The sequence below is a fragment of the Thermoflexus sp. genome (assembly GCF_042408815.1).
Taxonomy (GTDB): domain Bacteria; phylum Chloroflexota; class Anaerolineae; order Thermoflexales; family Thermoflexaceae; genus Thermoflexus.
Genome location: NZ_JBHOQR010000029.1, coordinates 1 through 54055 on the forward strand (window position 1 = coordinate 1; position 54055 = coordinate 54055).

Genomic DNA, 54055 nt, shown 5'->3' on the forward strand with positions numbered 1-54055 from the left:
AACGCTGCAGATGAGCCAATCGTGCTTGCCAACCCGATGCGTAAAGAACAAGCCCAACCCCTCACGATTGGATTTTCCGACCCACCAAACGGGCACGGGAGCAAGATAGATTGGGTGACAACCATCATCGCCGAGTTCTGATGCCCAGATGCTGGTTTTTCGACCCTTTCACTCCACAATCACACCGGATGTTCCGGCCTCGATATCCTCCTCAAATCCGATCTCCTCGCTATATGGTCGGCGGCAGATCAGCCAGGCGCGGTGGGAGGGGGGACGTTCCGCCAGATAGAACCAGTCCAGCCCATGGCGCTGGCTGTGAGCTAGCCACCAGAGGGGAACCGGGGTGAGGAACTCCAGAGGCGAATCCCCAGGCTCCAGCTGGGTCCACAGATCGTGGGGGATCACATCGATCGTCGGCTGCTCGATGCGCCGCGGCTGGTAGCGTCGCCCGTGCTCCTCATCGAACCGGATCTCCGCGGGGTCCGGCCCGAAGAGGGTGCACTCCCTGAACAGCTCCGGCAGCTGGGCCATCCCACCTTCCAGATCGGCATACACACGATTCGCCCATCGATGAAGATCGGCGTAGGAGACCGGCCCCTCGCTCAGAAGCTCCCAGCTACGGGATAGCCGTCCTTCGTCGTAGGGCCACGGATCGTCGACCGGGAAAACAATGAAAAGGCCATGGGGAAGATCGCCTCCCCGGTTCACCCGCCCGCCCCGCTGGGCCAGGGCATCGAGCGGCGCGATCTCCGAGAGGATTCGGTCGGCGCTGATGTCCAGGCTGACCTCAATGACCTGGGTGGCCACCAGGACGAAGGGTTCGCGCGCCGCCTTCGAACGCTTCAGGCGTTCGATCACGCGACGCTCCTTCGCTCGGCGGTGGGCGTAGGCGAACCGACTGTGGAGGCAGAGGCAATCCTCAGGGGGCAGGAAAGCGCGAAGTCGCCGGTAAAGGGTCTGCGCTTTACGCACCGTGTTCACAATGAGGAACTGAACCGCCCCATTGCGATACCCATCCAGCACCTCCTCGATCCCTTCCTCGTTCGCGATCAGGCGAGCGTTCTCGTTCCGGATCAGCGGTTGCTCTCGCTTCAGGACCTGGAAGGGGCGGCGAATCATTCCCGCCGTGTCTTCGATCAAGGGGTAATCTTCCAGGCGTCCAGCCCGGATCAAAGGATCCGGGAGGGTGGCGCTCATCACCAGATGGGGGATCCCCATTGCCCGCAGCAAGGCCATGGCCTCCCGCAGCTCGGCCTGCATCTGGTCGTCGTAGGCGTGCACCTCGTCGAACACCACAGCGGCCCCCTGGAGCATCCCCAAGGCGAAATCAGCCTGAGGGAAGCCGTGCACGAACGAATACAGCAGGTGATCCGCGGTGGTGACCACCAGGGGATAGGCCAGGACCTCGCTCCAGAAATTCGCCTCACGGGCCCATTCCAGCTCGAGGGCTGGATCTGGATCCAGGGGGGCGGGTCCTTCCGGGCCTTGCTGCAATCGGGCCCGGATCCGTTCCCGATGCTCCAGGCTGGAGCGCCCGTGGTAAAGGCCGACCCGTTCTTCCCCGAACATCCGGGCCAGTCGCTCCCGCATCGCGTTGGAAGTCACCTGTGTGGGCAGCGTCCAAATCAAGCGGTCCAAGCCGTCAAGCTCCCGGCGCCGCAGGAACCAGAGGAGGGCCGCCTCAGTCTTCCCCCGCCCACATGGTGCCCGCACCATTCCCCACCGGAACAAGGCTTCCCGTAGCTCCTTCTGATAATCGAACCAGTCCTTTCCCGGCGGCAGGGCTTCTCGTAGCCGCTCCCCGGCATCCGGCGGCCAGTCGGGAAGAAAAGATTCGAGTTCCGTCTCCGGGAGGGGGAAGGGGAGCAGCGGGCCGTTCTCGCCCGGGCGGGCGCGCTCGGCGAAGGCGCGACTGGCCGCTTTATCCGCCGCCTTCAGATAGGCGAGGAGCGCGACATAGCGGGCGCGGAAGCGCGCCCGCTCTTCCAGCGACATCTCGGCGACCTGTTGGACGATCCAATCCCGGATCCCCAGCAGTCCTTTGGAGAACTCCCCCAGGGTGCGTCGGGAGAGCTCATCCAGCGGAAGAGCCGGGAATGCCCCGGTCCATCCCCAGATCGGCGCGGTTTCCTCGTAGAGCTGACGCAGGATCTCCGGAAGTTCGGGAAGAAAGACGAGCCGCTTGTGCGGATCGGGGAGGTTCTGATAGAGATCCCGGTGCAGCTCGGTATGATGGGCGGCGACCGCGAGGGCTTCCAGGATGGGCCGATTTCCCTCCAGCGCTGGGAAGCGCCTGGCGCGCCACGCCATGTCCATCAGGGGCAAAGCGGCCAGCGCGTGGGGGAAACTCCAGGCGGCTCGATTGGCTTCCAGTGCTTCCTGGAAAGGGGCGGTGCCTTTCCCGGCATCGTGAAAGAGAACAACCAGCCCGATGATCTGGCGGAGATGATCCGCATCCAGCCCGTGACGGCGACAGAACCCCGTGAAGCCTGGTCGCCGGGTGAGCGCTTCCGCGATGGCCAGGCTATCCCGGATATGCCCATAGAGGGTCTGCCATCGCTCGCCATCACGCTTCGCTAACACCATGCCGCATTCTTCCACGGCGGTTGTCCTTCGGCCGGCGATCGTAGCCTCCAGGAACGACCTGTCCGGCGGCAACGGTCGCCGCCCCGTGAGATTCAGGCAGGGAGCAGGAGCACGCCCTCAGATTCGAAAAAAACCAGAGGCCGAGGTTCGGGGAGCGCGAAAGGGAAACGGCGCGGCAACGCGAGCAGGGGCGGCGGGGCCAGATCGCGCCCGGTCTGGAAGGCCAAGGGCAGCCGGATCAGCTCGCATCCTTCATAAATCCCGGGGAGCATTCCCCAAACCTCCCGACTCTCCGCCCAGGTTAGCTCCCCCATCCAGCGGGGACTCACGATCACCATATCATCGGACCCGCCCAGATACAGCGGACGGGCCGGGCGTCGCAGGGCCTCCCTGAGCTCATGGATGAGCGTCTGGGATTCCGAGGCCAGATAAACGCGATAGGAGGGCCGGACGAGGAAGGATTTGCGCACCGGTGAAGAGGGGAAATCCACTGGGCGTTTCCCTTCCTCTTTCCGGCTTTCCCCGACCAGTTTGAGGAGCTTCGCCAGCTCCCGCTGGGGTCGCCCGGGGGGCTCCAGGGGCCGGAGGTTAAACCGCAGCGCCTCTTGCAGGCGCTGTCGTTCTGCTTCATAGCGGGCGTAGTGAATCCCCAGGGCGTTGAGCAGCATGCCGAGGATTGTGGTGAAAGGCGGCACCGGGTAGGTAAGGACCACGCTGGTCGCCGCCACCTGACGGAAGCAGGCGAAATACGGGCTTTCCAGGTCTACCGTCAGCCCATATTTTGTCATAGGCTCACACCCCCAAGGTGGCTTTCGCCCGGGCGATCGCCTCCCGCGGTGTGACGACCTCGATCCCATGCCGGCCCATGATCTCCCGGACCACCTCCCCATTGGCGATGACGCCCTCCAACATCCCAGCGAACATCGCCGGCCGCCCATCTACCGTCGCCACATCCTCCTGCAGTTCCCGAAGCACCTGATCGAGCCGGGCCACATCCAGAGTGGCAGCCCCATCCCACCGGAGCTCCAGGGCCTTCTGAAGGCGATGGGAGTAGTTGGCTTGGAGCGTGACAAGCAGGAGGTCGGGGGTGAAGTCTGTGAGCAGCCGGGCCTGTTTGGAGTAATCGCTGAAATCTTGCACGGCATCCAGAAGCAGCCGGATGCGTCGCCGGCGCTCTGCCTCATCGACGTAATCCTTCAAGGTCACCCCCCTCACCGTCTGGGCTTTCTTCCCACGGCCCTTCTCGATCTCCATCAGCTCCTCCTCGCGACCCACCCGGCGTAGATCCACCGCCAGGCCCACCTTGTAAAGGTTAACGGCTATCTCCACGTTCACGATATCCCCGCGGATAGTCCCGGCCTCCTCCTGAACCGCGCCCCGGTGGCGGCGGGTGAGGAAGTCCACGGTCATGGTCTCCTCCAGGGGGATCAGGCCCATGGCCGGGGAGACCTTAACCGGTGAAACCCGGACGACGGCGCCCACTTCAGGTAAGGTGGTCATGAAACCGAAGAGGTCGCAGAGCACGCACTCGGCGATCCGCCCGCAGGTTTCCCCTTGTTCATCGGCCACACATGCCTCCTCCGGGCGCACCTCCCGGCGGATGGCCTCCTTTAAATAGAATCGCATAGCCTGGCCGCTGACGTAAGGATACTCGCGCCCGGCCCAGCGGTATTTCTTCAGATCCACCAGGTTGCTTCCCCCCTCACCCGCGTTCAGGTTGGTCAGCCCGGTGCGGGAAAGCCATACCATGGAGATCGCTTTCACCTCCATCGCGCTCCTCCTCTCTGGTTGAGGTTTGCATCCCAGCTTACGGGTTGCCTCTGAGGGGATGGGAATGTCAGAGCCCGGCGCCCCATGCCCCTGGGCATCTCGGTCATCATCGGGCGGCTGCCTCAGCGGTCTGGCCCCTGACCATCCCGGCGTATTCCAGACCGGCGTAGATAAAGAGCGTGTGCTTCATGTCGGCGAACCGGCGGGCGTCATCTCCCGTGGCGTGGATCAGGGCGGTGAGCCGGTCGAGGGCCTCCAGGGAGAGATACTGATCCCGCATTTCCTGAGCCTCCATTCCCACCAGACGGTGCACCACATCGCTCAACACTCCCAGCAGGTCGGAGAGGGTACGAGCCCGTTCCAGCTCGTAGAGGATCGTGGCCCGGCGTTGAGTGCCGGCGATCCGGCCGATCGTTCGCCCTGCTCGCCGCACCAGCTCCAGCTCCTGCTCGTTCATGGTCCCTCGCTCCTCTAGCCAGATTTGAATCCATCGGTAAAGCCCCTGAGCCGCTTTGCCATAGAAGGCCAGCGTCTGACGCCGTCGAATGCCGAAGCCCGCGGCGAAGCGCCCGTAGTCATTCTGCAGGAAGGCCGCCGCTCGCTCCTCCCGCCAGGCGGCGGTATCCGCCGGGTCGGCGGGCCGTCCCTCCAAGGTCAGCCACATCCCGGTGAGGACGTCCTGATACGGGAGGATATCTGCCTCGATCATCGAGCGCATGACGCGCAGGATCATATCCTCCATGAACCAGTCGGTCGCCGTGATGTCCTTCATCCGGCCCTGAGGGATGCGGATGAGGATCCAGCCATCCGGGATTGCCTGGCGCAGGGCGATCGAATCAAAGAGGCTTTCCCCGCCACCCTGCTGGATCTCCGCCAGCACGCGGCGCAAGGCCACCTCATAGAAAGCCAGAAGCATGGTGAACGCCTGCGGGGGCCACTCCTTCTGTTCCCGGTTGCCCCAGTGGACCACCACCTGGACGTTGCTGCGGCGTTCGGTGGGTTTCAGGGCGTGACGATAGCGTTGCTTCTGTTTGTGCAGACGGTGCAGGTCAGGGGGCTGGGGCCACGGGAGGACCAAGAGCGCCGTCCCCTGGGGACCGTCGATATCGCACCGGTAGAGCAGGGCCGTGTCAGACCAGGTCAGCATACCCAGGAAGGCACAGACGGAACAGATCGGTCCGTATTCGCTCAGGCCACGGAACCCGGCTTCTGTCCACACCACCTGCCCGCTGAGGGCTTTCGTTTTGGTTACAAACGGATAAAGGGAGAGCGTGCGCTTCTCCGTGGCCAGCGCACCGCAGAACGGGCAAGTGAAGCGGGATCGGCGATTGGAGGGTTGCGAGATCTCTGCCAGGAGCTCCTGAACGAACGCCTCAATCGCCTCCTTCCCCCGATAAAGTTCGGGAGGCTGCTGATTGAAGCCGACGAACGGTTTCAAAACCATGCGTCCGGGCTTCGGGTTGTAATAAGCGTTTTTGACCTGTAGTGCGATTTGATCGCTTAGGAGGCGAGCGAAGCGTTGGGGCTGCCGGATCTCCAGGCGCAGCCCGTCCGGCTCCAGGTGGACACTCAGGACCGCCGGGTGCTGGCGGGCGATGGCCTCCGCTATTCCAGCCAGAACCTCCAGGCCGTTGTCCAACCAGGGATCGTGGCGAATCGAGAGACTCCAGGTCACGGATGCCGACATGGCGCTCCTTTGCGGATGGATTCCGCATCGTTCTGGTCAGGGCCAATCCGGATCCTGCATCCGGGATCCCAATCGGGGTTGCTCCGGATGCCATCCGGAGCAGGTCTGGATCCCCTCCGGTTCAAACCGGAGAGACGCCCCAGCGTAGCGCCGGTTTCTGGCTCTTCCATGCTAGAAATGAATGATCTCCTGCTTAATCCAATCTTCCTCCTCACACAGCTGCTCGATGGTCCGCCCCCGGTTTCGCGCTTCCTCCAGGGTTTGCAGGTAAGGCTGGATCAGCTCCCACTGAGGGCCGATGGCGTAGCCCTGCGCCGTCTCCTGGATGAACCGCCCCTTCCAGAGGGGTGTTAGGTGCTCCCGCCGCAGGGTTTCGGCCGAGTCCAGGCCCCGGCTCAGATCCCAGTATTCGTTTCGAAGGTGGGCGTAAAGGTCTTCGAGGGGAAGCGGGCCGTGTTGGGTCAGGATCTGGAGGATGGCCCGGCGGAGCCGCCCCAGGCCCAGCGGCATGATGGGCAGCTCCACCCAGTAGCCGTCCTCGGCGGTGAAACGGACACACTTCTCCGCCTGCTCGTCGGCCGCCTGGACATAATAGAGGCGGGTGACGTCCCCCGAGAGGACCGCTGTGAGCTCCAGGGCGAAGTTCATCACATTGTTGCCGCCGGTCAGGTTGATCCACATCTCCTTCCCCTGGCCGCCGACCCCGGCCAGGGCGGCCACCACCCGGGCCACACGCCCATAGGTCGTGCGGATATCCCGGCGGTCCACCTCGCACCAGAACACCGTTCCCTCTGGGCGTCCGCCGCCAATGGCCGGCCATTCCCGGCGCAGAAGGTTTCGCAGCACCGCTTTCATGGGGCTACCCCGCTGGAGCGGGGCCGTAGAGACCCGGCCGGGCGGGTTGTCCACGTAGTCGAAGGAGGGAAGGGTGCCGTCCAGGATCTCACGGGTGGTGAAGAGGACGATGGCCTGGATATCGCCGGCTCGTTCGTCAGCCGCCGGATGGCGGGCCCCCCCAGAGCGGGTGAAGAACGCCTGATCCTCGGGGCCCCATCGCTGATATCGGCGGGCCAGGTAAGTGATAGGCCCGATCACCGTGCCCGGAGAACGTCCCAGGCCCATCAGGTGGTAGACCCCCATCGCCTATCCCTCCCGGCAACGGATGTAGCGCTCCATCTCCAGCTGGCCCAGGGTGGTGGCGGTGGTAACGAGCCGGAGGCGGAGCAGGATATCGGTGTGCAATCGGACCCCTGCGATTAGTGTATTCAGCGGCTGAGCCCGAACGTCCGGTTCCTCCTTGCGCCACTGTTCTCCCATCAGCGCAATTCCTTATCGATCCAACGCTCGACTTCCTGGCGGGCGCGCTCCAGCTGTCCCTCAGTTTGCGCGGTGGTCGTCAGCCGAAAGCCGATTCCCCGAACCCGCCGACCGGGAAGGAACACAACCAGCGCATTGGGAGGTTCTGCCTTGACCTTGGGCTGACCCTCTCGCCAGCCGATATCCTCAATGCGCTCGACGAACAGAAAACGGTTCGCTAGACGGTCTGCCAACTTCTTGGTTTCCCCGGCTTCCTTCGGCTCCTTGCGTGTTAAGCTGATCTCGCATTCGTTGGTGCGGGGTTCGGGCAAAGCCTCCACGCTTTCCAGTACCTGTAAGACCATCTTTCCCTGGTGGGTCAGGGTGCCAGCAGTAAGCAGGCCGTTTTGCTCAAGAAGCTCCTTGATCTCAGAACGCACCGATCGGCCCTTCAGCCCGGCGATGATGTCCCCCAACAGTGGAAAAAGCCCGATAAAGGGCAAATGCACCAGCTTGATCTGGTCGACAGGCGGATGGAGCACACGATTCTGCTTCTCTCGGCTCATGTTTAGAAGTTTACCGATATGACCTGCCTCTTCCAGCTCCCGGTCTTTGACAAGCACGTGGAAGAGGCGCTGAGCACCATAGAACTGCACGGCCAGCGCCAAAAGGGCCGACATCGCCTTGCGTCCGCCAGCGATGCAGGCATAGATTTCCCATCCCTTCTTGCGATAGCTTCGCAGGACCTCACAGGCTTGGTTCATAAACTCCAACGCAGCCGCGTCGGAGTCCACATCGTAGAAGGTTTCCAAGATGCGGGCATCGTAAAGCGTTGTCTTGCCTCCGTAATACTCCGGCAGATGCTCACATAAGAGGTTCAGCGCATTCCGGGCCTCAGTTTCGCTCGTGGTCAAAGCCACCACAAAATCAATAGCAACACCGTCCGCTTGCAGGCGGTCAATGGCTTCGGTGATGATGGCCGGACTTTCGCCCAGCGTGGCGATGAGGACCTTCTTCATGAACGTCCCTCCGCTTCGCCAACCCCGTAGTCAGGCTTCAAAACTTTCAATTCGGCAATCCATTCGAAATGTCTAGTGTTGAACGTCACGACGGGCGTACCTCTCACCAGAGCTGTCGCAGCGATCAACATATCGCATATCAATGCCTCCGCCCCGCGTCTATTCTGAAACGGGGTATACTTTAGGCACCAGTCTCTCAGCAGCTTGCGGGCTTTTCGCACAATCAAAGCATTTATGCGAAGAATTTCATGTATTTTTCTTTCCCGTTTCATGGTCTTAATTCTTTCGTCGAAAGTCGGCAACAAGAGCTTGGCGCACATATCCCAGGACCTCCGCCAGTTCATCTGGAGGAAGTGATTCTAATTCTTTCCGATAAGAACGTATAACCTGGGTGATTGTGCGATAAGACTGTTTGGGGTCTGGCCTCAAAGAAAGTGATTGTTGCATAACGTGAGCAAGCTCGATTGCCTTCTTGAGCCCTTTCTCTCGAGCGTAAGAGCACCACTTGGACCACTCAGATGGGGTAATACCGACAAGCTTGCCCGCGATTTTTTGTGCAAGTTCTACCTTCTCATCCGTCGTCATCAGTACACCTCCGGGGGACATCGCTCATTCTTGGGTTTAAGACCTTCCTTCAGGGCAGTCCAGGACGGTTCGTGAAGCAACCCTTCATTACGACACGCCTGCAGATACTGGGAAAGGAGCTGGAGCATGTCGTTGCCCTGCACTTCCTGTGGAGCCAGCAAGCCCTTGATATTTCCGCCCCAGAGCCGCAGCCGTTCAGGGTGGAACTCCACTGAACCAAAGCACCGGGGCTTGGCGCCTCCCAGCTTGGGGGCAAAGGCTATGGTGACCTGCCCCTTCTCCACCTGCCGCCCCAGCGCATGGAGGAGAAGCCCCAACTCCGCTTCACTTACATTCTCAAAAAGCAGAGCCCCTTGAAACTTCGTTCCTTTCTGAACAGCTTCCACGAAGCGGAAATTCTGCTGAGGAGCAGGACTTGCTAAGGGCTGAAAGGTCTTTCGCTCATAGAAGCGGCGTTTGGTCGGGTCAAAGCGCTTCGGCTCCCACAGCTCCCCGATTTTGACGACCTTAGGCTTTATCTCCTCCTGAGGTAAAAAGTCTGTGAAATGCATCCGTCCTCGGTAGCCGGTTGTCCCGAAAAGGCGACAAGCGGGGCATAGCCTGTTTTCATGCACTGCCTTCTTCGGGTCCCACTGGCACGGTTTGTGTGCATTGGACGCTGTCCTCTCTTGAGGGCGCCGCATTTGCGAGACACACGAGTTGGAAATCGCCTCCACAATCGCCCGGATGGCGCCCTTGAGGCTGGTGCCCGGCACGCAGAGCTGATCGTTCCGGCGGTAGAAGGTGTACCACACGTCGGGGCGCCGATTCCCATGGTTTGGGTCGAACTCGTAGGCCCCGGACCCCACGAAGAGATACTCTGAGACCACTGTAACAGTGAGCTCCAGCCGACCCGTCAGCCCAGCAAATTTTTCGTGTGGTGCCGCTGGCTTGCGCTCCGGCGTCTTGGAAGGAATGTCCACCAGCACAAACGGCTTTGGCTCAGCGTTCGGGTTCCTAGGCATCGGCCTTTACCTCCCGTGGACTGACAAAAGTTGGGACTTTGTCCCGGTAAAAGGTGCGACACTGCAGGCGGGCTTCCGGGGCGTTCGCCGGGTAAACTGCAAACTGTGGGGCGAAGCGTTTGTCCTCTAGGTTGACCAGCCGCGTCTCGCACTCCGAGATCTCCCAATTGCCCTCGATGGGCTTGAGGGCATCGGGCAGGTCGGTTCGCTTGCTATCGCTCAGGACCCAAAGCCGATAGCGCCGTTCGGCGACCTTTTCCCAGCGGATTTCCGCCTCATGGTTAAAAGCGCACCCGGCATCCCGCAGCTCCACGCTGTTCGGGAAATCCAGCCGCGCAAGCTCCCAGCTCAGGAGCACACGCCCGGGAAGCCGCTCGACGAGCTGCGCGAGCTCCTCCGTGCTAAGCTCACCCGAATAGACCCAGCCCTGCATCATGCCGCCTCCAAAATATGTGGGAGAGATTCCATCGCCTTCTCAGCCACCTTCCGCCAGGCTTCCCGGTCGTAGGTGCGCCGGACGAAGAGTGCAAAATCGATCTGCATGCCCTCGGGTAGGTCCTCCAGCCGGTCCCCCTCTTGAAGCCCGTAGTCCTTGCGCTCTCCATCGTCCACAAAAGCGCCCGCGCCCCAGATGGCGTTTTGGGGAAGACCTGGCTTTTTCGCCAGCTCCACAACGGCTTGTTCTACGGTGATGGAGACCTCACCGAAGCCGCGGTTTTTGCCGAAGCCCAGCTTCACCAGCCCATCATTGATTGCCTGGAGCGTCAGCGCCAGAAGCCCCATCTGCCAGACTTCGAAGTTCTCCAGCACGAGCGCGGTGCGGAAGCGCCCTTGCACAAGCACCTCCATGTCGAAAGGACCTACAGCCACCGCATTCGTCAGCCGGGAGATCGCCACGCCGTAGCGGGTTTCGGTCTTGACCGCGCCTTCGGGGAAGGCATCGGTGAAGGAGAGGCGCCCTCGCAGGCGCGTATTGCCGTACATTCTGCATGCACGGCAGGACCGCTTATAAATTGTGGCCGGATTCTCTTCGCGTCCCAACCGGCGTCCGCAGTATTCCGGGCTGGAGGGGAAGGGCTCACAGGCACCGTCAGCCTTGGCAGTCCGCAGCACTTTCTCCGTGAAGCTCCGGAAGGTGCCCTTGAGCGACGAGCCGGGAATGAAGACCGTCTCGCCCTGGGGGGTCATCGTGCGGACGAACTGCATGTCGGGCAGCGACGGGTTCGGGGAAGCCAGTCCCGATTTGATGAGCAGCGGGGCCCGGGGCTCGATCACAAGTTCCAACTTCAGGGCATTCCACCGGCGCTTATGCATGGCTCCCTCCTTGCAGGGCGGTTACGAGTCTCTGCAGAAGCTCTGAAGGCGAAATCTCGGCGGGTTGTCCCGTGCCCGCGAGGTAGTCCCGGAGGTTTTCCTTGCCAACCTTCTGGATTTTGAGGTCGACGATTGTCCCCCAGCCAGGACCGCGCGTGGTCTTGCCGCCTACGGGAAGCTCGCCCTTGCGCATCGCTTCGAGCGCCAGAAGGAGAAGCCCCACCTCCCATTCCTCGGCGTTCTCCACCACGAGGGTGAGATCAAACTCGGCTCCCCGGGGTACGGCTTCGAAGTCGTATTTGATTTTGGGCTTCGCCGAGCCCAGGTCGCGGTCAATCCCCACCCCATCGCGGATTTCGGTGAGCCGGAGGAGGCTGTCCCGATTCGAGAGCATAGCATCCTGAAACGAGACCCGCGACGCCAGCCAGGGAGAGCCGAAGAGCCGGCAGGCGGTGCAGGAGTGCTGCCAGACGAGCTCGGTAAAGCGGACGTCATCCTCCCCGGCTTGCTCCCAGAGCGTTTTCTTCTGCTCCCTCGAGACGCAGCGATTCTTCTCATCCAGCGGGTCGCAGGCCCAGAGCCGTTCGCCCTGATGGGTCTGCCCGATCTGGTCCATCGTGCGCAGGATTCGCTCTATGTAGGAGCGCACCACGCCCTTGAGCGAGGAGCCTGGGATGTAGGGGATGCCCTCAGGGGTCTTGATGACGGGAAGGTCAGAACCTGCAGGCATCAGCGACGCCCGGGCGCCCACCGAAAGGGCAGTTTTCATCCGCAAAGTTGCGGTGATAAGCCAGCGGTTTTCAAATCGCCAGAACGAATGCATAGTTTACTCCTCCTCGACGGTCTCTACTTCTTCCTCACCGCCCTTCAGAGCAACGAACCACCGGCTCAGAAAGCCGCAATACAACCGAATCAACCACAAATGTACAGCCTTAGGATTGCTTTCGGCGGAGTCACTTGCAATTTGTTTTGCCCACTCGCCTAATTGGTTAAAGTCTTCGATTACTTTAAAACCAAAGGAAACAGTGCCACTACCTTTGTATTGCCACCCTTTGCCTTCCTTTCGTCCCATCTGGTAGAGGACAAACAACTCCAGCGCTTTAACCGAATCACTAGCGTTCGCTAAATTCTGAAGATTTGAAAGCTGAGCGCGTTGGAGTATGTCGGAAGTTTTATCTCCGCATTTTGGACATCGTTTTTCCAAGCTCCAGTGGTTTTTTCTGCACTGCTTTCCATAGACCTTGGAAGACCTTATAGTTTGTTCCGCCAGCTCGACCACGCGATCCAGCCATTGTTGCTCAATCACCTGGAGAGCTTTGACATTCGGCATCATACCGGCATCACCTCCTTGTGAAATGGATGGCACACAAGGATTTCGCCCAGGCCTTCGTCGGTACGGAGTCCGACGCCCTGGGCTTCCAACTCTTCCAGGAAGGGCAGAAGCTTTTCCTGAGGATTGTCGGCGTGGAAGACATACACGCTTCCCATTGCGGCTCCCAAATAGGTGGGTTTGGGCAGTCCCCAGGCGGTGGAAAAGCCCCCCACGAAGGTCGGCTGCGTCGCCCAGAAGACAGGCTCCCGCCATCGTCCGTTGAGGTTGAGAAATAGCTTCAGGGTGGGCAACCCGTGCGGGTCGCGGAGGACAGCGGGCGAGAGCAGGTCCACGCTGAAGTAAGTTCCCGACGGCTCCATGGGCACCAGGTTTCCGGCGTGATGGGCCAGATTGGCCAGGTCCCGCCATACCTCGCGTAGTTTCTCGTTGAAGGCGCGCAGGCGCTCGGCAATAGGCTCTATGCCGGGTTCCACCGCTTTGAGACTCGCGGCGCCGAACCCTCGGGTCGTGAGGGCGCCGACACCGATCTTCTCCACTGCTTGCTTGAGCTCCTCAATAATCGTCTCGTCCTCGGTCCAGAGGCGCCCCACGAAGGATATGGCTTTCGGTCGCACGCCAATCACCCGGTAGAGCATCCCCTCCTGGGCAGCGCGGCGATGGCGACTCAGCGCAACCTTGGTCTGGAGTGCCTTTTCGATTTCCATCACCCTCCAGCCTTCGGGCAAAGCGGCATAAAAGCCGCTCACCCGTTCCATGCGTCCGCCGCACTTCTCTCCATTGATCTCATAGGTGCAACGCAGGAGCATGGGAACGGGAAAGCGCGCACCCTGCCGCTCCAGCTCGGCGTAGGCCAAGGCGATAAGCAAGCTATCCCGGATGCCGTGTCCGGGTTTTTCTCCGGAGCGCTTGGGGTCATTGCGGAAGCCCCCGTGTAGCTTGCACTCCAGAGCCGTCATCGGGAAGGGCAATGCCCAGATAGACTCTGAAATGCTGGGGAAGAAATTCCCGAAGCGCACTTTCTGCACCGTCGGGACGATTTGGCTCTCTTTCCCCTGCAATTTGAGCCATTCGGCCAGCGCGCCCCGGACCACGCTGCCAGGCAGGTAGTCTCGCGTGTCCAAGTAGTCCCCCCGGGGCTTAAGGGTGCCCGTGCGCAGGGGCTTTTCGGGTGTAAGGCAGAGGAAGTGTTCCATTATGCGGAACTCCTCGTCCAGGATACAAGCGCCTTGCTCTGTGCAATGAGATCTTCTTTGGGGAGTTTCTCGCTGTCCACGTTCACTGTAAACGCCTCGAGTTTCAGCCAGCCCAGACCTCGGGAGCGCGCTGCGCCGAGGGCAAAGCCGGCGTTTGCCGCCAGATACAGGAGAGCGGCTGTCCGTTGAGCTTCTGCCAGCGAAGTGAACCAGCCCTCGATGTGCACTGTGAGCCTTTTCTGCCACGCGACCTCAGTGGAGAAGAGCCGCTCTTCATAGGCGGCTTTGCGACGTCGGCTGAGTGAGACGTTCATGCGCACATCCGTCATGCCCTCATGGAGCTCGGCATCCGAGAAGCGCAAGGCAGAGCGCCTCCGGGGGGCGCCGAAGACTTCGCAAACCAAGCATGTGCCACAGATTTCGCTAGGGCGAGAACTATCGCACACCTGCTGACCCCATCCCCGCAGAAGCCGCTCTGCACTCTCTCGAAGCCAGCCCTTGATCGTTGTGGCAGGGACGACAGGGGTTTTGCCGTCGCCCCAGCTCACCACGAGGGCTTTGTCTGTCCAGAGCTTGCCCTGCTCCCCGGTGATGTGCAAACCCGAGACAAGGCTGAACTTTGCCTCAATCTGCAGCCGATGGGGCATGGCGTTCCTCCTCTGGAACCTTCAGGTCAGCATCCAGCTCGATGAGCTCTAATGCGTCCAGGAGCGCCGTCTTCCAGCCCTCGTCCGTCCAGCGCCAGAACCAGAAGCCGTCTTTCGCGGGCTCCAGGAGGTTTCCCAGCTCTTGAAACGCCTCACGAAGCTGTGTTCCGCGCTCGTTTTGCCGAGCTGCCTGATAGAGGGCGTAGTTAAGTGATACATGCACACCTTTTTCAAGGGCTTCCGCCAGCGAGCGCCTCTGGGTTGCAGGAATTGCCCTGAGCTCGTGAGAGAGCGCAGCCAGTTTCTGTGCCTGGTCTGCCTTGTAGGGGCGCGCTGTGAGAATTATCCTCTCTCGGTCATACAGGGCGCTCAGCAGCACATCGGCTCGCTCTGAAAGCACCGGCGCCCGCAGCCAGAGGTGGCAGAGCGTGCTGCTATGGACCTCTCGTGCCAGTTTCTTCGCTTTCTTGAGGAGTCCTTCGGCCAGCGAGAAGAGAAAGCTCACCGGATACTTCACATCGGCGATCGCCAGCCCGGCAGAAAGACTGAGCGAAATGGGACGGGGCATGGTGTTTCCCACTCGCTCTTGAAGCTCTTTCAGAAGTTTCTCGATACCAGGGTGCTGCTCAAAGGCTTTAAGGATCTTGACTGCCAGCGCCCAGCCGTAACGCGCTGGCACGATGACCACAATGTCGTCTCCGCCGAGGGCGACGATTTCAAAAGGCAGCGGTTTATGGGGATCCTTCAGGCGCTCTTCACCGAACACGCCCCAGATGGCCGAGAAAAGCGCCTCCCGGGTGGCTTGCTCCAGCACCTGTGAAAAGTGGCGATAGGAAGCGGGCGAGGGCATCAGTTGCAAGAGGTCACCCATGTTGTTCCCGTCGGCGTAGAGCAGGGCAATCCGACCGTCCGATCCGGCCAGGGTGTCCAGATCTTCGGGGAAGCGGGGCCTTCCGTCGGATTTCGCTTCAATCTCAACACGCTTGCTATCGCGTACCCACTGGACAAACTTCTCCACAAACTCTCGGCGCCCCTCCCTTCCCTGCTTCCGTTTTCGGGAACAGATCGCGCAAATCCATTCATCTCGCGTATCGTCGTGCGCGTTTGCCGCCCGTTTCCCGCAGGCTTCGCACCGCCGGTGAATGGGTAAGGTCTCCAAGAACGAAGCTGTAGCCTTTGCCCGCTTCTGCTGCTGGAGCCTACCGGTAAGCGCTGACACCAACTCGCCGAAGTTTTTGCGCTTTGCCCGGTCCTTCAGAAGGGCCTCAAAGTGGCTGTAGATCAAATCCGCAGCAACGCCGCTTCCAGAAAGCGCCTGAACTTGCGCATCGTCGTAGGGCGCAAGCCCCCGCCCAATGTCGGCATAGCCGAGCGGGTCTGAGGAGACGACCGTAATGGTGGTAACACCGGTTTTCTCCAGGTAGAGTCGCTCGATCTCTTGCTTTAGTTCTTCTACTTGACTTGCGGGAACGATGGCAAGGAAGCCTCCTCCGCCGCAGTAGATGAGGGCCTCTTCGGCAAGCTTCCCCGTAAAAAGCTTACGAACGCTCTCCTCCAGCTCCTGGAGGATTTCGCTTGCTCCGCGGATCTCGGGAAGCACGCTTGTCTCGTACACATAGCTTTTGATGGCGTCCGTATCACCCAGAAGCAGGCAAACAGGTTTGTCAGCGCCGAAAAGTTCTTGCTCCAGGCGAAGGGTTTCTCCTGCAAGCCGCCGGAATTCGGTTGCCGTATGGGCTCGTGCCAGCTCGGGGCGATCCCCAGCAGAGGCATAGCTATCGGCCAGGCAGACCAGTTTCTCCAGAATCGTCTGTGGTCCGTCTCGTAGGTGGTGGTGTGCCACTGCGCTCAGGATGATCTTCTGGAGATGCTCCTCCAATCTCTTTGCAACAAGCCACTCCTGGGCATATTCCACACTTCTCTGGACGTGGTATCGGTACTCCGTTTCGCCGATTCGTGCTTTCCCTAGATCATGTAAGAGCCCGCACAGGCGAGCAAGGGCCCGCAGTTCGGAGGGCGAAAGCTCTATCCCGCATATCTCCACCGCTGTCCTGCCACGTCGAAGAAGTTCCTCGACAAGGGCGGCGGCAAACCCGGCCGTAAGTATCAAGTGGTCATAGAGCGACACCCAGGGAATGCGGGTGTCCGCAAGGAGATAATCTGCCCGGTAAAGCCTTTCCGAAAATTCAGTTTTAAACGAATTGATTAAATTCAATATCATTGCAAACTCCAAGTTGTGATTTTATTGAGAGATCTGGAAACGGACAAAATGTTTAATTTGAGCCTCACTGGGAGAGGTATTCCCCCATTGCCCTCGAGCCATGGTCACCATGCCGAAGCCGCTGGCCGTGTGTTCGCCGAAGCCGGCTTCGTAGCCCAGGCGAAGGAGGTCCGAGGGGCCGGAGACGGTGAATGCAAGCATCCAGCCTCGGATATCGGTGTCGTGGATCCGCACGAGCTTGGAGCGATAGGGGGGATGCACCCGGATCTCCAGATCGCCCGGGATCGCCTGCCCGTAGAAGGCCGCCGCCTTCCGCCGCAGATTCTCCGCCATGGCCTGCGCAAACTCCGGCTCCTCCGGCGAGAGATACCGCTTGACCAGCTTGCCGTCCGCCCGCCGTTCCCCGGTGGAAAGGGTGATGGGCGAGAGGGCGATGAAGGTCGCCGTCCCTTCAAAGGCCGGCGTCGGCTCGACCTCGATGCGTTCCACAATCACCGGGTGGAATCCCAGCCGGACCTCGGGCTCCCGCAGCAGCCCCAGGGCCAGGGCCTCTACGACGGCCGGGATCGGCGAGGAGATCCACCAGGTGACGGCTCCTTCCGCCCACAGCCCCGTCCGATCCGGCTGCAGGCCGTGGAGCCACGAATAGGTCAAAAACTTGTACCGCCGCCCCTCCGGATCCCTCCATCCCTCCTCGTGAAGCCGATGGGCCACTTGGGGCAGCCCTCGCCGCATGGCGGTATACGCCAGGCCCCGCAGCCATTCCGGATAGCTCCAGGGCAGCAAACCGGGTTTCACAAACCGAAGCAGGATCCGGAGACGCATGACCCCTCCTCTCTGATGGATTGCGTTTGCTTCCCAGCCATCTCCTAATGCCGGATGAGCCGCCTAAGGAAGCCTCCCCTATCCCGGTGCGGTACTCTCCATGCCTGGAAACCCTCCGATCCCACCTCTCCGTGCCCGCGCGGCATCCCGCACGGCCTGCAGGTGGATTACCTCCGCCACCTCGAAACGGGGCGGGATCGCCCCAGCGACAGGCCGCAGGCGAAGGATCGAGGGGAAATACCCCATGCGGCCGTGCAGCTCCGCGAGCAGGACCCCCGCCGAGTAGTTGAGGGAGGGCAGGGCGATCAGCAGGGGTAGCGTTTGCCATTCTTCCCCGGAAAACCCCACCCGATCGACCATCCGGACGACCTGGGGGGCTAGCAGCTCCTGCGGATCGATCTGGGCGTCGATCACGATCACGCGCTCCACCTGTTGCCCCGTGAGGGTTTCGATCTGGTGGAGCTGCTCCTCCGTCAGGGGATGGGCGAAGTTGATGACGATCATCTGTCGGCCTCCTCTGCCTTCAGTGTAGCCCGTCCGATGGCCGGAAAGCATCCGGGAAGGGCCTGATTGTTCTCCGGGATGGACCGGATGTCTTTGCCCTCCAAGCCGGATATAAAAAGGGGCGGGAGGGGCGCCGAAGCACGCCTCCAGCCCTAGCCCGAAGGGTTCTCCCTTCAGGCCCCTTTAGGCCTCGGGAGAGGCTATTCTGCCTTCCAGCATGGGGGACCGGCGGCAAAGGGGTCTACGGCTGAAAACCCGGATGCGAATCCGGCAGGGTGCCCTGCGTTCGCCGCATCCGGCTGCGGGCCCGGGGCGCTACCCCGGCAACCCTTCTGGAGATAAAAACGGCATCGCGGGGCGGAACCATTCCCGCAGGTTGTGATAGGAGATGGAATGGTCCGGGGGGATCTCCCAGAGATCCCGACACACATCCTTGATCGCATCCAGATGGGAGTCCACGGTCTTGAGGGCGATCCCCAGGCGCTCAGCGACCTGTTGCGGTCGTTCGTTGTGGGCGATCCAGTAAAGCACCCGACGCTGGCTAGGGGTCAGACGTTGCCACACCTGGCGGCAGCGTTCCAGGTTGGCGGGGGTCAGCAGGGTCTGCTGCAGTTGCAAGGAGGAAAGCTGCCGGAAGCCCGGGAAATCCGCCCCCCAGTGTGGGAAGGGTACCTCGATCAGACGCACGCCGTCCTCCGGCCGGGCGTGCATGCGCTGTCCATCCCGCGCAAGCTCCAGAACGGAGCGGGGCGTGTAGAGATGCCAGAGATGATCCGAGTAGTCCAGATAGACGATAGCCGTGAGGAAGAGCATCAGGGCCAGGATGCGACGCCCGCCGGCCAGCACGATATGCAGGAGTCGACCCTGAGCCTTCTCCAGCCGGAGGATCTCCATGATATGGTATCGGACTGCCTCCGCGGTCTGCTCGCTGACGATATCCACCAGCGGGCCCTGAGCATCCCGCAGCATAATGCGGCGCAGCCGGATGGGACGTCGAGCGTAGGCGTAGAACTCGTTGGGGAACTCCCGATCCAGACGCTCGAGGGCCTGACGGGTTCGGGGATCATGGGGGGCGAAATGAATGACCACCACTTCTGTAATCGGCTCACCGCGCGCAAGCAGCGCATCCAGGGCGAAAGTGACCACCTGAGGCTGACCGCCCAGCGTGGCGATCATCGTGCTGGCCGATTTGGAATCCATGGGGCCCATGGTTCACCTCCCGCCACAGGCTGCCCCTCCGGATGGGCGGAACCGATGGGTGGAAACCTTTAACCGTTCGGCGGGCTGTTTTGGAGCATCGCCTTTTCCTCGCGAGCAGGCTGCTCTGATGCCATCCCGGATGCATGGAGGAGACGAAATGGATTTGTTTCCCGCAGTCCTGATCGGAGGACCACCCCATTCGGGGAAGTCAGTGCTCATCTATAGTTTATCCCAGGCGCTGCGGAAGCGGGGAGTGGACCATTATGTGCTGCGGGCAGCGCCCGATGGTGAGGGAGACTGGTTTCTAGAGGCAGAGCCCGGGCCGGTTCGCTTGCTCCGGGTGAAAGGCGCCTTCGACGCCCGCTGGGTGGATCGGATCGTTCGGGATATTCGGAATCGGCACTTGCCGTTGCTGGTGGATGCCGGCGGGCAGCCCACCCCGGAGCAGGAACGGATCCTGGGCGCGGCGACCCACGCCATCCTGCTCACTCGGGATCCGGCCCTGCGCCCGGAGTGGCGGCGTCGCTTCCATCGCTACGGCCTGAACCTCCTCGCCGACTTGGATTCCCGTCTGGACGGGCCTTCCCGAGTCATCCAGCAGACCCCCGTGCTTCGGGGGGTGATCACCGGATTGAGCCGGGGCCGGATGGCGGAGGGACCCGTGTTTGAAGCGCTGGTGGATCGGATCGACGCCCTTTTCCGGTATGATCCGGAGGAGCTGCGGCGCTATCACCTGGATATGGCCCCCGCGGTGGATCTGGTGATCGAGTTGAACCGGCTGGCGCGCATGCTCGGTATCCGGATGGAAGGTGAGGCGCCCCGCTGGTCCCCGGAGGATCTCCCCCGCGCCCTGGAGACGCTCCCCGCCGGCAAGCCCCTCGCCCTTTACGATCGAGCCCCCGCCTGGCTCTATGCCGCCCTCGCGGTCCACGCGCGGCCTTCCCCAGTTTTCCAGTTCGATGTCCGGCTGGGATGGGTGGAGCCCCCCCGGTTGCGCTCCGGGACGGCGCATCGCCTCGCTCCGGCATCCGCGCTGGGCTTCTGGGTGGAAAGCTCGGGCGACCGCTGGCGGCTTCGGGTGACGATGGCGCATCCCTATCTGGAGCGGGAAGAGGTGGATGGCCTGGTTCTACCGGCGGTCCCGGCGGAGGCATTCCTGGTCATCGATGGGAAGCTGCCCCTCTGGCTGTGGACCGCGCTGGCAAGGGCTTACGCGGGAGTCCGCGCCCTGGCGGTCTTCGAGCCCCGGACCTTCGAGGGGATTGTCGTGGCGTCCCGGGATCCGGCCTATCCGGTCGGAACCCGATGGCCGGTGGAGTTCGCTGGAGCCCAGCCGACATGAAGGGGAAATCCCCGGAGGCGGGCGAGCCTCATGAACGCCTCTTCTTCGAGGCCGGGATGGCCCGCATGTTCCCCGAACGGCTGGACCCCTCCACCTGCAGCCCGGCCGAGCGGCGTTTGGATTCGATCTTTCGGGAGCAGCTCCTCGACGAGTTGGGGGTCTTCCATTCGCGTAGGCCAGGATGTCCTGCGCCCGTCGTCTCCTCCTCCTTCTGGCCCACCGGGATCTCTCCGGGATGGGATGAGGATCCGGGTTACAGCCCGCATCGGGGGCAACGGATCTTCCCAGGGGTCAGCTCCGCCCCGCATGTTTCACATCCATAACGTGAAGGCAGCCCCGCACACCGGACAGGCAGGGGCGTCCTCCGCGACGGCGGATGCGCATTCCGGGCACAGGCTCCTCCGGGAGCTCCACACCGCATGTAGGGCAGCGCCCCGAGAGATCCAGACCGCATTGGGGACAGCGAAGGGTCTCTTCGGTAACTGGGGCTTCGCATCGAGGGCATGCCAAGCCGGGATCCGCTCCGCAGGATGGGCAGGCGGAAACGCCACAAGGGACCACCGCAAGGCACCTCGGGCAGGTCCGGCCGGTTTCGGCCCCGCATCGAGGACATACGGTTTCCTCCGGCCAGAGCCGGGCGCGGCACTGGGGGCAGAGGCGCTGGCCACAGCGTGGGCACGGTCCTTCCACCGGGTGAAAGAGGGTTCCGCATGTGGGGCACGCGGCCAGGGCGGCCCGCTGGATGCCCGAAGGTGCAGGGGAAGGGGGATGGATTTCGATGGGAGCAGAGCGGGGGAGAGGCGCTCCGCACGTCGGGCAGCCCTCGGGCGCCCCAAAGAGGGGCTCGCCGCATAACGGGCAGCGCCGGAGGAAAACCCGGCCGTAGTCCGGGCATGCCGATGCTGTGCTGAGCAACATGGTCCCGCAATCGGGGCAGGCGAAGGTCAGAGGGAATCCACACCGCCGGCATGGAGTCTCTGCAGTCAGAGACTCCTCGGGACCGGGCTCTTCACACACGGGGCACCAGATCGCGCCGCACGCCGGGCACAGGCCGATCTCCCTTTCCACGGCCTCGCCGCATCGTGGGCAAACCGCCGGGCGTGCGATGGCCCCGCACGAGGGGCAGCGGGCGGCATCCTCCGGCAGGGGAGCACCACATCGATCGCCGGTTTCTGTGAAAGGCAATCCGCAGGATAGGCATGCGGCTGCATCCCGCGGGACCCATGCGCCGCACGTCGGGCAGGTCTCCGCTTCCGGGGGGACGGGTGCATCCCAGTGACCGCAGAACCAAGCCCAGACCATCCCGTATTGGGGCCAGCGATCCGCGTCCTCGGGCAGAAGGCGGCCCCGCCGTGTGAGCAGAGGCCCTCCTCTGTTGGGATTGCCCGGCCGCAGGCCAGGCACGGGCCCGTATCGTATCCACCCTCTGGATCTCCTGGGTCATGATCCGGTTTCGGTCCTCAGGGACATCCCCTCAGCCTCGCATCCCCGAGGCCGTAGCCGCTGCACGCTTGCGCCAGTAGCGCAAGTAACCCGCCACCACGCTCTCATAACTTACGGCCACATCGTAGAACTCCGGATCCGCTCCCGCCGCCCGCAATTCCTCATCGGCGCGCTCCCGGAGGCGCTTCACCATCTCTGCCTCCTCGAGATTCTCGGCCATCATCTCCCGGATCTGATGCCCCCACTCCCACAGCCGGCGTTCCAGATCCTCCCAGTGCCATTCGATATCCTCACGGTGGACATCGAAATGGGTCAGACACAGGCCGCTGGCCTTCAGGGCCCGCAGCCGGGCGATGCTATTCGACCATGCCTCCAGATCCAGCTCCGGGGGCGGAGTGGGGGGACGGACATAGCGGATCCCGGGCAGACGGACGCCGGCGATATCGCCGGTGAAGAGAAGACCGGTGGTTTCATCCAGGAAGGCGTGATGGTGACGGGCATGGCCAGGCGTATCGAAAGCGATCAGCGTATGGCCGGCGACCGTAAGGCGTTCTCCGTCGGAGACCACCGCGAGGCGATCGGCTGGGACCGGGATCACTTCCCCCCACAGGGGTTTCAGCAGATCCCCATAGATCCGGGCGGCGCTGGCGAGCAATCGGGAAGGATCCACCAGATGAGGTGCGCCCACTGGATGCACGTATACCCGGGCCCATGGGAGGCGCTGGATCAGGGCGCCGGAGGCCCCCGCGTGATCCAGATGGATGTGGGTGACGATCAGATGACGGAGGGCTTCCAGGGGCACTCCAGCGGCTTGCACTCCTTCCAGGAGCTTCTCCATTGTGGAAGTCGGTCCGGTTTCCACCAGGGCCGCTTCCCGGCCATCATAGAGCAGATACGCCGCGATGACCTGCGGTCGGCCATGGAATTGAAGATCGATGCGGATGACGCCATCGGCAATGGATCGCAGAAGCGGGGGCATGGTTTCCTCCGTTTCCCCGAGAATTGTGCCGCATTTGCAGCACGAGTTCGCACGCCGAGCTGGAGTTCCAAGAGCTCCCCTATCCATCGTGCAGATCGCGGTTGCACAGCCTTCAATTATATGACTTTGCGTATGGGTTGCTGCCGCCCTCCAGACCGGATATAATCTTGTATGATTTCAAGGGGCTTGCTGGAGCGGGAAGACAGGCTTCCCCGCTCCTGAAATCCTCTTTACGGCTTTGGAGCCTCGGGAGGATCGTCGCCCTCCTGTCGACCCCATGGCGGATGGATGAAGAGATGGGTGGGATACACTTGTGGCCTGAAGCAATTGACTGGACGCATCTGGAGATCACTGAGGCGGATCTGGAGGCATTACTTAATCGATTTCTGGAGGATCCCCTTCCCCGCACTGTGGAAGAGCTCGCTCGCTTGGTGATCCAGCGCCGCCTTCAAGAGCTGGAGGAGCGCCGGCGCGCTCTCCTGGCTGGCGCTCGCCCGTTCCGCCCGAAGGATCGCTATGAGGTCGGGGAGCGTCTGTGCTTCCCCCATCTGAATTTCGCGATCGGGACAGTGATAGGCATCCGGGATGGATATAACCCGGAGATCGGCCCTTTTAAGGTGATTCAGGTCCGTTTCGAGGGCGATGGAACCCTGCGGGAGTTTGCTGCGGAATATCCTCTTCCCCACCGGCTCAACGAGCTGGACGGCCTGCGTGGCCCGGATGAGAAGGGCTTGCGTCCAGATGAGGTCTGGGCGACATGGGGCCATCGGATCCAGGAACAGCTCCTCACCCGCCTGGAATCCAGCCCGGACTTTGTGCGGGTGGGGGAACATTGGTTCCCGAAGGCGTTGTTGGTGGAGCTCCATGAAGGGCATCTCAACCTAGTGGAGGCCATCCTGGATGTTCACGGGGGCGGTCCATTGCCGCCGGAGGCCTTGCTCCCCCATCTGGAGCTGCCGGCGGATGTTCCCCCTCCACTGCAGGTCTTCTCTCTGAACGCCGCCCTCTATCAGGATGCCCGCTTCGATGAGGTCGGCCCGGCCGGCCAGTTCCTCTGGTTTCTGCGCCGGATGGAGCCCCCGGAGGTCTTGGAGACCCCTCCCCGGCTTCAGGGGCGAGCTTACACGGGGACCCGGGAGGGGCTGGATGAGGCCTTGGTCCGGATTGCGGCGGAGATTGACGATGAGCTCAGCGTGCATGAGGAGATCCGCCCCGGGATCGGGGAGGCCGATGAGGTGGTGTGGATCGCTACATACCCCCATCTGGTCAGCGGGACCGCGCCGCTGACCCGGCGCACGGCCCGGGTGTTCCCCCTGGGTCGAACCCATCGGATCCGCTTCGAGTTCGAGGATGGGGCGAGCGGCCGGCGCTGGCCGGGATGGGTGGTGCGGGAGCGCAAGTATGTCTTCGGATTGAAGGAATGGTACCAGGCCCACCAGGTCCAGCCTGGTTGTCTCGTGGTCTTTCGGCGAACCCGCGAGCCCGGCGTGATCCGAGTCCAGCTCCATGGCCGCAGCCGGCGGGATTGGGTGCGGGTGGCGCGGGTGGAAGAGGGCTACATTGTCTTTGATATGCTCCGCCGTCAGGTCCCGGGCGAGTTTGATGACCAAGGCCTGATCTACGTGGATGATCCGGCGGCGCTGGAGGAGCTGTGGCCGCGCTGGCGGGGCCGCCCGGCGCGGGCTCTGGCTCAGCAGCTCTTCCCCGCCCTGGCCCGCCTGACGCCCCAGGGCACAGTTCACGCTCGGACGCTTTACCAGGCGGTGAATCTCCTCATCCGGATACCGCCGGAGTCGCTCTTCGAAGAGGTGATGAGCATGCCTGGGTGTGTTTACCTGGGGGATGGCTACTGGAGGTGGACAGAGGAGGGTGCATGAGCGACCGCCCGCGCGCTCTGATGCAACGGCTGATCAAGCCGACGCTGGATACCCCCTTCCGAATCGATCTGGACTGGTGGAAGCGGGAAGGGCAGGATTTCCGCGCTTATCTGATGAGCCACCTGTGCCCGGAGCACCGGGATCAATTCCTGGCGAATCCCGAGGCGGCGGAGATCGACTGGGTGGATCCGGAGACCGCGGAGGTCCGACGGGTGGATGGGCTGTGGCATATCCTGCTCCAGCACTGCAGCCGTCAGCCGGATTTCCTCACCGCCCAGACGCCTCTCACCGACGCGGTGTTCCGTCTGTTGCTGATCAACGGCAATCAGCCCATGACGCCCAAGCAGATGTCCCAGGCCCTTCAGGCACGCACCGGCCGGTGGGAGGATCCCCGCAAGATCTTGCAGACCATCGGCGGGCGCGTGGTGCATCGAGGGATCCGGCCTGTCCTGGAGGGGTGAGCGATGCAGGTCACTGTGAAATTGCATGCGATCCTCCGACGCTACCGTCCCGCCGGGATGCAGGATGAGGGTATTCCGGTGGAGATCCCCGAGAATGGCACCCCCCGCGATGTCGCAGGCGCCCTGGGGATTCCTATCGAGCTGATCCATGCCGTCTTTGTGAATGAGGCTCAGGCCACTCTGGATACACCCCTGAGACCCGGGGATTTGGTCCGGCTGTTTCCGCCCGTCGTGGGGGGAAACGCGTGTTGATATCCACGGCAGGGACTGCGCCAGTGGAGCGCCTCGGGCGCCTCAATGCGCCCTCGCAGGGATCTCTTCCCCCAGGCCATCCGGGCCCCCTAACATGACAACTTCCATGACCGCTGGCTTTCCCCAAGACCTGCTGCATGCCGCATAATGGTACGGGGAGAGGTCTTGAGATCGGAGGAGGATGATGCGCCATGGCCGAGCCCATCCGGCTCTTCGTCACCAGTAGCCCGGAGCTAGAGGCGGAGCGGGAGATCGTGGGGCAAGTGGTGGCCGGGCTTCCTGTTCGATTGGGATGGGAGATCCGACATACCCCTCGGCCCGGCGAGGCCCTGGCCCCTGCGCTGGAAGCCGTGGCGGCGGCGCATCTGTATGTGTTCATCCTGGGCATGGATTACTCCGCCCCCATGGGGCTGGAGTGGACCCGAGCGGTTCGGGCGAAGAAACGGAGGCTCATCTTTGTGAAAGAAGTGGCCCGCAGCCCGGCGGCGGCCCTGTGGCTCAGCGAGCATGAGGAAGAGGCGGATCGGATGGCGTTCGATTCCCTGGCTGCTTTCCAGCGGGTTTTTGAGCGCCAGCTGATCCGGGCGCTGTTGGATCTGGCGGAGACGTTGCGCCTGCATCTGGATGAGATCGAGGGGCTGACGGCGCGGATGAAGGCGCTGGAGGAAGCGGCGCTGGAGGCCCCGACGATCGCCCGCGGAGCGGAGCGCAACGCGATCATCCTGGGGGAGCGTTAGTGGATCCGGCCGCTCTGCCTCCGGGATCCTCTAAGGGGGGAGGTCCACGACGGGCGTATGGCTAGACCGGGTGGAGATGCTGCGCATGAACCCTCGATGCTGGATCGGCACATCCGGATGGATGTATCCCCACTGGCGAGGGGTTTTCTATCCTGAGGATCTCCCCCAGAGCCGCTGGTTTTCGCATTACGCTGTGTACTTCGACACTGTGGAGATCAACAGCACGTTCTATCGTCTGCCTTCCGAGAGGGCCTTCGACCGCTGGCGGGAGCAGGCTCGTCCCGGCTTTCGCTATGCCGTAAAGGCCAACCGCTATCTCACCCATGTCCGTCGCCTGAAGGATTGCGCAGCGCCGCTGGCGCGGTTCCTAGAGCGAGTCCGGCGCCTGGGAGATCGCCTGGGACCTATCCTCTATCAACTTCCTCCCGGCTGGAGGGCCGACCCCGATCGCCTAACGGCGTTTGCGGCCCTTCTTCCAGGGGATCTTCTCCATGGGTTCGAGTTCCGGGATCCCCGGTGGTTCGTGGAGCCGATCCGTGCGATCCTCGAGCGCTATCGCCTGTTCTTCTGCCTCTTCGACATGCCCAGCCTCTGCTCTCCGCTCTGGGTCACTGGGTCCATCGTCTACCTTCGTTTCCATGGATCCACCGCGCTTTACGCAGGCCGCTATCCCCGGGAGGAACTGGCCCTCTGGGCGGAACGGATCCGGGGTTTCCTTCAGTCGGGCTATGAGGTTTATGTCTACTTCAACAACGATGCCTTCGGGCATGCGGTGATCAACGCGATGGAGCTGCGGGAGATGCTGGGATGGGATTGACGGACACCGCCGAGCTCTCCTTCGGGGAGGCGGGATGGTCCCTCGAAGTTCCTGGGGGAAGGCCAGCGGCGTAACTCCCGTTTATCCTGGGAACGCGATCGAAAGCGCCTCCGCAAGCGTTCGCGCGGGAAGCAGCGTGAGCTCCGCTGGGACCTCGCGGAGCCGACGGACGGTGCGGGGCAGGAGGCAGCGCCGGAAGCCGAGCTTGGCCGCTTCCGCCAAGCGGAGCTCGAGATGGCCCACGGCGCGCAGCTCCCCCGAGAGACCCACTTCCCCGATAAATACCATGTCGGGAGGCAACGGGCGATCCCGAGCGGAGGAGACAATGGCCATCGCCACCGCCAGGTCCGCGGCCGGCTCGTCCACCCGGAGGCCGCCGACTACGTTGACGAACAAGTCATGATCATGCAAGCGCAGGCCCACCCGCTTGGTCAGCACCGCGACCAGCAGGAGCAGACGATAGGGATCCACCCCATTGGCCGTGCGGCGGGCTGCCCCGGGTGGCGCCGGGCTGACCAGGGCCTGGATTTCCACCAGCAGCGGGCGGGTGCCCTCCATGGTCACGGCGACCGCCGAGCCGGAAGCCTGGACCAGGCGCTCGGCTAGGAAGAGCTCGGATGGGTTGGGCACCTCTGCCATCCCATCCCCGCGCATCTCGAAGACGCCCACCTCGGAGGTGGCGCCGAAACGGTTCTTCACGCTGCGGAGCATGCGGAAGGCGTGGTAACGATCCCCTTCCAGATAGAGAACGGTATCGACGATGTGCTCCAGAAGCTTTGGGCCGGCGATCAGGCCCGCCTTGGTCACGTGGCCGATGAGGAAAATGGTGATCTCCAGGTTTTTGGCCAGCGCCTGAAACCGGACGGCGCACGCGCGGACCTGGCTGACGCTCCCGGGAGGGGAAGGGATCTCTTCCATGTAAATGGTTTGAATGGAATCCACAATCACCAAGCGGGGGTGCAATGCCTGGATGTGATCCATGAGGGCTTCCATACGGGTTTCGTTCAATAAGTAGAGCTGGGGGTTGTGCAGCCCCAGGCGATCGGCTCGCATTTTCAGCTGGCCGAGGGATTCCTCGCCGGAGATGTAAAGGACCGGGAATTCGGGGCCAGCCATTCGATCCGCCAGCTGCATCAGCAGAGTGGATTTCCCAATGCCTGGATCGCCCGCGACCAGGATCAGGGAGCCGGGCACCACCCCGCCTCCCAGCACGCGGGCGAACTCCCCGATGGGCAGCGGCCAGCGCTCCACGCCGGCTGGGGCCACGGCGGGAAGGGGGATGGGCGGGGTTCCCGGCGCCCCCTTGAGGCCGATCGTGCGAACAGGCGGGGAGGGGGAGGCCTCCACCAGGGTGTTCCACTCCCCACAATCCGGGCAGCGCCCCATCCACTTGGGATGCACCGCGCCGCATTTCTGACAGACGTATTGGGTCCGCGCTCGTGCCATTTGGATCTCCCCAGGGTTCGGGGGCTTTTCTCCATGATAGCCTGAGCTCCGATCGCCCGGCTTCGCCCGGCAACCCATCGGCGCTTTTCGATTTTTTGAAAGCGCCCCGAAGGTGCCTTGCTACAGAAGGGAGAACGCCCTTGCCTCTAATGCTCCTCTAATGGAACCTGCGTAGAATCAAAGGCGATGCGGATGAGGGGGGAGTCTGTGCCGCTGATCTGCCGGAACTGTGGAATCGAAATGGATTGGCAGCCTGTCATTGTGGATCGTCAGCCTTACTGTTGCCTGGGGTGCGCCCAGGGGGGGCCGTGCCAGTGCGACTATAATCGGCTGCCCTCGCCGGCCATACAGGCCACCCTGGCTCAGCGGGCCCCATCTCCGGCCCTTGAGGTTCGGATCGAGCGGCAAGCTCCCCTCGTTGCCGCGATCGATCGCTTCGGGGAGGAATCCCACAACCCTGAACGGGAGGTTTCCGATGGCCAAGAAGGGACGGATCGTCGGCATTGATCTGGGGACGACCAACTCGGTGATCGCCGTGATGGAGGGCGGGGAGCCCAAGGTGATCCCCATCGCCGAGGGCGGTAACCTCTGCCCATCGGTGGTCGCCTTCACCAAGACCGGGGAGCGCCTGGTGGGTCTGCCAGCCAAGCGCCAGGCGATCATCAACCCGGAGAACACGGTGTTCTCGATCAAGCGTTTCATGGGCCGGCGCTACAGCGAGGTGCTGGAGGAGGTCCGACGGGTCCCTTATAAGGTGGTGGAGGGGCCGAACGGGGACGCCCGGGTGTTCATCCCGGCGGTGAGCAAGGAGTTCACGCCCCAGGAGATCTCGGCGATGATCCTGCGCAAGCTGAAGCAGGACGCCGAGGCCTATCTGGGGGAGCCGGTCACCCAGGCGGTGATCACGGTGCCCGCCTATTTCAATGATAGCCAGCGCCAGGCGACCAAGGACGCGGGGAAGATTGCTGGCCTGGAGGTGTTGCGCATCATTAACGAGCCCACAGCTGCAGCCCTGGCTTACGGGCTGGATAAGAAGAAGAACGAGATCATCCTGGTGTGGGATCTGGGCGGCGGGACCTTCGATGTGTCGATTCTAGAGGTCGGGGATGGTGTGATCGAGGTGAAGGCCACGGCGGGCGACACGCACCTGGGTGGCGATGATTGGGACCAGGTGATTATCGACTACGTGGCCGAGGAGTTTATGAAGGAACATGGGATCGACCTGCGGAAGGACCGCCAGGCCCTGCAGCGCCTGAAGGAAGCGGCCGAGAAGGCCAAGATTGAGCTCTCCACGCTGATGGAGACCGAGATCAACCTGCCCTTCATCACCGCCACGGCCGACGGGCCGAAGCACCTTCAGATGCGCCTGACCCGGGCCAAGTTCGAGCAGCTCTCCCGCCATCTGGTGGAACGGCTGAAGGGTCCCTTCGAGCAGGCTTTGCGCGATGCCAAGCTGCGCCCCGAGCAGATCGATGAGGTGATCCTGGTCGGCGGCGCCACCCGTATGCCGATGGTGCAGCAGCTGGTCCGGGAGCTCACCGGTAAGGAGCCCCACAAGGGCGTGAACCCGGACGAGGTGGTGGCTGTCGGCGCGGCTATCCAGGCGGGCGTGCTGGCCGGCGAGGTCCGGGATGTGTTGCTCCTGGATGTGACGCCGCTCTCCCTTGGCGTGGAGACCCTGGGCGGGGTGATGACGGTGCTCATCCCGCGCAACACGACCATCCCGGTGCGAAAGACCGAGGTCTTCACTACGGCCGAGGACTTCCAGACGGCAGTGGACATCAAGGTTTACCAGGGCGAGCGGCCGATGGCGGCGGACAATATCCTCCTGGGCCAGTTCCGCCTGGAAGGCATCCCGCCGGCGCCGCGGGGCGTCCCGCAGATCGAGGTGACCTTCGACATCGACGCGAACGGCATCCTTCACGTCTCGGCCCGGGACCGGGCGACGGGCAAGGAGGCCAAGATCACCATCACGGCCTCCACCAACCTCTCCAAAGAGGAAGTGGAACGGCTGCTCAAGGAGGCCGAGCGCTATGCGGAGGAGGACCGGCGCCGGCGCGAGCTGGCCGAGGCCCGCAACGAGGCGGACAACATGATCTACAGCGTGGAGCGCTCGTTGCGGGAGCTGGGCGATCAAGTCAGCCCGGCGGATCGCGAGCGGCTTGAGGGCCTGATCCGCCAGCTGAAGGAGGCGATGGGCACGGACAACGCGGCGCGCATCCGGCAGCTCACCCAGGAGCTGCGCCAGGCGGCCCTGGCCATCGGCCAGGCGGTCTACCAGCAGGCGGCGGCCGGCCGCTCTCGCCCATCCGGTGAGGGCGAGGTGGTCGAGGGCGAATACCGGCCGGTCTGAGCCCGGAGGGGATTCCGGGGGCGGTCGGGTTGTCCCCCGGAACCCCCTGGCCAATCAGGAGGTCGGACTGTGCTGTTCTGGTGGGATCCGCTGTATTTGGTGTTGGCGCTGCCGGCGCTGGTGCTGGGGCTGTATGCCCAGGCGAAGGTGCAGGCGGCCTATCAGCGCTGGCTGCGGGCGCCGGCCCGCTGGACGGGCATGGAGGCCGCTCAACGGCTGTTGCAGGCGGCAGGGCTGTATGGGGTGCGTCTGGAGGGAACCCCAGGGCCTCTGACGGATCATTACGATCCGGCCACGAAGGCGCTGCGGCTTTCCCCCAGCGTCACGGGGGTGGCCTCGGTGGCCTCGCTGGCGGTGACGGCCCATGAGATCGGGCATGCTCTGCAGGATGCGGAGGGCTACTGGGGGCTGCGGGCGCGGGCGGCCCTAGTGCCGGCGGTGAACCTGGGGTCCTGGATGGGGCCAGTGCTCTTTCTCCTCGGCTTCCTGATGCGGAGTCCGGAGCTGGTGTGGGTGGGGGTGCTGTTCTTTGCGGGGGCGGCGGTGTTTGCCCTGGTGACGCTACCGGTGGAGCTGGATGCCAGTCGGCGGGCGTTGCGGCTGCTGGAGCAGAGTGGGTTGCTGGGGACGCCGGAGGAGCGGGCGGGGGCGCGGGAGGTGCTGGGGGCGGCGGCCCTGACCTACGTGGCCGCCCTGGCCCAGGCTCTCTCCACCCTGGCCTACTATGCCTTCCTCGCCATGGGCATGCAGCGATCCCGAGACTGACTGCAGGTTCTCGTTTCCGTCTCCTCATCCCCCCATGGAGCGGCGCCTATGGATGTCATGGACGACGCGACCCTGCGCGCGAAGGTAGAGGAGCGGCTCTATCGCTACGATCCCCTTCGGGTCAATTTCCATTTGATTCGAATAGAGGCTCGGGATGGGCGGGTGATCCTGGATGGGGTGGTGCCTTCCACGGCGATGAAGCGGATGGCGGAAACCCTTGCCCGGTCGATCCCAGGCGTGCGGGAGGTGCAGAACGATCTGATCGCGGATCCGGAGATTGAAGCGGAGTTGGGCCTGCGTCTGGCGGAGGATCCAGATCTCAGCCCGCCGCGGGCTCGTGTGCTGGTTACCAGTGTTCAGGGGGATGTCACCCTCGCCGGATGGGTGCCCGATGAGGCAGCCCGACAGCGCGCCGAGGAGATCGCCCGATCGATCCGGGGGGTTCGCAATGTGGTGAATAACCTCCGGGTGAAGGCGGCGGCGCGCCGGGCGGCATGAGGAGGCTTCTTACGAAACTCTTATGGAGCTCTTGCGGGGCTCTAATGCGATCGGGATATGATGAAAGGTGCCGTTCCGAAGCAGCCGGAACTACGGCCCGGACATGAGGATCGGGAAAAGGAGGTCCGCCATGGCCGGTGAAATCCGTCGCTGGGATCCCTTTCAGGAGATCTTCTCGCTACGACGAGCTGTCGATCGCATCCTCGATGAAGCCTTCTCCCGTCCCTCCCTGTTCTTCGCCGGGACAGTGGATTGGCCTGCTGTGGATATTTATGAAACCAAGGACGAGGTGGTGGTGAAGGCGGCGGTTCCCGGAATCCGCCCGGAGGACATTGAGGTGACCGTGAGTGGGAACACTGTGACGTTGCGCGGGGAAGTTCGCGAGGAACAGGAGGCGCGGGAGGGCTCATGGATCCGCCAGGAGCGACGTCTCGGCGCCTTCACCCGCTCGTTCGTGCTTCCGGTGGAGGTAGTGGCCGACCGGGCGACCGCGGAATATGAACACGGGGTCCTGACGCTGCGGCTGCCCAAAGCGGAGGCGGTGAAGGCGCGGACGATCAAGGTCAAAGTGAAGTAGACCCCTCTTGGATTAAAGCCCGATCCTGAAGTCAGAAGGATTTCCTCGGAGGGTAGAACAATGGCGGAGATCAAGCTTCGACCTCTTGCGGACCGGGTGGTGGTGGAGCCGATCGAGCGGGAGGAAGTCACTCCCAGCGGCATTGTCCTCCCGGAGACGGCGAAGGAGCGCCCGCAGGAGGGCCGTGTGATCGCTGTCGGCCCAGGGCGCGTGGATGAGAACGGTAAGCGAGTCCCCATGGAGGTGAAGGTTGGTGACCGCGTGCTCTTCGCCAAATATGCGGGCACCGAGTTTAAGGTGGATACCACCCGCAAGCTGCTGATCCTCAAAGAGAGCGATATCCTGGCCATCATCGAGGAGTGATCCTCGGACGGTTCCCCGCGATATTCCATAGTTTCAAAATCCATCTGAAGGGAGGTGATCGGCAATGGCGCCCAAGCAGCTGGTTTTCGGTGAGGAGGCCCGCCGCCGCCTGAAGCGCGGCATCGATATCCTGGCCAACGCTGTGGGGACCACGTTGGGGCCCAAGGGGCGGAATGTGGCGCTGGATAAGAAGTGGGGAGCCCCGACCATCACCCATGACGGGGTGACGGTGGCCAAGGAGATCGAGCTGCCGGACCCCTATGAGAACATGGGGGTGCAGCTCCTCAAGGAGGCGGCGACCAAGACCAATGATGTGGCCGGCGATGGGACGACCACGGCGACGGTCCTGGCCCATGTGATGGTGACGGAGGGCATGAAGAACGTGGCCGCGGGGGCCAATCCCATGCTCCTGAAGAAGGGCATTGAGATGGCCGTCAAGGCCGTGGTCGAGGAGATCAAACGGATGGCCAAGCCGGTCCAGAGCAAGGATGATATCGCCCACGTGGCGTCCATCTCCTCGGCGGATCCGGAGATCGGGAATCTCATCGCCGAGGTGATGGACAAGGTCGGCAAGGACGGCGTGATCACGGTGGAGGAGTCCAAGACCGGCCTGCCCTTTGAGACCGAATATGTGGAGGGGATGCAGTTCGATCGGGGCTACATCTCGCCCTACTTTGTGACCAACCCCGAGACCATGGAGGCGGTGCTGGAGAACCCCTACATCCTGATCCACGACAAGAAGATCTCCGCCGCCGCGGATATCATTCCGGTGTTGGAGCGTGTGCTCCAGGAGGGCGAGACCCGTTCCCTGCTGGTCATCGCTGAGGATGTGGATGGTGAGGCCCTGGCGACCCTGGTGCTGAACAAGTTGCGGGGTATCATCAACGCCGTGGCGGTCAAGGCCCCCGGCTTTGGCGAGCGCCGCAAGGCGATGCTCCAGGATATCGCCATCCTCACCGGCGGGCAGGTGATCAGCGAGGAGCTGGGTCGCAAGCTGGAGAACGTTCGCATCTCCGATCTCGGCCGTGCCGATAAGGTGGTGGTGACCAAGGATGACACCACCATCATCGGCGGGCGGGGCGACCCGAAGGCCATCAAGGGCCGCATCGAGCAGATCAAGGCCGAGATGGAGAAGACCACCAGCGATTACGATCGGGAGAAGCTCCAGGAGCGGCTGGCCAAGCTGGCCGGCGGGGTCGCCATCATCCGGGTCGGCGCGGCCACCGAGGTCGAGCTCAAGGAGAAGAAGCACCGGGTGGAAGACGCCCTCTCGGCGACCCGTGCCGCAGTGGAGGAGGGCATCGTCCCCGGCGGTGGCGTGGCCCTGCTGAATGCCGCCAAGGCCCTGGACAACCTGAAGGCTGAGGGCGACGTCCAGACGGGCGTCAACATCGTCCGCCGCGCCCTCGAGGAGCCGCTCCGGCGGATCGCCGAGAACGCGGGCGAGGACGGCGCGGTGGTAGTGGAGATGGTGCGCCGCCTCCAGAAGGAGAAGAACAACCCGAACGTCGGTTACAACGTGCTCACCGGTGAATATGTGGACATGGTGGAGGCGGGCATCATCGACCCGGCCAAGGTGACCCGGACCGCTCTGGAGAACGCCGCCAGCGTCGCGGCGATGATCCTCACCACCGAGGCCCTGGTCACCGAGGTGCCGGAGAAGAAGAAGGAGACCACGCCGACACCGCCCGAGGAGTTCTGAGCAGGTCGGAGGGAGGATCGCCGGGGCGGGTGAAAGGCCCGCCCCGGTTCCCTCATCCGTATCGTATTCATCCATGGCTGATGGCATTTCCCGGTCTGGAAGGCTTGAAGGGCTTCAGAAACCATCGCCCTGGGGATCATTTTTGATTCCAGCAGGATTCGGCGGGGAGGTGATGGCTGATGCCCGTCTATGAATACGAATGCCCGGTTTGCGGCATCCGCTTCGAGAAACAACAGCGCTTCACAGATCCCCCCCTGGAAACCTGTCCGGAGGGCCACCCGGGCATCCGTCGAGTGTTTTCCCCTGCAGGCATTATCTTCAAAGGCGATGGCTGGTATATCACGGAGAGCCGGAAATCCAGGAACTCCGGGGATAAGGGCAAGTCGGAGAGTGCATCCGGAACTTCGACGAGTGAGAGCGATTGAGGAAAAGCAGCCCACCGTTGGATCCTCCGGGATGGGAGGGGGCTGGCAGGTCATGGGTTTCCTGTCGGCCCCCTCTGCTTTTCGGGGCTTAGGGATAGGCGGGGCACCTTGGTGCCCCTGGATCCTTCAACTTGGGATATCGAGCTCGGAAGAAGGGACCTTCAGGTTTATGCTATACTTTCGCTGGAGCTTACCCGGCGGAGCGGTTTTCGATGACCCAGAGGATGCTTCGAGCGCTGTGGATCCTGCTCTGGCTGGTGACGGCCTGCGCCGCCCGGGCGACCCCGGCGGGATCCCAGCCTCCCACGCCGACCATGCCGCTACCTCTTGCGGTGGGCGAGAGGAATATCACGCCCACCCCGTCTCCGGCGCAGACGCCCACTTTGCCCTCTACTGACTCCATGGATGCCTTCCCCCCGGATGTGAATCCGTTAACCGGCCTGCGGGTGTCGGACCTAGCTGTGCTGCAACGGCGCCCCCTCGCGATCAAGATATCGAATTATCCCCCGGTGGTCCGTCCGCAATCGGGGGTGGATCGGGCGGATCTGGTCTTCGAGCATTACGCGGAGGGCGGGGTCACCCGTTTCACTGCCATCTATCTGAGCCAGGATGCGGAGCCAGTGGGCCCCGTCCGCAGCGCCCGGCTGATCGATCTGGAGCTCCCCGCGATGTTCAAAGCGATCCTGGCCTATTCCGGTGCCAGCGCAGGGGTCAACGCGCGGATCCGTGCCTCGGACTTTGTGGAGCGGGCACTGAGCCCAGACTTCGGCGTGGGTGCGCCGATCTTCTGGCGCATCCTCCGAGAGGGGGTTGCGGTGGAGCATACTCTCTTCACCAGCACCCGGCGGCTCTGGGAGGAAGCGACCCGCCGGGGGCTCAACACCCCGCAGGATCTGCGGGGGATGCGCTTTTCCGAACACCCTCCCGCCGGCGGCCAACCGGTTTCCATGTTCCTCATCCCTTATCGGGTGGAGCCAGTCACCTGGCGATATGATCGGGGTTCTGGACGATGGCAGCGCTGGACAGCAGGCCAGCCTCATATGGATGCGCTCACCGGCCGTCAGCTTTCCGCCGCCAATGTGGTGGTGGTTTATGCCCACCACCAGACCACCGATATCCTGGAGGATCGGCTGGGGAATTATTCCATTGAGATTCAAATCTGGGGCAGTGGGCCGGTTCGGATCTTTCGGGATGGTCAAATGTATGAGGGGCAGTGGCAGCGCTTTCGACGGGAAGATATGCTCCGCTTCGTCGATGCGCAGGGACAGCCGATCCCGCTGAAGCCGGGCAACACTTGGTTCGAGGTGGTGCCCCTGAATATGCAGATTCAGATCCCGTAAAGAGGCGAATGGATCCTTGGAGCTGGATGCGGGAGAGGCGCTGATCTGGATGGCGCTCCGGCGCCCGGCCAGGCGCTGGAAGGCAGGGGGAGCTCCTCGCCCGGAGGTCGCCTTTGTCTGGCTTTCCGGATCGGCGATAGATCCTCGATCCGATTCCATGGGCAGTGGTAGGTGCGATGCGGCCCGTTATGACATGCCGGAGTGGGCGACGCGGGATCTGGCGGGCATCGCCCGCATGCTGGGCCAGGCGACCTCCGAGCAGTTCCGGGTTGTTGATTGAGTTGTTCCAGCGAGATCGGCCCCGCGGACCCGGAGGATCGGGAGAGCGGGCAGCTTCTGGGGCGTATGGACGGATGGGGCCGGGGGAAAGCGCTTCGTAATTGGAGGAGGATCGAAGGGATGGTGGTCACCGAGCGCCTGACTGTGCGAACCTATGGGAATAACCACGTGGTGGATCTGACGGAGCAGGTGGCGGAAGCAGTGACACGCTCCGGCCTGAAAGCAGGCATCGTGACCGTCTTCGTCCCAGGGTCCACCGCCGGGCTGACCACCATGGAGTTCGAGTCCGGAGCAGTGGAGGATCTGCAGCATTGGCTTGAGGAGGCGATCCCTGCCTCGCGAGAATATCGTCACAACCTTCGATGGGGGGATCAGAACGGGCATTCCCATCTCCGGGCTTCGTTGATCGGCCCCTCCCTCACGATCCCCTTTCAGGATCATCGACTTCTGCTCGGGACCTGGCAGCAGATCGTGTTGATCGATTTCGATATCCGTCCCCGTCGACGGGAGATCATTATTCAGATGATAGGAGAGTGAACGCGCATGAGGGCCTGTAGGATCATCGAACAGGATGGGATGATGGATCCGCAATGGATCCGGGAATGGGTGGATGCTCGAATGCGGATCGATCCGGATCTGGTGCGGAATGTGTTGGTTCGTTTCATCCGGGATGAGATCAGCAAATTCGGGATGAGGCGGGCGGTGATCGGCCTCTCAGGTGGAGTCGATTCTTCGCTCACATGCTTTCTGGCGGCGGAGGCCCTGGGCCCCGAGAACGTCCTGGCGGTTCGTATGCCCTATCGCACTTCCTCTCCGGATAGCCTGCTGCATGCCCATCTGGTCATCGAGCAGCTGGGGGTGCCCTCCGAGACAGTGGAAATCACGCCGATGGTGGAGCCGCTCTTCGAGCGGTTTCCGGACATGGATGCCCGGCGCCGGGGCAATGTCATGGCCCGCATGCGGATGATTGTCCTGTATGATCTCTCAGCGGCCTGGGGCGGGATGGTGGTGGGCACCAGCAACAAGACAGAGATCCTGCTGGGCTATTTCACGCTCTACGGGGATGGGGCTTACGCCCTGGCTCCTCTCGGCGATCTATACAAAAACCAGGTGCGCCAGCTGGCTCGTGCCGTCGGGGTGCCGGAGGAGATCATCCGTAAACCGCCCACAGCCGATCTATGGTTGGGCCAAACGGACGAGGGGGAGCTGGGGGTGACCTACGATGAAGCGGATCGTATCCTCTACCTGCTGGTGGAGGAACGGATGACTCTGGATCAGGTCATCGCCCTGGGCTTCGATGAGGAAACCGTCCGCCGCCTGTGGCGCATGGTCCGCGACACGCAGTTCAAGCGGCGGACGCCGCTCATCGCCAAGCTGACTTCACGAACAGTAGGGATTGATTTTCGATATCTGCGGGATTGGGGACATTGATGCGGGTGATCGCGGGTTCCGCAAAGGGGCGCCGATTGAAGAGTCTGCCGGGCTCGAGCACCCGTCCCATCGCGGATCGGGTGAAGACGGCCCTTTTCGATATCCTGGGGGCTTCCATCGTGGGGGCCCGTGTGCTGGATCTTTTCGCGGGCACTGGGAGCGTGGGCATTGAAGCCTTGAGCCGAGGGGCGGCCGAGGCGGTGTTTGTGGAGAAAGACCCGCGAGCGATCCGTGTGCTTCGGGAGAACCTGCAGCAGACCGGCTTCGTTGATCGGGCCCGGGTGGTTCGGGCGGATGTGTTCGATTTCCTGGGCTCCGGACCCCTGGAGCCCTTTGATTTCATCTATGTGGCCCCGCCCCAGTATCGGGGATGGTGGCGTCTCACCCTCGAGCTCCTGGAGGCCCGGCCCGGGTGGCTGGCCGTCTCAGGGATCATCGTGGTTCAGATCCACCCCCGGGAATTCGAAGAAGTTTCGCTTCGCCATCTGGGTCAGGCAGACCGCCGGGATTATGGAAGCACCCTTCTCCTGTTTTACCAGCGCCGCTTAAAATAGTTATAGTTAAGGGACTGCCCCCTTCGAAGAGAAGTCCGACAACAAATTGGGTCATCCCTCTGGTCCCCCCAGGTGGATCTGGTCAGAGCCTATGATTGGGATCCGTTGCGGCAAGCTGGAGGATCTGCCTGCCCTCCGCGATTTCGCAGAGATGCACAGTCTGGGTCTGGAGCTTCAGGAATTCGCCCAGCCCGAGATCCTGGATGGTGAATGGCGGGGGTTGCTTCATCGCTATCGCCAGGCCCTGGCTGAGTTTTCCGGTCCCATTTCTCTGCACGGCCCCTTTGTGGACCTGTTCAGCGGAAGTGTGGATCCGCGAATCGCGGCGGTGGCGATGGATCGCTATCGCCAGTCGCTGGAGATCGCTGCCGAGCTGGGGGCGTGGTTGGTAAACTTCCACCTGAATTACAATCCGCTGGTGGATGAGTCCTCCTATCGCCCACGGTGGCTGGAACGGCAGGTGGGCTTCTGGGCCACGCTGGCCTTGGAGGCCCAAGCGATGGGCATCCGGATCGCGCTGGAGAACATGTGGGAGCCCGATCCTTTCCTTCAGGTCGAGGTCATCCAGAAGGTGAGCCATTTTCACGTAGGGGCGTGTCTGGATAACGGAGCGATCCCAATGGAACCGGTCCTCAGCCGGCTGGTCCGCTGCCTGAATCGCCCCATGCTGATCCTTGAGATGCCCAGTTTAGCAGAGATCCAGGAGAGTTTTCCCGTTCTGCAGCGCATCCTGCAACGCATGTCATGGCCGCAATGACTCGGGGAACGCTGCTGGCGGCTTTTGCTCATCCCGATGATGAAGCCTTCGGTCCAGGGGGCACCTTGGCGCTGTATGCATCGCGGGGCTACACGGTTCATCTGATCTGCGCGACGCGGGGGGAGGCCGGCTCCCTGGCGCCCGGGATGGAATCGACAGCGGATCTGGGGACCATACGGGAGATGGAGCTGCGCTGCGCCGTGGAAGCGCTGGGGCTTCATGGCCTCCATCTCCTGGGGTATCGGGACTCGGGGATGCCCGGCTCTCCTGACCAGGATCATCCAGCGGCCTTCATCCGCGCTCCCTTTGAGGAAGTTGTCCGCCATCTGGTGGCGCTGATCCGGGAGCTTCGACCCGCTGTGGTGCTGACCTTCGATCCTTATGGGGGATACGGGCACCCGGATCACATCTACATGCATCGAGCCGTGCGGGAGGCTTTCGAGCGAGCGGGTGATCCAGAAGCGTTCCCAGAACACCGGGCTCATGGCCTCCAACCCTATCGTCCTGCGCGCCTATATTACACCACGCTCCCCATCGGGCAGCTCCGGCCGTTTCTGGTGATTCTGCGGATCCTGGGGGTGGATCTCCGCCGCCTCGGGCGCAATCGGGATATCGATCTGGAAGCGGCGATCCGGGCCGCGCCTCCGGTGACCACCCGGATCGATGTGCGGTCGGTGCTGGATCGGAAGGAACGAGCGGCGGCCTGCCATCGGAGCCAGGGGGGTGGCTGGGTGCGCCAGCTGCCCCTTCCGACGTTTGCCCGGCGCATCCTGTGGGGCGTGGAGACCTTCCATCGGGCGATCCCTCCCTTCCGCCTGGGGGAGCCGATGGAGAGGGATCTGTTTTCTCAAGGCTGAGCTTTGAGCGATAAAAGGGACATCGGATGGAGCCTTCGCCAAGATGACCGTTGGGGGAGGCGCCCGCCGCATCCCGTCTCATCCTCAGCGGGCTGCGGGGGGCATTCACGGCGTAACCCTGTGCCCATCCCTGATTTGAGGGAAATTTCCGGATGGCTCGAACATCCGATCAAGAGCATACTTCTCTCTGGGTGGTTTTCGACGGGCCTTCGCCGGATATTCATCTGCTTCAGATCCTGAGACGCCATGGCTTCCGTGTGGAAGCCGTGACGGTGGAATCGGCGTTCTCTGCCCTTCGGGCGCGAAGATCCCAGGGAGGAGGGAAAGGGCGGGTGCCCGCGGTGGTGATTATGGATCGCCTGAACGCTTCTCGAGGGATGGAGCTCTACCAGCAGCTTCAGCATCGGATGAGGGTCCCGATCCTCGTGATTGTGGATCGCGAATCCGCTCCTCTTTGGGATCGTCGGGACGATGGCATCCTGGTGGCACCCTTCTCGGCTCGACGTTTGCTGCATCGGGTGCGGGCTTTGCTTATCCATAGTTTGGAAGAGGAGGAGGATACGATTGTGGTCGGGCCGTTCCGGTTAAACACGGCTCGGCATGTTCTGCAACGAGGGGATTCTGTTTATTGCCTCACCCCCAAGCAGTGCCGTCTGCTGGCTATCCTGATGCGCCGGGCCGGCCATGTGGTCCCACGACGGGATCTCATCCGCTGGGTTTGGGGAGCGGAGATCCCTTCCCGCAGTCGCACTCTGGATGTTCATATCCGCTGGCTCCGCCGTATCCTCGAGGAGGATCCTACCCATCCTCGTTATCTGGAGACGGTTCGTCGGGTGGGTTACCGCTTCCGTGCTCCATAGAGCAGGGTGCGCTGTCGCCCTTTCCGGAGAGGTTGTTGGGGGCTGAGGCTGATCTTCCCGGATCGGCCATGGGGTGGGCGTCCAGGATCACACCAGATGGTGCCCACCATCCACGATCAGGACTGTCCCCGTGACGTAATCCGCCTCGATCAGATAGCGCACGGCCTGCACGACCTCCTCGGCCATGCCGGGGCGACCCATGGGCACGCGACGGATGAGACGGCCCCAGCGTTCCTCTTCCCAGTGAGCTGGCCTCAGGATTGGGCCTGGGATCACCGCGTTCACCCGAATGCGGGGAGCCAGGGCGAGGGCCAGAGCCCGGGTCAGGGCAACCAGGCCGGATTTGGAAACGGTGTGGGCCAGGTAATCCGGCCATGGTTTCATGGCAGAGCCGTCCGCAATGTTGACGATCACGCCTTCTTCCATATGGCGCGCCGCAGCCTGGGCGCAGAACATCGGCGCCCGCAGGTTCAGGGCCAGGATATTGTCCCATTGTTCTGGCGTCAGCTCGTGCCACCGGGTCACTCGCATTACCGCTGCCGCGTTCACCAGCCCGTCCAGCCGCCCGAATCGGCGAGCCACGGCCTCAATCAGCGCGGGGATCTGCGAGGGATCCCGCAGGTCTGCGGGAAAAGCTTCCGCGTCTACACCCATCTCCTGGATCCGGCGCACGGTCTCCACGGCTTCTTCAGCGGCGGTGTGGAAATGAACCGCCACATGAGCGCCCGCCCGGGCCAGGCCCAGCGCGATCGCCTGGCCCAGCCGTCGCCCTGCCCCTGTCACCAGCATGACCCGTCCCCGAATCTCCATGTTCTGATCCCCTCCCTCACACCGCGCTGTCTGTTTGGGAACGCCTCATGGGGTTAGGCCTGAAGCGAGGATGGGGATGAACGATCTCCCGCTAGGCGGGAGGCTGGCCCGATCATCCAAGCCCCCAGATGGGGGTCAGCGGACGGCTTCCAGGATCCAGCGAGCGGCCACCAGGTCCTGCACGGCCAGCCCCACCGATTTGAACAGGGTGATTTCCTCCGGGCTGCGGCGTCCGGGTCGACGCCCGGCTGCGATTTCCCCCAGTTCGATCAAATCCTGCTCCTGAAGGATCCCCTGCTGGATGGCCCACACAACCTCGCCCGCTTCCACCAGGGCCGCGGCCCGGGAATCCACCACCACCCGTGAAGCCCGGCGGAACGTCTCTTCATCCAGCTCCCGCATCTGCAGGGTGAAGGACCCGATGGCGTTGATGTGGGTCCCCGGCTGCAGGCATTGGCCGTCGAAGACCGGAGTGGAGGAATTGGTGGCAGTGCATACGATATCCGCTTCCGCAACGGCGGCCTCCGGGGTGGGCGCGAGAGTGATATCTTCGGGAACCCCCTCCTGTCCCTGCATCTCTTCGATCAATTTCCGGGCCCGTTCGGGGGTTCGGCTGTAGACCCGCACCCGATGGATCGGGCGAACCGCGCAGACAGCGAGAAGCTGTGTGCGGGCCTGGGCCCCCGCGCCGATGAGGGCCAGGGATGTGGCATCGGGTCGGGCCAGCAGGTCCGTGGCCAGCCCGGAGGCGGCGCCAGTGCGCCATGCCGTGAGGAAGGTCCCGTCGAGCAAGGCCATCGGCGCTCCGGATTCCGGATCCAGCATCAGCACCATGGCGGAAATCGCCGGAAGGCCGCGTTCCGGGTTATGGGGGAAGACGGAAACCACTTTCAGGCCCAGTTCCCGGGGCGGGACGTAGCCGGGCATGATCAGGGTGATGCCATTGCGCTCGGGGATGGGGATCTGAATCCGCTGGGGGATATGGGCGCGCCCTTCGCTGAAGGCGATGAATGCCTCACGCATCGCTTCCACCGCGCGGCGCATCGGCAGCGCCTGGCGGATCTGTTCCGCCGTGATGAAAGGAAGCATGAGATCCCCTCCCATTTATGGATGATTGGTCCGAAGGGGCCGTCGCACCGTCTCCTGGATCGGAATGCCGCGGCGAAGCCATTCCGCCACGAAGCGCTCCGGGTCAACCGCCCGTTCAACGGGGATCGCCCCTTTGGGAGTTTCCCCGCGGGCCATCATCCCGGCCACGATGGCCGCGTGCCATCCGGTGGTCCGTTCCATCGCAGTGAAGCCGGTCTTCGGATCATAGAAATCCATCAGTTCCAGCGTGATCTCCATCGTCTGACCATGGTGAGTTCCCTCACAGGTCACCCGGAGCACCACCACATCTGCTGGATCCTCCGGGAACTGAAGGCGAGGCTCCACCAGCCGATGGAACACCTCGCGGGGGATCACCCGAATGCCATCGATGTCAATCGGATCGGTTTCCAGGAATCCCAACTCGGCCAGCACGCGGATCCGCTCCAGATGACCAGGGTAGCGGACGGTTTTCTCCTCGTAGGTCTCCAGGATGCCCTGGAAGGTCCATGGGCAGGTGGAGGTTCCCCCTGAGGTGACGAAGGCCTCGCAGGTGCCGACTGGCGGTGGAAAGGTGATGGTTTCAGGCTCGGTGAGGGCCTCGATTTCCACGATACGACCCTGGCGGAGGAAGACGGCCTTCCCAGTGTATTCTGCGGTAAGGCCTGCGATGTTGAAAACCAACCGATACCCCAGGGGTCCCCTGGGCCGTTGAGGGAGGCCACCACACCAGATCCGCACATGCCGAGGCTGGTCCATCCGGCGCATGGCGTAAACCGCCAGGGTGTTCCCCAGACCGGGCATTAACCCGCAATCCGGGATAAGGGAAACCCCCGCCTCGCGGGCCGCTTGGTCCAGGGCCAGGATCTCCCAGGTCGTCGGCGTGTGCCCGCCCAGGTCGCACAGGGAGGTTCGGGCCTCGATCGCCGCGCGAGCCACGAGTGGGTTGAGTCGATAAGGAACCGCGCTGATGGCGGCATCGATGGGGCGAAGGAATTCCACCACCGCCTTCTCATCGCGTGCATCGAGGGCAGTCGGGCGGACGAGAGATCGCCCGAGCAGGCGGTTCAGGCGCTGAGCCGCATCTTCTGCCCGGGCCGGATCGCGATCCGCCATCTGGATTTCCTCAGCATCCCCGAAGCGGGCCAGGTCGTAGGCCGCTGCAGTGCCTTGCATCCCGGCGCCGATGACCGCGTAGCGAAACATCACAGTTGATCCTCCAATGGCGCTTCGCGAGCTTGTGGATAGGGCATCGAATCGGGATTTCCGGGAATCTTTTGAGGGGAGCGTCCCTCCAGCATGGCCTCCAGCAGCTCCAGCGCGGCTTCGACCGCGAGGGCTTTGTTCTCCTGGCGATCCAGCCCACCCCGGATCTGGTGGATCCAGATCCCCTCCGGGCCGACCAGAGCGATGTGCATCTCGCCTACCGGCTTGCCCTCCTCGGGGTCCGGGCCGGCGACACCGGTGATGGCGAGGGCGAGGTCGGCCCCGAACAGGCGGCGGACCCCCTCGGCCATCTCCCGGGCGGCCTCGGCGCTGATGGCCCCGAATCGAGCCAGTGTCTCTTCCCGGACATTCAGGATGCGAACCTTGATCTCCTTACGGTAGGCAATCACACCTCCCAGGAAATAAGCGGAGCTGCCCGGGACGCTGGTGAGGCGGTGGCCGAGCAGGCCCCCGGTGCATGACTCGGCCACGGCCAGCCGCCATCCCCGTTCTTTCAAGGCCATCCCCACGCGCGCGGCTCGATCCAGCCCTTGATGTTCCATCTTGACTGTCACTCAATGGAAGATGCTGGGGGACAGGTAGGCTGTGACCATCCAGTTGGGCTTATCCACCACTACGCCGGCCAGGATGTAGGCGTCCTCCCGGCTCATCCAATCGGTGTGAGCGCGATGGTCGCTCATGTATCAGACCGCTTTCTTCGCCGCCGCCATGTCGAGGTCCACGCAGCGCTTGGGGCGGGGAAATATCCTCTGGGGCTGCGCCGAAGCGATGGGTCCCGCCCTAAAATCCTCAGGGGGTTCACCGCGTCCTTTCCAATTTTAATCCCTGGCTCCAGTTCAGGGAGGCGGGGGAGTCCCGCTTTCTCTTCCCATGACCTGGAGGGCTGCGAGAAGAAGGACAAGCTCGCCTTTGCGGGTTCGAGGCCTTGCTTTCATGAATGGCCGTTAAAAAATAAGGAGGTGATGGACGATGGGGAGCGCTGGCTTGCTCTGGGAGCTCAGCCGGATCTGGCAGGAGGAGAGGCTTCGCGAGGCGGAGCAGCTGCGCCTGCTCCGGGAATGTGAGGCCCGGCGGCAGGTCATCCGCCGGGCATGGTGGGACCGATTGCGGCAGCGTCTCGGCTTCTCCCTGAATAGGGAACGGGGGGTCCGCCGATCTCTGCCCTTCCCCTCTGAGCGGGGAGCGGGGCTCGCCCGGCTCCCTACGCTCCCCGTGGCGATGTCACCGGGGCTATGAGAGCCCGAACATCTCCGAAAGGAGCTCGGGGGTATAGCGAGTGATCATCTCCGAGCTCAGCGCATTGGCCTGACAGACCTCCTTGTAAAGATCGGCGCTGCGCCGCGGGCGACGGGCCTGGGTTTCTGGATCCAGCTCGATTAGGCCAAAGCGCAGCGTCCACCCCTCTGCCCACTCGAAGTTATCCACCAGGGTCCAGTGGAAGTAGCCCTTCACCGGGACGTTCTGCTGGATCGCTCGCCACATCGCGTGGAGATGGCGCACCAGGAAGCGGGGGCGCTGATCGTCATCCGCATCCGGGATCCCGTTCTCCGTGATATAGATGGGCTTCCCGAATCGGGCGAGTCGTTTCAGCAGGCGGTAAAGGCCTTCCGGGAAGACTTCTCCATACTCCCCATCGCTGAGCTCGCCGTGGGGGTTCAGGAAGGTGCGCCCGAATAGCGTGGCTCGGGAATGTCGATCGAAAGCGGAGAGGCGTCGGGTGTAATAATTCAGCCCGATAAAATCACAAGTTCCCCGAAGCATAGCGATTGTGCGGACGGAGAAGATCCCCGGTTCCCGTCCGGCCATCATCGCATCCAGGACCAGACGGTTAAACATGCGGTCGTGCAGGTGAGCCATCATGTGATCCAGGGGAGAAGAGGGATGGGCCGGCTCGAACACCACCATATGGTGGGCGATCCCAACTTGGGCCTCGGGCTGGATTTCGTGGATGGCGTGATAGGCGCGGGCATGGGCGCGCATGAGGTGACGGAGCACCTGTATGGAAAGTTGAAAATTCTGCTTTCCTGGAGGCCATTTCCCTTCGTTCCATCCCATGTAGGCCAGGACGTTGGGCTCGTTGATCGTGCACCAGAGGCGACAGAGGTCCTTTAGGGCGCTCACTGCCCGCCGCACATATCGCTCAAAGCGGTCGATGACGACAGGGTTCTCCCAGCCTCCCTGTTCCGCCAGCCAGATGGGGTTGGTGAAATGGTGCAGGGTGACCATCGGCTCGATCCCTCGATCCCAAAGGGCCTGAAGCATAGCCCGGTAGCGATCGAGGGCGGTGTCATCAAAGACCCCGTCTCGGGGCTCAATCCGGCTCCACTCGATGGAGAGCCGATGGGCGTTCTGGCCCATGGCGGCAGCGCGATCGAAATCGGCTTCCGCATTGCGCCACCAGTCGCAGGCCCGGCCGGAGCGATGCCCCTCCCGGATCCGGCCTGGCTCCTGCTCCCAGAGCCACCAATCGTTGAGCGTGTTCTCCCCCTCCACCTGATGGCTGGAGGTTGCGGTCCCCCAGAGGAAGCCGGGGGGGAAATGAAAGGTGAATTCCACCATGGGCGGTCGTTTCTCCGGATGAAGCGGGTGATCCCCACCGTTGCTTCAGGATTCGCTCCAGTTAACCCAGGCCAGCCAGGCGGCCAGGAGCGCCGCGCTGATCGAAGTGGTCGGGATCATGATCTCGCCCCCTGTGGGGAGAGGCCCTCTGGCGGCGAAGGCCAGCAGCATCGCCGTGGCCACCGTCCATCCTGCGGCAGAACCGATCAGCCCGGCGAGGAAAATGCGGATCCAGCGCAGGCGGGAAGGGGGGATCATGGGCTCCTCCTCCTGGGTCCTTCCTGTGTTTCCATTTTGAGCGGTTTGTTCCAGGAGCGCAAACCCGAGTCGCGAGTTCTATGCAGTCCCCCAGCGGGCGATCCTCTACAATAGGATCGACACAGCCGGTGTGATCAAGAGGGCGAAATCCTCCCTCCGGAAAGCTCCCCCCGGGGGGCATCCCGATTCGGCTATGGAAGGAGGATTCTGATGGATTTCTTCCGATCCGATCGTCCGCTGAATCTCGCTCACCGAGGGGCCAGCCGGATCGCTCCGGAGAATACCCTGAGGGCTTTCCGGTTGGCCATGGAGCTGGGAGCCGATGGCTTGGAGCTGGATGTCCACCTCTCCCGGGACGGCATCCCGGTGGTTCTGCACGATGCCGACCTCCGCCGGACCACGGATGGTTCCGGCTGGGTATGGGAGAAGACGGTCGCGGAGCTGAAAGCGCTGGATGCGGGGGCATGGAAGGATCCCCGTTTCGCCGGCGAGCGGATCCCCACGCTGGATGAGGTTTTCGAGGCCTTTGGGGATCGAGCTCTTTACAACATCGAGTTAAAGGCCTTCACCCCGTGGAGGGTCGGTTGGGTTCGCGCCGTGGTGGAGCGGGTGCGCCGATATGGGCTTGCCGGGAGGGTGTTGCTCTCCTCGTTTAATCCTCTGGCCCTGCGATGGGCCTGGCGGCTAGCGCCGGAGATCCCCCGCGGCCTTCTCATAGGCCCTGAATTGCCTCTTCCCCTGCGCCGGGCCTGGTTCGCTTTCCTGGCCCCGCATCAGGCGCGCCATTTGCACGTTCAGATGATCGATGAGGGAACGGTTCTCTGGTGTCGCCGGAATGGATATGCCGTGGTCGCATGGACGGCAAACGAAACGGAGGAGATGCGCCGGCTGATCCAGCTGGGTGTGGCGGCGATTATCACCGATGAGCCCGATCGTCTCACCCGCTTGCTGGCGGAGGGGTCCATGTGAAGACTCGTCTCCTCCCAGGAGGTTGGCGAGGAACAGGGCCACTCTGTCCTCCGGTGCCTCCCGAGGGGGCCCTCTTGCCTTCCCGATTCGAGCCCAGTGGAAGCTGAGGGATCCCAGCGGAATGGAAAGGGGCGGGGCTGTCATGGGGGAGATGGCCGATCAACAAATCGCCCCGCGGAGCCATTGCTCCCGGGGCGAGTGAAGGTGGGCCGTGCAGGACTCGAACCTGCAACCTTGGGATTAAGAGTCCCCTGCTCTGCCAGTTGAGCTAACGGCCCATTTCGCTTTTAAAGTATATCGGGGGCTCCGGACGGTGTCAAGATCCCCGGGAATGTTATCCATGGGGGGTGCAGGGGGCAAAAGCCCCCTCTGGTCAGCTTGGGGAGAGCCTGGGGAAACGACTCTTGACATCCTGTTTGCTCCAATACAAAATAGCTTTCCTTGAATCCGGGCTCGCGCTTCGATAGGGTGCATTGCATACTGGATTCAAAGCGGGACGCGCAAGGAGGTAGGAGGAAATGCCCACCCGGGAGGATGCGTGGGCGCTGGTTTGCGAGTTCACCCAGAGTGAGAACCTTCGCCGTCATATGCTGGCGGTGGAAGCGGCGATGCGGGCATATGCCCGCCACTTCGGAGAGGATGAAGAATCATGGGGGATTGTCGGTCTGCTGCACGATTTCGACTATGAGCGCTATCCTCAGGTAGCCCCGGATGGCCACCCCAATCAGGGGGCCCGGATCCTCCGGGAGCGGGGCTGGCCGGAGGATATTATCCGATCGATCCTCTCCCATGCCACGGAGGTCACCGGGGTCCCCCGCGTTACCCTTCGGGATAAGGCTTTGTTCGCCGTCGACGAGCTCACAGGCCTGATCACCGCCGTGGCCCTGGTCCGGCCGGATCGTAGCCTTTACAGTGTGACGGTGGATTCGGTATTTAAAAAGTGGAAGGATAAACGGTTCGCCGCGGGGGTGAACCGCGCCGATATCGAGCGCGGGGCAGCGGAGCTGGGCGTTCCCTTGGATCAGCATGTGGCCATCGTGTTGCAGGCGATGCAGGGGATCGCCCCGATTCTCGGCCTGGATGGTTCCTCCCGATGACGGAAACCCGTCCTGCTGGTCCCTTTCGTCGGTGCCCGCGATGCGGGATGCCGGTCTCCCGTCGGTCCCGCACCTGCTGGCGCTGCGGGGCCGATCTCACATGGCCTTCTGAAATCCCAGAGCCAGAGCCGGAGCCACCCACTCCCTGGCGGTCTGCCTTGCTGGGGGCCGCGTTGGTTCTCCTGATCCTGGCAGGAGGAAGCTGGTGGGTCCTCGGGATGGCCCGGGCAGCGCTGACCCGCCCAACGCCCACGCCGACCTGGACATCCACGCCCACTCGGACGTCCCCTCCCACCTTCACGCCGACCCCTACCTGGACCCCCACGCCGATCCCTCCGCTCCAGCACCAGGTCCAGGCTGGGGAAACTCTTTCGGATATCGCCATGCGTTACGGGGTCCCGGTGGAGGCGATCCGTCAGCTGAATAACCTTTCCGGGGATCTCATTGTAGTCGGGCAGATGCTGCTGGTTCCGGTTTACACGCCCACACCGATCCTGGCGACGCCGACCTTACCACCCGGGGTCACTCCCTCTCCGACGCCGCGACCCGATAAAATCGTTCATGTGGTTCAGCCGGGGGAGACGCTGCTGGCGATCGCCCAGCGATATGGGGTCTCCCTGCAGGCGATCCAGGCGGCGAACGGGATCGCAAACCCGGAGCGGATCCAGGCAGGCCAGACCCTGTTGATCCCGCTGGCCACGCCCACCCCGGCGCCGGGCCCGACCCCGACGCTGACGCCCACGCCGGAACCTACCTATCCGCCGCCGCCGTTGCTGTATCCACCGGATGGGGCCCAGGTCGAAGGACTGGGGCTGCCGGTGCTGCTCCAGTGGGTCTCGATCGGGCGGCTGGAGGTGGGGGAATGGTATGAGGTGCGGCTGTTCCGGGAGGATGGCGCAGAGATCGGGAAATTCCGCACGCGATCGACGGCTTGGCATGTCCCAGCGACCATGCTTCAAGCAGCGGTCGGCGAGGACGCTGCCTTCTACACCTTCCGCTGGACCGTCCAGGTTGTGCGCCGGGTGGTCGAGCCGGATGGGGCAGTGCGCTTTATCCCCGCCGGCCCCGCGTCCGCGCGGACCTTCCGGTGGCGTGCCGGCGAGCCATCTCCCGCGCCCACGCGATGAACGACTTCTCTATTCAGCCGTGAGCTTTCTTCGCGATGGAGTGTTCGGGAAGATCATTTCCCTTAGCTCCGAAGGAGAGCCCCATGCCTTTTGCGGATAAGCTGCTGACATGTGAGAAATGCGGGCGTCCCTTTGTGTTCACTGTTACCGAACAGCGGCGCATGGTGGAAGCCGGTCAGCCGCTGGTCGAGCCGACCATGTGCCCCCGATGCCGCGCCGAGGCGGCTAAACCGAAGCGGAAGCTGGAGCCTGGGCAGGTCTATGAAGGCCGGGTGAAGTGGTTCAACCCGGAGAAAGGCTATGGGTTCATCCGCTGTGAGGACGGCACGGAGATCTTCTTCCATCGGACCGGCATCGCTCGCCCCGGGCTGATCCTGGAGGCGAATCAGCCGGTGACGTTCGAGGTCGAGATCACTCCGAAGGGGCCCCAGGCCATTCGGGTGACGCCCGTTCCCGATCCGGCGGCCTCTCTCCCGGAATCCAAATCCTCCACCCCGTCAGCAGGGTAGGAAGCAACCGTGAAGGAATGGTCTCGATCCCCCATTCACGGAGGGGCGGATGCAGAGATCGGGCCAGGGGATGGCCTGGCGCTCTCCATCATGAAGACCCTTCCCTGGGGTGTGAAGGGGAAGGGGTGAGCGATGGATCGGGAACGCCTTTATCGAACCGAGGCCATTGTGCTCCGGGGATCGGATTTCGGGGAAGCGGATCGTCTGCTCACCCTGCTGACGCCGGAGTTTGGGAAGCTCCGGGTGCTGGCCAAGGGCGTGCGGAAGATCCGGAGCCGGAAAGCCGGACACCTGGAGCGGTTCATGCGGACGTCCTTGCTCCTGGCCCGGGGGCGGGAGCTGGATGTGATCAGCCAGGCGGAGGTGATCGCCGCCCACCCCCGTCTGCGGGAGGATCTGATCCGCAGCGCAATGGCCCATTATGTGGCGGAGCTGGCGGAGATCTTCGCTCCCGAGGGGGAGGAGAGTCGGGCGCTGTATCGATTGCTGGCAGAGACGCTGGATCGGCTGGACACAGAGGAGGAGCTCCAGCGGAGCCTTCGTTATTATGAGCTCCATCTCCTGGAGATCGCGGGGTTCCGCCCCCAGGTGGAATTCTGTGTGGGGTGCGGGGAACCCCTCCGGGAGGAGCGCGGGCCCTACGGCTTCGACCCCCCACGGGGAGGCGTCCTCTGTCCCCGATGTGCCCCGCGATTCCCCGCGGCCCGTTCTCTGAGCCGTCGGGCCCTCAAGGCGATGCGCTTTGCGCTCCGAAGTCCTTACCCCGCCTTCCGGGACGCCCCTTTTAGCCTGCAGACGCTCCAGGAGATCGGGGAGCTGGTGGGTCGACACTTCCTGGCCATCCTGGAGCGCCGACCTCGTTCCCTGGCCTTCCTCAGCGAGCTTACCCGCGAGTCCCTGGCGGGGGGCAAGCTCAGCGCGCCAGAGGATCAGCCATAGACACCCCCTCCCCCGGTCACCCGCGACTGGCTAGCGGTAACGGCATGGCCCCGCCTGCACCGTTTCACGGTGAGGTTTTGCAGGATTCTTCCTCAAAGATTTAGAATGAGGAACGCCGCTCCTTTGCGAATCGGCGCTGCAGATTCCCAGCTCGAAAAAAGATCTTCTCTCATCTTTCATTCGCTGTGGCCCACTGGGCTTCGAGGAGGGCCCTTCGGTCACCCGGATGGAAGTCGAACGGCGGATATGGATGGATGGAAAAGCCATGGTCAGGAGGGGAGGGCTATGGCGGCGCGCACGGTTTACATGGATCATTCGGCGACCACCCCGGTGGACCCACGGGTGGTGGAGGCGATGCTGCCGTATTTCACGGAGATCTATGGGAACTCCGCCTCCATCCATCGCTTTGGGCGGGCGGCGGCGAAGGCGCTGGAGGAGAGCCGCCGCACGGTGGCGGCCATCCTGGGCTGTCATCCGATGGAGATCGTGTTCACTGGATCGGGGACCGAAAGCGACAATCTGGCCCTGCGTGGGGTGGCCTTCGCGCAGCGTCGGGCGGGCCGGGGGAATCATCTTATCGTCTCTTCGGTGGAGCATCATGCGGTGCTCAACACCGCCCGCCAGCTGGAGGAAGTCTTTGGCTTCGAGGTTACCTACCTGCCTGTGGATGAATATGGCATGGTGAACCCCGACGATGTGGGCCGGGCGATCCGGAAGGACACGGTGCTCATCAGTGTAATGTATGCCAACAATGAGGTGGGGACGATCCAGCCGATTGCGGAGATCGCCCGGATTGCCCGCGCCAAAGGCATCCCTTTCCATACCGATGCGGTGCAAGCAGGTGGGATGCTGGATCTGGATGTGAACCGGCTGGGCGTGGATTTGATGACCCTCTCCGCTCACAAGTTTTACGGCCCGAAAGGGGTGGGGGTCCTTTATATCCGTCAGGGGACGCCCTATCTTCCGACGATCACGGGCGGTGGGCATGAGCGAGGTCGACGGGCTGGAACCGTGAACGTGGCCGGGATCGTCGGGCTGGCCACGGCCCTGCGCCTGGCCCAGGAAAGCCGCGAGAGCGAGAATGCCCGGCTCCGACGGCTGCGGGACCGCCTGATCCAGGGGATTCTGGAGCGGGTGCCGGACGCCCGCCTCACAGGCCATCCCACGGAGCGCCTGCCGCATCACGCGAGCTTTGTCTTCAAGGGGATTAACGGAGAGGAGCTTCTGCTGGCCCTGGATGTGGAGGGGATCGCCGCCAGCACGGGATCGGCCTGCACGAGCGGCCGGGCAGAGCCCTCCGAGGTGCTGGTGGCGATGGGTCTGCCCCACGATTGGGCCATCGGCTCCCTCCGGCTCACTCTGGGGAAGTCCAGCACTGATGCGGACATCGACTATGTTCTGGACGTCCTCCCTCGGGCTGTCGCCCGGCTGCGGGAGATGCAGGCGGTGGAAGTGTGAGAGGCGGAGCAAGCCCCGCCCGGTCCTCAGGGATCAAGGGAAGGCACGATGGGCGCCGCATATCCTCTGACAACCATAACGGACCTTCACCTTTGGGGCTCGATTGGCGGGTGGAGGGGGAGTGGCTCTTGTCCAGAAGCTGGCGATGCCAGGGGAAGGGTGGGAGGACGTGGAAAGGAGCGGGATGACGCGCGTGGTGGTGGCAATGAGCGGCGGCGTGGATAGCAGCGTCGCCGCCGCCCTGCTGGTGGAGCAGGGCTATGAGGTGATCGGGATCATGCTGCGCCTATGGGGCGAGGGCGAGGGAGCCGGCGCCTCGACCAATCGTTGCTGCACCCTGGAGGATATGGAGCTGGCCTATCGGGTGGCCGATCACCTCGGCATTCCTTTTTATGTACTGAACGTCGCGGATTTCTTTAAGAAGACCGTGGTGGATTTCTTCATCGCTGAATACATAGCTGGGCGCACGCCGAACCCATGCCTGCGCTGCAACCGGCTGGTCCGCTTCGATTGGTTGTTGCGGCGGGCGCTGGCCCTGGGGGCGGAGTATCTCGCCACCGGGCACTATGCCCGGGTCCGTGCGGTGAATGGCCGCTATCAGCTATTGCGCGGGGTGGATCCCCGCAAGGACCAGTCCTATGTCCTGGCGGTGCTGGGGCAGGGGGAGTTGCGCCATGCCATGTTTCCGGTGGGCGGCTACACCAAGGAGGAAGTTCG

General features: G+C 63.1%; 60 protein-coding genes and 1 tRNA gene (1 of these 61 cut by a window edge). 30 read left to right on the forward strand and 31 right to left on the reverse strand.

Annotated elements, in window-relative coordinates; genetic code table 11:
* Nucleotides 1-168 precede the first annotated feature (168 nt).
* The 20 genes from cas3 to ACFMO3_RS10475 all read right to left on the reverse strand — a co-directional run bounded on the left by cas3 (nt 169) and on the right by ACFMO3_RS10475 (nt 19193).
* Nucleotides 169-2586, reverse strand: a complete 2418-nt coding sequence (gene cas3, locus ACFMO3_RS10380) for a CRISPR-associated helicase Cas3' (RefSeq protein WP_376790338.1) — start codon at nt 2584-2586, stop codon at nt 169-171.
* A gap of 92 nt (nt 2587-2678) precedes the next feature.
* On the reverse strand, nt 2679-3374 hold the full coding sequence (gene cas5 / locus ACFMO3_RS10385) for a CRISPR-associated protein Cas5 (protein WP_376790339.1): 696 nt from the start codon (nt 3372-3374) through the stop codon (nt 2679-2681).
* Between the two features lie 4 nt (nt 3375-3378).
* A complete protein-coding gene (gene cas7i / locus ACFMO3_RS10390) occupies nt 3379-4356 on the reverse strand; it encodes a type I-B CRISPR-associated protein Cas7/Cst2/DevR (protein WP_376790340.1) in 978 nt (325 codons plus the stop codon).
* Nucleotides 4357-4462: 106 nt separating this feature from the next.
* Nucleotides 4463-6043: a hypothetical protein gene (locus ACFMO3_RS10395; protein WP_376790341.1), complete on the reverse strand. Its 1581-nt coding sequence runs from the start codon at nt 6041-6043 to the stop codon at nt 4463-4465.
* Between the two features lie 171 nt (nt 6044-6214).
* Nucleotides 6215-7183, reverse strand: a complete 969-nt coding sequence (locus tag ACFMO3_RS10400) for a hypothetical protein (RefSeq protein ID WP_376790342.1) — start codon at nt 7181-7183, stop codon at nt 6215-6217.
* A 3-nt stretch (nt 7184-7186) separates the two neighbouring features.
* The gene (locus tag ACFMO3_RS10405) at nt 7187-7360 is read right to left on the reverse strand and encodes a hypothetical protein (RefSeq protein WP_376790343.1); all 174 of its coding nucleotides are present in this window, start codon (nt 7358-7360) and stop codon (nt 7187-7189) included.
* Complete coding sequence (locus ACFMO3_RS10410; RefSeq protein ID WP_376790344.1) at nt 7360-8358, reverse strand: CRISPR-associated ring nuclease; 999 nt, start codon at nt 8356-8358, stop codon at nt 7360-7362. The genes ACFMO3_RS10405 and ACFMO3_RS10410 overlap by 1 nt, the downstream gene beginning before the upstream one ends.
* Nucleotides 8355-8702, reverse strand: a complete 348-nt coding sequence (locus ACFMO3_RS10415) for a PIN domain-containing protein (protein WP_376790345.1) — start codon at nt 8700-8702, stop codon at nt 8355-8357. Before ACFMO3_RS10415 ends, ACFMO3_RS10410 begins: the two co-directional genes overlap by 4 nt.
* Entirely contained in the window at nt 8635-8943 is a 309-nt protein-coding gene (locus tag ACFMO3_RS10420; RefSeq protein ID WP_376790399.1) for a hypothetical protein, read from the reverse strand. Before ACFMO3_RS10420 ends, ACFMO3_RS10415 begins: the two co-directional genes overlap by 68 nt.
* Nucleotides 8943-9947 carry an RAMP superfamily CRISPR-associated protein gene (locus ACFMO3_RS10425; protein WP_376790346.1) on the reverse strand — a complete coding sequence of 335 codons (1005 nt, stop codon included), beginning with the start codon at nt 9945-9947 and terminating at the stop codon, nt 8943-8945. The genes ACFMO3_RS10420 and ACFMO3_RS10425 overlap by 1 nt, the downstream gene beginning before the upstream one ends.
* Nucleotides 9940-10383, reverse strand: a complete 444-nt coding sequence (locus tag ACFMO3_RS10430; protein ID WP_376790347.1) for a hypothetical protein — start codon at nt 10381-10383, stop codon at nt 9940-9942. Before ACFMO3_RS10430 ends, ACFMO3_RS10425 begins: the two co-directional genes overlap by 8 nt.
* Entirely contained in the window at nt 10380-11261 is an 882-nt protein-coding gene (locus tag ACFMO3_RS10435) for an RAMP superfamily CRISPR-associated protein (protein ID WP_376790348.1), read from the reverse strand. Before ACFMO3_RS10435 ends, ACFMO3_RS10430 begins: the two co-directional genes overlap by 4 nt.
* Complete coding sequence (gene csx7 / locus ACFMO3_RS10440; protein WP_376790349.1) at nt 11254-12084, reverse strand: CRISPR-associated RAMP protein Csx7; 831 nt, start codon at nt 12082-12084, stop codon at nt 11254-11256. The genes ACFMO3_RS10435 and csx7 overlap by 8 nt, the downstream gene beginning before the upstream one ends.
* Nucleotides 12085-12087: 3 nt before the next feature.
* Nucleotides 12088-12594: a hypothetical protein gene (locus tag ACFMO3_RS10445; RefSeq protein ID WP_376790350.1), complete on the reverse strand. Its 507-nt coding sequence runs from the start codon at nt 12592-12594 to the stop codon at nt 12088-12090.
* A complete protein-coding gene (gene csx10 / locus ACFMO3_RS10450; protein WP_376790351.1) occupies nt 12591-13787 on the reverse strand; it encodes a CRISPR-associated RAMP protein Csx10 in 1197 nt (398 codons plus the stop codon). The genes ACFMO3_RS10445 and csx10 overlap by 4 nt, the downstream gene beginning before the upstream one ends.
* Entirely contained in the window at nt 13787-14434 is a 648-nt protein-coding gene (locus tag ACFMO3_RS10455; RefSeq protein ID WP_376790352.1) for an RAMP superfamily CRISPR-associated protein, read from the reverse strand. Before ACFMO3_RS10455 ends, csx10 begins: the two co-directional genes overlap by 1 nt.
* Nucleotides 14412-16655, reverse strand: a complete 2244-nt coding sequence (locus ACFMO3_RS10460; protein ID WP_376790353.1) for an HD domain-containing protein — start codon at nt 16653-16655, stop codon at nt 14412-14414. Before ACFMO3_RS10460 ends, ACFMO3_RS10455 begins: the two co-directional genes overlap by 23 nt.
* A gap of 21 nt (nt 16656-16676) precedes the next feature.
* Nucleotides 16677-17480, reverse strand: coding sequence for a CRISPR-associated endoribonuclease Cas6 (gene cas6 / locus ACFMO3_RS10465; protein WP_376790354.1), 804 nt, complete (start codon nt 17478-17480; stop codon nt 16677-16679).
* A gap of 78 nt (nt 17481-17558) precedes the next feature.
* The gene (gene csx15, locus ACFMO3_RS10470; protein ID WP_376790355.1) at nt 17559-17984 is read right to left on the reverse strand and encodes a CRISPR-associated protein Csx15; all 426 of its coding nucleotides are present in this window, start codon (nt 17982-17984) and stop codon (nt 17559-17561) included.
* A gap of 315 nt (nt 17985-18299) precedes the next feature.
* The gene (locus tag ACFMO3_RS10475; protein ID WP_376790356.1) at nt 18300-19193 is read right to left on the reverse strand and encodes a CRISPR-associated ring nuclease; all 894 of its coding nucleotides are present in this window, start codon (nt 19191-19193) and stop codon (nt 18300-18302) included.
* 148 nt (nt 19194-19341) lie between these two features.
* Here ACFMO3_RS10475 and ACFMO3_RS10480 point away from each other — a divergent pair, with 148 nt between their 5' ends.
* Nucleotides 19342-20526 carry a CRISPR-associated protein Csx3 gene (locus tag ACFMO3_RS10480; RefSeq protein ID WP_376790357.1) on the forward strand — a complete coding sequence of 395 codons (1185 nt, stop codon included), beginning with the start codon at nt 19342-19344 and terminating at the stop codon, nt 20524-20526.
* Nucleotides 20527-20817: 291 nt separating this feature from the next.
* Here the strand turns inward: ACFMO3_RS10480 and ACFMO3_RS10485 are convergent, their stop codons facing one another.
* Nucleotides 20818-21828, reverse strand: coding sequence for a zinc ribbon domain-containing protein (locus ACFMO3_RS10485; protein ID WP_376790396.1), 1011 nt, complete (start codon nt 21826-21828; stop codon nt 20818-20820).
* A gap of 172 nt (nt 21829-22000) precedes the next feature.
* Entirely contained in the window at nt 22001-22948 is a 948-nt protein-coding gene (locus ACFMO3_RS10490; RefSeq protein ID WP_376790358.1) for an MBL fold metallo-hydrolase, read from the reverse strand.
* A 296-nt stretch (nt 22949-23244) separates the two neighbouring features.
* Between ACFMO3_RS10490 and ACFMO3_RS10495 the strand changes: the two genes are divergently transcribed.
* The 5 genes from ACFMO3_RS10495 (at nt 23245) to ACFMO3_RS10515 (ending at nt 27092) form a co-directional block, all read left to right on the forward strand.
* Nucleotides 23245-24825, forward strand: a complete 1581-nt coding sequence (locus ACFMO3_RS10495) for a hypothetical protein (RefSeq protein ID WP_376790359.1) — start codon at nt 23245-23247, stop codon at nt 24823-24825.
* Nucleotides 24822-25286 carry a hypothetical protein gene (locus tag ACFMO3_RS10500; protein ID WP_376790360.1) on the forward strand — a complete coding sequence of 155 codons (465 nt, stop codon included), beginning with the start codon at nt 24822-24824 and terminating at the stop codon, nt 25284-25286. The genes ACFMO3_RS10495 and ACFMO3_RS10500 overlap by 4 nt, the downstream gene beginning before the upstream one ends.
* 3 nt (nt 25287-25289) lie before the next feature.
* Nucleotides 25290-25538, forward strand: coding sequence for a MoaD/ThiS family protein (locus ACFMO3_RS10505; RefSeq protein WP_376790361.1), 249 nt, complete (start codon nt 25290-25292; stop codon nt 25536-25538).
* Nucleotides 25539-25729: 191 nt separating this feature from the next.
* Nucleotides 25730-26275 (forward strand): hypothetical protein, encoded by a 546-nt coding sequence (locus ACFMO3_RS10510; RefSeq protein ID WP_376790362.1) that lies wholly within the window; start codon nt 25730-25732, stop codon nt 26273-26275.
* 85 nt (nt 26276-26360) lie between these two features.
* Nucleotides 26361-27092 (forward strand): DUF72 domain-containing protein, encoded by a 732-nt coding sequence (locus ACFMO3_RS10515; RefSeq protein ID WP_376790363.1) that lies wholly within the window; start codon nt 26361-26363, stop codon nt 27090-27092.
* Nucleotides 27093-27173: 81 nt separating this feature from the next.
* Here the strand turns inward: ACFMO3_RS10515 and radA are convergent, their stop codons facing one another.
* A complete protein-coding gene (radA, locus tag ACFMO3_RS10520; protein ID WP_376790364.1) occupies nt 27174-28538 on the reverse strand; it encodes a DNA repair protein RadA in 1365 nt (454 codons plus the stop codon).
* A 207-nt stretch (nt 28539-28745) separates the two neighbouring features.
* Between radA and ACFMO3_RS10525 the strand changes: the two genes are divergently transcribed.
* The 16 genes from ACFMO3_RS10525 (at nt 28746) to ACFMO3_RS10600 (ending at nt 41299) form a co-directional block, all read left to right on the forward strand.
* Nucleotides 28746-29045, forward strand: coding sequence for a hypothetical protein (locus ACFMO3_RS10525; protein ID WP_376790365.1), 300 nt, complete (start codon nt 28746-28748; stop codon nt 29043-29045).
* The gene (gene dnaK, locus ACFMO3_RS10530) at nt 29014-30891 is read left to right on the forward strand and encodes a molecular chaperone DnaK (protein WP_376790366.1); all 1878 of its coding nucleotides are present in this window, start codon (nt 29014-29016) and stop codon (nt 30889-30891) included. The genes ACFMO3_RS10525 and dnaK overlap by 32 nt, the downstream gene beginning before the upstream one ends.
* 69 nt (nt 30892-30960) lie before the next feature.
* A complete protein-coding gene (locus tag ACFMO3_RS10535) occupies nt 30961-31656 on the forward strand; it encodes a zinc metallopeptidase (RefSeq protein WP_376790367.1) in 696 nt (231 codons plus the stop codon).
* Nucleotides 31657-31704: 48 nt separating this feature from the next.
* Nucleotides 31705-32154 (forward strand): BON domain-containing protein, encoded by a 450-nt coding sequence (locus ACFMO3_RS10540; protein WP_376790368.1) that lies wholly within the window; start codon nt 31705-31707, stop codon nt 32152-32154.
* A gap of 130 nt (nt 32155-32284) precedes the next feature.
* Entirely contained in the window at nt 32285-32731 is a 447-nt protein-coding gene (locus ACFMO3_RS10545) for an Hsp20/alpha crystallin family protein (protein WP_322802147.1), read from the forward strand.
* 60 nt (nt 32732-32791) lie between these two features.
* Nucleotides 32792-33094 carry a co-chaperone GroES gene (gene groES, locus ACFMO3_RS10550; RefSeq protein ID WP_322802146.1) on the forward strand — a complete coding sequence of 101 codons (303 nt, stop codon included), beginning with the start codon at nt 32792-32794 and terminating at the stop codon, nt 33092-33094.
* A 64-nt stretch (nt 33095-33158) separates the two neighbouring features.
* On the forward strand, nt 33159-34796 hold the full coding sequence (gene groL / locus ACFMO3_RS10555) for a chaperonin GroEL (RefSeq protein WP_376790369.1): 1638 nt from the start codon (nt 33159-33161) through the stop codon (nt 34794-34796).
* Nucleotides 34797-34975: 179 nt separating this feature from the next.
* Nucleotides 34976-35221, forward strand: coding sequence for an FmdB family zinc ribbon protein (locus ACFMO3_RS10560; RefSeq protein ID WP_376790370.1), 246 nt, complete (start codon nt 34976-34978; stop codon nt 35219-35221).
* Between the two features lie 212 nt (nt 35222-35433).
* Nucleotides 35434-36561, forward strand: a complete 1128-nt coding sequence (locus tag ACFMO3_RS10565; protein WP_376790371.1) for a DUF3048 domain-containing protein — start codon at nt 35434-35436, stop codon at nt 36559-36561.
* 16 nt (nt 36562-36577) lie between these two features.
* Nucleotides 36578-36841 carry a hypothetical protein gene (locus tag ACFMO3_RS10570; RefSeq protein WP_376790372.1) on the forward strand — a complete coding sequence of 88 codons (264 nt, stop codon included), beginning with the start codon at nt 36578-36580 and terminating at the stop codon, nt 36839-36841.
* Between the two features lie 119 nt (nt 36842-36960).
* Nucleotides 36961-37377, forward strand: a complete 417-nt coding sequence (locus ACFMO3_RS10575) for a secondary thiamine-phosphate synthase enzyme YjbQ (RefSeq protein ID WP_376790373.1) — start codon at nt 36961-36963, stop codon at nt 37375-37377.
* 42 nt (nt 37378-37419) lie between these two features.
* Nucleotides 37420-38271, forward strand: coding sequence for an NAD+ synthase (locus ACFMO3_RS10580; RefSeq protein WP_376790397.1), 852 nt, complete (start codon nt 37420-37422; stop codon nt 38269-38271).
* A complete protein-coding gene (gene rsmD / locus ACFMO3_RS10585; RefSeq protein WP_376790374.1) occupies nt 38271-38825 on the forward strand; it encodes a 16S rRNA (guanine(966)-N(2))-methyltransferase RsmD in 555 nt (184 codons plus the stop codon). Before ACFMO3_RS10580 ends, rsmD begins: the two co-directional genes overlap by 1 nt.
* Nucleotides 38826-38916: 91 nt before the next feature.
* The gene (locus ACFMO3_RS10590) at nt 38917-39582 is read left to right on the forward strand and encodes a TIM barrel protein (RefSeq protein ID WP_376790375.1); all 666 of its coding nucleotides are present in this window, start codon (nt 38917-38919) and stop codon (nt 39580-39582) included.
* The gene (locus ACFMO3_RS10595; protein ID WP_376790376.1) at nt 39570-40439 is read left to right on the forward strand and encodes a PIG-L family deacetylase; all 870 of its coding nucleotides are present in this window, start codon (nt 39570-39572) and stop codon (nt 40437-40439) included. Before ACFMO3_RS10590 ends, ACFMO3_RS10595 begins: the two co-directional genes overlap by 13 nt.
* Before the next feature lie 152 nt (nt 40440-40591).
* On the forward strand, nt 40592-41299 hold the full coding sequence (locus tag ACFMO3_RS10600; protein WP_376790377.1) for a winged-helix domain-containing protein: 708 nt from the start codon (nt 40592-40594) through the stop codon (nt 41297-41299).
* Between the two features lie 87 nt (nt 41300-41386).
* Here ACFMO3_RS10600 and ACFMO3_RS10605 read toward each other — a convergent pair whose 3' ends face one another.
* From ACFMO3_RS10605 to ACFMO3_RS10625, 5 genes are all read right to left on the reverse strand, one after another.
* Nucleotides 41387-42109 carry an SDR family NAD(P)-dependent oxidoreductase gene (locus ACFMO3_RS10605; protein WP_376790378.1) on the reverse strand — a complete coding sequence of 241 codons (723 nt, stop codon included), beginning with the start codon at nt 42107-42109 and terminating at the stop codon, nt 41387-41389.
* Nucleotides 42110-42244: 135 nt separating this feature from the next.
* Nucleotides 42245-43198, reverse strand: coding sequence for an ornithine cyclodeaminase family protein (locus ACFMO3_RS10610; protein WP_376790379.1), 954 nt, complete (start codon nt 43196-43198; stop codon nt 42245-42247).
* A 15-nt stretch (nt 43199-43213) separates the two neighbouring features.
* Nucleotides 43214-44401 (reverse strand): saccharopine dehydrogenase C-terminal domain-containing protein, encoded by a 1188-nt coding sequence (locus ACFMO3_RS10615; protein ID WP_376790380.1) that lies wholly within the window; start codon nt 44399-44401, stop codon nt 43214-43216.
* Nucleotides 44401-44964, reverse strand: coding sequence for a CinA family protein (locus ACFMO3_RS10620; protein WP_376790381.1), 564 nt, complete (start codon nt 44962-44964; stop codon nt 44401-44403). The genes ACFMO3_RS10615 and ACFMO3_RS10620 overlap by 1 nt, the downstream gene beginning before the upstream one ends.
* Before the next feature lie 12 nt (nt 44965-44976).
* On the reverse strand, nt 44977-45102 hold the full coding sequence (locus tag ACFMO3_RS10625) for a hypothetical protein (protein WP_376790382.1): 126 nt from the start codon (nt 45100-45102) through the stop codon (nt 44977-44979).
* 289 nt (nt 45103-45391) lie between these two features.
* Between ACFMO3_RS10625 and ACFMO3_RS10630 the strand changes: the two genes are divergently transcribed.
* The gene (locus ACFMO3_RS10630) at nt 45392-45658 is read left to right on the forward strand and encodes a hypothetical protein (RefSeq protein WP_376790383.1); all 267 of its coding nucleotides are present in this window, start codon (nt 45392-45394) and stop codon (nt 45656-45658) included.
* Here the strand turns inward: ACFMO3_RS10630 and ACFMO3_RS10635 are convergent.
* Both ACFMO3_RS10635 and ACFMO3_RS10640 read right to left on the reverse strand, forming a co-directional pair.
* The gene (locus ACFMO3_RS10635) at nt 45653-46981 is read right to left on the reverse strand and encodes a glycoside hydrolase family 1 protein (protein WP_376790384.1); all 1329 of its coding nucleotides are present in this window, start codon (nt 46979-46981) and stop codon (nt 45653-45655) included. The two genes, ACFMO3_RS10630 and ACFMO3_RS10635, sit on opposite strands and share 6 nt — an antisense overlap.
* Nucleotides 46982-47026: 45 nt before the next feature.
* Nucleotides 47027-47239, reverse strand: a complete 213-nt coding sequence (locus tag ACFMO3_RS10640) for a hypothetical protein (RefSeq protein ID WP_376790385.1) — start codon at nt 47237-47239, stop codon at nt 47027-47029.
* 210 nt (nt 47240-47449) lie between these two features.
* Here ACFMO3_RS10640 and ACFMO3_RS10645 point away from each other — a divergent pair, with 210 nt between their 5' ends.
* A complete protein-coding gene (locus ACFMO3_RS10645; protein WP_376790386.1) occupies nt 47450-48208 on the forward strand; it encodes a glycerophosphodiester phosphodiesterase in 759 nt (252 codons plus the stop codon).
* A gap of 205 nt (nt 48209-48413) precedes the next feature.
* Here the strand turns inward: ACFMO3_RS10645 and ACFMO3_RS10650 are convergent.
* Nucleotides 48414-48486: transfer RNA gene (locus ACFMO3_RS10650), tRNA-Lys, on the reverse strand.
* 240 nt (nt 48487-48726) lie between these two features.
* Between ACFMO3_RS10650 and ACFMO3_RS10655 the strand changes: the two genes are divergently transcribed.
* From ACFMO3_RS10655 to mnmA, 6 genes are all read left to right on the forward strand, one after another.
* Nucleotides 48727-49305 (forward strand): HDIG domain-containing metalloprotein, encoded by a 579-nt coding sequence (locus tag ACFMO3_RS10655; RefSeq protein WP_376790387.1) that lies wholly within the window; start codon nt 48727-48729, stop codon nt 49303-49305.
* Nucleotides 49302-50432 (forward strand): LysM peptidoglycan-binding domain-containing protein, encoded by a 1131-nt coding sequence (locus tag ACFMO3_RS10660; protein WP_376790388.1) that lies wholly within the window; start codon nt 49302-49304, stop codon nt 50430-50432. The genes ACFMO3_RS10655 and ACFMO3_RS10660 overlap by 4 nt, the downstream gene beginning before the upstream one ends.
* An 83-nt stretch (nt 50433-50515) precedes the next feature.
* A complete protein-coding gene (locus ACFMO3_RS10665) occupies nt 50516-50941 on the forward strand; it encodes a cold shock domain-containing protein (RefSeq protein ID WP_376790389.1) in 426 nt (141 codons plus the stop codon).
* A 132-nt stretch (nt 50942-51073) separates the two neighbouring features.
* A complete protein-coding gene (gene recO, locus ACFMO3_RS10670) occupies nt 51074-51880 on the forward strand; it encodes a DNA repair protein RecO (protein ID WP_376790390.1) in 807 nt (268 codons plus the stop codon).
* Nucleotides 51881-52165: 285 nt separating this feature from the next.
* A complete protein-coding gene (locus ACFMO3_RS10675) occupies nt 52166-53338 on the forward strand; it encodes a cysteine desulfurase family protein (protein ID WP_376790391.1) in 1173 nt (390 codons plus the stop codon).
* A gap of 145 nt (nt 53339-53483) precedes the next feature.
* Nucleotides 53484-54055: the 5' portion of a tRNA 2-thiouridine(34) synthase MnmA gene (gene mnmA, locus ACFMO3_RS10680; protein WP_376790398.1), read on the forward strand. 610 nt of this gene lie beyond the right edge of the window; 572 of the gene's 1182 nt are visible here — the first part of the coding sequence; it begins with the start codon at nt 53484-53486; the stop codon falls past the right edge of the window.

Bases quoted from the DNA above. Each gene is read 5' to 3' on its own strand.
- cas3 (WP_376790338.1), bottom strand. From the start codon at position 2,586: ATGGTGTTAGCGAAGCGTGATGGCGAGCGATGGCAGACCCTCTATGGG.
- cas5 (WP_376790339.1), bottom strand. From the start codon at position 3,374: ATGACAAAATATGGGCTGACGGTAGACCTGGAAAGCCCGTATTTCGCC.
- cas7i (WP_376790340.1), bottom strand. From the start codon at position 4,356: ATGGAGGTGAAAGCGATCTCCATGGTATGGCTTTCCCGCACCGGGCTG.
- ACFMO3_RS10395 (WP_376790341.1), bottom strand. From the start codon at position 6,043: ATGTCGGCATCCGTGACCTGGAGTCTCTCGATTCGCCACGATCCCTGG.
- ACFMO3_RS10400 (WP_376790342.1), bottom strand. From the start codon at position 7,183: ATGGGGGTCTACCACCTGATGGGCCTGGGACGTTCTCCGGGCACGGTG.
- ACFMO3_RS10405 (WP_376790343.1), bottom strand. From the start codon at position 7,360: ATGGGAGAACAGTGGCGCAAGGAGGAACCGGACGTTCGGGCTCAGCCG.
- ACFMO3_RS10410 (WP_376790344.1), bottom strand. From the start codon at position 8,358: ATGAAGAAGGTCCTCATCGCCACGCTGGGCGAAAGTCCGGCCATCATC.
- ACFMO3_RS10415 (WP_376790345.1), bottom strand. From the start codon at position 8,702: ATGAACTGGCGGAGGTCCTGGGATATGTGCGCCAAGCTCTTGTTGCCG.
- ACFMO3_RS10420 (WP_376790399.1), bottom strand. From the start codon at position 8,943: ATGACGACGGATGAGAAGGTAGAACTTGCACAAAAAATCGCGGGCAAG.
- ACFMO3_RS10425 (WP_376790346.1), bottom strand. From the start codon at position 9,947: ATGCCTAGGAACCCGAACGCTGAGCCAAAGCCGTTTGTGCTGGTGGAC.
- ACFMO3_RS10430 (WP_376790347.1), bottom strand. From the start codon at position 10,383: ATGATGCAGGGCTGGGTCTATTCGGGTGAGCTTAGCACGGAGGAGCTC.
- ACFMO3_RS10435 (WP_376790348.1), bottom strand. From the start codon at position 11,261: ATGCATAAGCGCCGGTGGAATGCCCTGAAGTTGGAACTTGTGATCGAG.
- csx7 (WP_376790349.1), bottom strand. From the start codon at position 12,084: ATGCATTCGTTCTGGCGATTTGAAAACCGCTGGCTTATCACCGCAACT.
- ACFMO3_RS10445 (WP_376790350.1), bottom strand. From the start codon at position 12,594: ATGATGCCGAATGTCAAAGCTCTCCAGGTGATTGAGCAACAATGGCTG.
- csx10 (WP_376790351.1), bottom strand. From the start codon at position 13,787: ATGGAACACTTCCTCTGCCTTACACCCGAAAAGCCCCTGCGCACGGGC.
- ACFMO3_RS10455 (WP_376790352.1), bottom strand. From the start codon at position 14,434: ATGCCCCATCGGCTGCAGATTGAGGCAAAGTTCAGCCTTGTCTCGGGT.
- ACFMO3_RS10460 (WP_376790353.1), bottom strand. From the start codon at position 16,655: ATGATATTGAATTTAATCAATTCGTTTAAAACTGAATTTTCGGAAAGG.
- cas6 (WP_376790354.1), bottom strand. From the start codon at position 17,480: ATGCGTCTCCGGATCCTGCTTCGGTTTGTGAAACCCGGTTTGCTGCCC.
- csx15 (WP_376790355.1), bottom strand. From the start codon at position 17,984: ATGATCGTCATCAACTTCGCCCATCCCCTGACGGAGGAGCAGCTCCAC.
- ACFMO3_RS10475 (WP_376790356.1), bottom strand. From the start codon at position 19,193: ATGGGCCCCATGGATTCCAAATCGGCCAGCACGATGATCGCCACGCTG.
- ACFMO3_RS10480 (WP_376790357.1), top strand. From the start codon at position 19,342: ATGGATTTGTTTCCCGCAGTCCTGATCGGAGGACCACCCCATTCGGGG.
- ACFMO3_RS10485 (WP_376790396.1), bottom strand. From the start codon at position 21,828: ATGGTCTGGGCTTGGTTCTGCGGTCACTGGGATGCACCCGTCCCCCCG.
- ACFMO3_RS10490 (WP_376790358.1), bottom strand. From the start codon at position 22,948: ATGCCCCCGCTTCTGCGATCCATTGCCGATGGCGTCATCCGCATCGAT.
- ACFMO3_RS10495 (WP_376790359.1), top strand. From the start codon at position 23,245: ATGGGTGGGATACACTTGTGGCCTGAAGCAATTGACTGGACGCATCTG.
- ACFMO3_RS10500 (WP_376790360.1), top strand. From the start codon at position 24,822: ATGAGCGACCGCCCGCGCGCTCTGATGCAACGGCTGATCAAGCCGACG.
- ACFMO3_RS10505 (WP_376790361.1), top strand. From the start codon at position 25,290: ATGCAGGTCACTGTGAAATTGCATGCGATCCTCCGACGCTACCGTCCC.
- ACFMO3_RS10510 (WP_376790362.1), top strand. From the start codon at position 25,730: ATGGCCGAGCCCATCCGGCTCTTCGTCACCAGTAGCCCGGAGCTAGAG.
- ACFMO3_RS10515 (WP_376790363.1), top strand. From the start codon at position 26,361: ATGAACCCTCGATGCTGGATCGGCACATCCGGATGGATGTATCCCCAC.
- radA (WP_376790364.1), bottom strand. From the start codon at position 28,538: ATGGCACGAGCGCGGACCCAATACGTCTGTCAGAAATGCGGCGCGGTG.
- dnaK (WP_376790366.1), top strand. From the start codon at position 29,014: ATGGCCAAGAAGGGACGGATCGTCGGCATTGATCTGGGGACGACCAAC.
- ACFMO3_RS10540 (WP_376790368.1), top strand. From the start codon at position 31,705: ATGGATGTCATGGACGACGCGACCCTGCGCGCGAAGGTAGAGGAGCGG.
- ACFMO3_RS10545 (WP_322802147.1), top strand. From the start codon at position 32,285: ATGGCCGGTGAAATCCGTCGCTGGGATCCCTTTCAGGAGATCTTCTCG.
- groES (WP_322802146.1), top strand. From the start codon at position 32,792: ATGGCGGAGATCAAGCTTCGACCTCTTGCGGACCGGGTGGTGGTGGAG.
- groL (WP_376790369.1), top strand. From the start codon at position 33,159: ATGGCGCCCAAGCAGCTGGTTTTCGGTGAGGAGGCCCGCCGCCGCCTG.
- ACFMO3_RS10560 (WP_376790370.1), top strand. From the start codon at position 34,976: ATGCCCGTCTATGAATACGAATGCCCGGTTTGCGGCATCCGCTTCGAG.
- ACFMO3_RS10565 (WP_376790371.1), top strand. From the start codon at position 35,434: ATGACCCAGAGGATGCTTCGAGCGCTGTGGATCCTGCTCTGGCTGGTG.
- ACFMO3_RS10575 (WP_376790373.1), top strand. From the start codon at position 36,961: ATGGTGGTCACCGAGCGCCTGACTGTGCGAACCTATGGGAATAACCAC.
- ACFMO3_RS10580 (WP_376790397.1), top strand. From the start codon at position 37,420: ATGGATCCGCAATGGATCCGGGAATGGGTGGATGCTCGAATGCGGATC.
- rsmD (WP_376790374.1), top strand. From the start codon at position 38,271: ATGCGGGTGATCGCGGGTTCCGCAAAGGGGCGCCGATTGAAGAGTCTG.
- ACFMO3_RS10590 (WP_376790375.1), top strand. From the start codon at position 38,917: ATGATTGGGATCCGTTGCGGCAAGCTGGAGGATCTGCCTGCCCTCCGC.
- ACFMO3_RS10595 (WP_376790376.1), top strand. From the start codon at position 39,570: ATGGCCGCAATGACTCGGGGAACGCTGCTGGCGGCTTTTGCTCATCCC.
- ACFMO3_RS10600 (WP_376790377.1), top strand. From the start codon at position 40,592: ATGGCTCGAACATCCGATCAAGAGCATACTTCTCTCTGGGTGGTTTTC.
- ACFMO3_RS10605 (WP_376790378.1), bottom strand. From the start codon at position 42,109: ATGGAGATTCGGGGACGGGTCATGCTGGTGACAGGGGCAGGGCGACGG.
- ACFMO3_RS10610 (WP_376790379.1), bottom strand. From the start codon at position 43,198: ATGCTTCCTTTCATCACGGCGGAACAGATCCGCCAGGCGCTGCCGATG.
- ACFMO3_RS10615 (WP_376790380.1), bottom strand. From the start codon at position 44,401: ATGTTTCGCTACGCGGTCATCGGCGCCGGGATGCAAGGCACTGCAGCG.
- ACFMO3_RS10620 (WP_376790381.1), bottom strand. From the start codon at position 44,964: ATGGAACATCAAGGGCTGGATCGAGCCGCGCGCGTGGGGATGGCCTTG.
- ACFMO3_RS10625 (WP_376790382.1), bottom strand. From the start codon at position 45,102: ATGAGCGACCATCGCGCTCACACCGATTGGATGAGCCGGGAGGACGCC.
- ACFMO3_RS10630 (WP_376790383.1), top strand. From the start codon at position 45,392: ATGGGGAGCGCTGGCTTGCTCTGGGAGCTCAGCCGGATCTGGCAGGAG.
- ACFMO3_RS10635 (WP_376790384.1), bottom strand. From the start codon at position 46,981: ATGGTGGAATTCACCTTTCATTTCCCCCCCGGCTTCCTCTGGGGGACC.
- ACFMO3_RS10640 (WP_376790385.1), bottom strand. From the start codon at position 47,239: ATGATCCCCCCTTCCCGCCTGCGCTGGATCCGCATTTTCCTCGCCGGG.
- ACFMO3_RS10645 (WP_376790386.1), top strand. From the start codon at position 47,450: ATGGATTTCTTCCGATCCGATCGTCCGCTGAATCTCGCTCACCGAGGG.
- ACFMO3_RS10655 (WP_376790387.1), top strand. From the start codon at position 48,727: ATGCCCACCCGGGAGGATGCGTGGGCGCTGGTTTGCGAGTTCACCCAG.
- ACFMO3_RS10660 (WP_376790388.1), top strand. From the start codon at position 49,302: ATGACGGAAACCCGTCCTGCTGGTCCCTTTCGTCGGTGCCCGCGATGC.
- ACFMO3_RS10665 (WP_376790389.1), top strand. From the start codon at position 50,516: ATGCCTTTTGCGGATAAGCTGCTGACATGTGAGAAATGCGGGCGTCCC.
- recO (WP_376790390.1), top strand. From the start codon at position 51,074: ATGGATCGGGAACGCCTTTATCGAACCGAGGCCATTGTGCTCCGGGGA.
- ACFMO3_RS10675 (WP_376790391.1), top strand. From the start codon at position 52,166: ATGGCGGCGCGCACGGTTTACATGGATCATTCGGCGACCACCCCGGTG.